The sequence below is a fragment of the Sutterella sp. AM11-39 genome (assembly GCF_003472385.1).
In the GTDB taxonomy this organism is placed as follows: Bacteria; Pseudomonadota; Gammaproteobacteria; order Burkholderiales; family Burkholderiaceae_F; genus Duodenibacillus; species Duodenibacillus intestinigallinarum.
Genome location: NZ_QRLV01000014.1, coordinates 1 through 46,548, shown reverse-complemented (window position 1 = coordinate 46,548; position 46,548 = coordinate 1). Strand labels below are relative to the sequence as shown.

Annotated in this window: 39 protein-coding genes and 1 pseudogene; 32 read left to right on the top strand and 8 right to left on the bottom strand. The window is 55.8% G+C overall.

All coding sequences use genetic code 11. From position 1 onward, the window contains the following. Positions 1 to 57 precede the first annotated feature (57 nt). From DW133_RS09260 to gmk, 3 genes are all read right to left on the bottom strand, one after another. A complete protein-coding gene (locus DW133_RS09260; RefSeq protein WP_118276373.1) occupies positions 58 to 2,403 on the bottom strand; it encodes a bifunctional (p)ppGpp synthetase/guanosine-3',5'-bis(diphosphate) 3'-pyrophosphohydrolase in 2,346 nt (781 codons plus the stop codon). Positions 2,404 to 2,529: 126 nt separating this feature from the next. After that, on the bottom strand, positions 2,530 to 2,730 hold the full coding sequence (rpoZ, locus tag DW133_RS09255) for a DNA-directed RNA polymerase subunit omega (RefSeq protein ID WP_118276372.1): 201 nt from the start codon (positions 2,728 to 2,730) through the stop codon (positions 2,530 to 2,532). A 43-nt stretch (positions 2,731 to 2,773) separates the two neighbouring features. Continuing rightward, positions 2,774 to 3,424 (bottom strand): guanylate kinase, encoded by a 651-nt coding sequence (gene gmk / locus DW133_RS09250; protein WP_118276371.1) that lies wholly within the window; start codon positions 3,422 to 3,424, stop codon positions 2,774 to 2,776. 263 nt (positions 3,425 to 3,687) lie between these two features. Between gmk and DW133_RS09245 the strand changes: the two genes are divergently transcribed. From DW133_RS09245 to DW133_RS09105, 30 genes are all read left to right on the top strand, one after another. After that, the gene (locus DW133_RS09245; RefSeq protein ID WP_118276370.1) at positions 3,688 to 5,934 is read left to right on the top strand and encodes an arginine/lysine/ornithine decarboxylase; all 2,247 of its coding nucleotides are present in this window, start codon (positions 3,688 to 3,690) and stop codon (positions 5,932 to 5,934) included. Positions 5,935 to 5,970: 36 nt separating this feature from the next. Further along, the gene (locus DW133_RS09240; RefSeq protein ID WP_118276369.1) at positions 5,971 to 6,876 is read left to right on the top strand and encodes an aminomethyltransferase family protein; all 906 of its coding nucleotides are present in this window, start codon (positions 5,971 to 5,973) and stop codon (positions 6,874 to 6,876) included. Between the two features lie 14 nt (positions 6,877 to 6,890). Continuing rightward, positions 6,891 to 8,285 (top strand): L-serine ammonia-lyase, encoded by a 1,395-nt coding sequence (locus DW133_RS09235; RefSeq protein ID WP_118276379.1) that lies wholly within the window; start codon positions 6,891 to 6,893, stop codon positions 8,283 to 8,285. 39 nt (positions 8,286 to 8,324) lie between these two features. Then, complete coding sequence (gene miaB, locus DW133_RS09230; protein WP_118276368.1) at positions 8,325 to 9,647, top strand: tRNA (N6-isopentenyl adenosine(37)-C2)-methylthiotransferase MiaB; 1,323 nt, start codon at positions 8,325 to 8,327, stop codon at positions 9,645 to 9,647. 14 nt (positions 9,648 to 9,661) lie between these two features. Beyond that, positions 9,662 to 10,693, top strand: a complete 1,032-nt coding sequence (locus tag DW133_RS09225; protein ID WP_118276367.1) for a PhoH family protein — start codon at positions 9,662 to 9,664, stop codon at positions 10,691 to 10,693. 160 nt (positions 10,694 to 10,853) lie between these two features. Then, entirely contained in the window at positions 10,854 to 10,982 is a 129-nt protein-coding gene (locus DW133_RS10265; protein WP_255415083.1) for a hypothetical protein, read from the top strand. Between the two features lie 180 nt (positions 10,983 to 11,162). After that, on the top strand, positions 11,163 to 12,023 hold the full coding sequence (locus DW133_RS10260) for a sulfatase-like hydrolase/transferase (RefSeq protein WP_118276366.1): 861 nt from the start codon (positions 11,163 to 11,165) through the stop codon (positions 12,021 to 12,023). Beyond that, a complete protein-coding gene (locus tag DW133_RS10255; protein ID WP_118276365.1) occupies positions 11,959 to 12,615 on the top strand; it encodes a sulfatase-like hydrolase/transferase in 657 nt (218 codons plus the stop codon). The genes DW133_RS10260 and DW133_RS10255 overlap by 65 nt, the downstream gene beginning before the upstream one ends. Before the next feature lie 243 nt (positions 12,616 to 12,858). Next, the gene (gene ybeY, locus DW133_RS09210) at positions 12,859 to 13,323 is read left to right on the top strand and encodes an rRNA maturation RNase YbeY (protein ID WP_118276364.1); all 465 of its coding nucleotides are present in this window, start codon (positions 12,859 to 12,861) and stop codon (positions 13,321 to 13,323) included. 245 nt (positions 13,324 to 13,568) lie between these two features. Continuing rightward, the gene (gene glyQ, locus DW133_RS09205; RefSeq protein ID WP_118276363.1) at positions 13,569 to 14,468 is read left to right on the top strand and encodes a glycine--tRNA ligase subunit alpha; all 900 of its coding nucleotides are present in this window, start codon (positions 13,569 to 13,571) and stop codon (positions 14,466 to 14,468) included. A 35-nt stretch (positions 14,469 to 14,503) separates the two neighbouring features. After that, positions 14,504 to 16,597 carry a glycine--tRNA ligase subunit beta gene (gene glyS, locus DW133_RS09200; RefSeq protein ID WP_118276362.1) on the top strand — a complete coding sequence of 698 codons (2,094 nt, stop codon included), beginning with the start codon at positions 14,504 to 14,506 and terminating at the stop codon, positions 16,595 to 16,597. Positions 16,598 to 16,735: 138 nt separating this feature from the next. Further along, positions 16,736 to 17,476 carry a 1-acyl-sn-glycerol-3-phosphate acyltransferase gene (locus DW133_RS09195; protein ID WP_233542169.1) on the top strand — a complete coding sequence of 247 codons (741 nt, stop codon included), beginning with the start codon at positions 16,736 to 16,738 and terminating at the stop codon, positions 17,474 to 17,476. Between the two features lie 5 nt (positions 17,477 to 17,481). Further along, positions 17,482 to 18,231: a M48 family metallopeptidase gene (locus tag DW133_RS09190; RefSeq protein ID WP_118276361.1), complete on the top strand. Its 750-nt coding sequence runs from the start codon at positions 17,482 to 17,484 to the stop codon at positions 18,229 to 18,231. Positions 18,232 to 18,475: 244 nt separating this feature from the next. Beyond that, positions 18,476 to 18,904: a division/cell wall cluster transcriptional repressor MraZ gene (gene mraZ / locus DW133_RS09185; protein WP_118276377.1), complete on the top strand. Its 429-nt coding sequence runs from the start codon at positions 18,476 to 18,478 to the stop codon at positions 18,902 to 18,904. Positions 18,905 to 18,923: 19 nt separating this feature from the next. Continuing rightward, positions 18,924 to 19,925, top strand: a complete 1,002-nt coding sequence (gene rsmH / locus DW133_RS09180) for a 16S rRNA (cytosine(1402)-N(4))-methyltransferase RsmH (RefSeq protein ID WP_369907958.1) — start codon at positions 18,924 to 18,926, stop codon at positions 19,923 to 19,925. Beyond that, on the top strand, positions 19,922 to 20,263 hold the full coding sequence (locus DW133_RS09175; RefSeq protein ID WP_118276360.1) for a cell division protein FtsL: 342 nt from the start codon (positions 19,922 to 19,924) through the stop codon (positions 20,261 to 20,263). The genes rsmH and DW133_RS09175 overlap by 4 nt, the downstream gene beginning before the upstream one ends. After that, complete coding sequence (locus DW133_RS09170; RefSeq protein ID WP_118276359.1) at positions 20,260 to 22,071, top strand: penicillin-binding protein 2; 1,812 nt, start codon at positions 20,260 to 20,262, stop codon at positions 22,069 to 22,071. Before DW133_RS09175 ends, DW133_RS09170 begins: the two co-directional genes overlap by 4 nt. Continuing rightward, on the top strand, positions 22,064 to 23,584 hold the full coding sequence (locus DW133_RS09165) for a UDP-N-acetylmuramoyl-L-alanyl-D-glutamate--2,6-diaminopimelate ligase (protein WP_118276358.1): 1,521 nt from the start codon (positions 22,064 to 22,066) through the stop codon (positions 23,582 to 23,584). The genes DW133_RS09170 and DW133_RS09165 overlap by 8 nt, the downstream gene beginning before the upstream one ends. An 8-nt stretch (positions 23,585 to 23,592) precedes the next feature. Next, positions 23,593 to 24,981, top strand: coding sequence for a UDP-N-acetylmuramoyl-tripeptide--D-alanyl-D-alanine ligase (gene murF / locus DW133_RS09160; RefSeq protein ID WP_118276357.1), 1,389 nt, complete (start codon positions 23,593 to 23,595; stop codon positions 24,979 to 24,981). Between the two features lie 90 nt (positions 24,982 to 25,071). Next, positions 25,072 to 26,226 (top strand): phospho-N-acetylmuramoyl-pentapeptide-transferase, encoded by a 1,155-nt coding sequence (gene mraY, locus DW133_RS09155; RefSeq protein WP_118276356.1) that lies wholly within the window; start codon positions 25,072 to 25,074, stop codon positions 26,224 to 26,226. Positions 26,227 to 26,306: 80 nt separating this feature from the next. Continuing rightward, complete coding sequence (murD, locus tag DW133_RS09150; protein WP_233542168.1) at positions 26,307 to 27,815, top strand: UDP-N-acetylmuramoyl-L-alanine--D-glutamate ligase; 1,509 nt, start codon at positions 26,307 to 26,309, stop codon at positions 27,813 to 27,815. After that, positions 27,815 to 29,041, top strand: coding sequence for a putative lipid II flippase FtsW (gene ftsW / locus DW133_RS09145; protein ID WP_233542167.1), 1,227 nt, complete (start codon positions 27,815 to 27,817; stop codon positions 29,039 to 29,041). The genes murD and ftsW overlap by 1 nt, the downstream gene beginning before the upstream one ends. Before the next feature lie 47 nt (positions 29,042 to 29,088). Further along, entirely contained in the window at positions 29,089 to 30,168 is a 1,080-nt protein-coding gene (murG, locus tag DW133_RS09140; protein ID WP_118276354.1) for an undecaprenyldiphospho-muramoylpentapeptide beta-N-acetylglucosaminyltransferase, read from the top strand. Between the two features lie 19 nt (positions 30,169 to 30,187). Continuing rightward, positions 30,188 to 31,588 (top strand): UDP-N-acetylmuramate--L-alanine ligase, encoded by a 1,401-nt coding sequence (murC, locus tag DW133_RS09135; RefSeq protein WP_118276353.1) that lies wholly within the window; start codon positions 30,188 to 30,190, stop codon positions 31,586 to 31,588. A gap of 18 nt (positions 31,589 to 31,606) precedes the next feature. After that, a complete protein-coding gene (locus tag DW133_RS09130; RefSeq protein ID WP_118276352.1) occupies positions 31,607 to 32,560 on the top strand; it encodes a D-alanine--D-alanine ligase in 954 nt (317 codons plus the stop codon). 17 nt (positions 32,561 to 32,577) lie between these two features. Beyond that, entirely contained in the window at positions 32,578 to 33,381 is an 804-nt protein-coding gene (locus tag DW133_RS09125) for a cell division protein FtsQ/DivIB (protein ID WP_118276351.1), read from the top strand. A 4-nt stretch (positions 33,382 to 33,385) separates the two neighbouring features. Further along, positions 33,386 to 34,648: a cell division protein FtsA gene (gene ftsA, locus DW133_RS09120; RefSeq protein ID WP_118276350.1), complete on the top strand. Its 1,263-nt coding sequence runs from the start codon at positions 33,386 to 33,388 to the stop codon at positions 34,646 to 34,648. 26 nt (positions 34,649 to 34,674) lie between these two features. After that, entirely contained in the window at positions 34,675 to 35,259 is a 585-nt protein-coding gene (locus DW133_RS09115; protein ID WP_118276349.1) for an NAD(P)H-dependent oxidoreductase, read from the top strand. A gap of 94 nt (positions 35,260 to 35,353) precedes the next feature. Further along, the gene (locus tag DW133_RS09110) at positions 35,354 to 36,586 is read left to right on the top strand and encodes a sugar transporter (protein ID WP_118276348.1); all 1,233 of its coding nucleotides are present in this window, start codon (positions 35,354 to 35,356) and stop codon (positions 36,584 to 36,586) included. A 73-nt stretch (positions 36,587 to 36,659) separates the two neighbouring features. Continuing rightward, a complete protein-coding gene (locus DW133_RS09105) occupies positions 36,660 to 36,929 on the top strand; it encodes a helix-turn-helix domain-containing protein (protein ID WP_118276347.1) in 270 nt (89 codons plus the stop codon). A gap of 48 nt (positions 36,930 to 36,977) precedes the next feature. Here DW133_RS09105 and DW133_RS09100 read toward each other — a convergent pair whose 3' ends face one another. Then, positions 36,978 to 39,458, bottom strand: a complete 2,481-nt coding sequence (locus tag DW133_RS09100) for an excinuclease ABC subunit UvrA (protein ID WP_118276346.1) — start codon at positions 39,456 to 39,458, stop codon at positions 36,978 to 36,980. A gap of 202 nt (positions 39,459 to 39,660) precedes the next feature. On the opposite strand from DW133_RS09100, the gene DW133_RS09095 reads away from it, so the two are divergent. Both DW133_RS09095 and DW133_RS10310 read left to right on the top strand, forming a co-directional pair. Next, positions 39,661 to 40,953, top strand: a complete 1,293-nt coding sequence (locus tag DW133_RS09095) for an ATP-binding protein (protein ID WP_118276345.1) — start codon at positions 39,661 to 39,663, stop codon at positions 40,951 to 40,953. Continuing rightward, positions 40,950 to 41,576, top strand: a pseudogene (locus DW133_RS10310) (glycerophosphodiester phosphodiesterase); the annotation flags it as partial. The gene DW133_RS09095 and the pseudogene DW133_RS10310, both read left to right, overlap by 4 nt. A 153-nt stretch (positions 41,577 to 41,729) precedes the next feature. Here DW133_RS10310 and DW133_RS10230 read toward each other — a convergent pair. From DW133_RS10230 to trxA, 4 genes are all read right to left on the bottom strand, one after another. Further along, positions 41,730 to 43,496, bottom strand: a complete 1,767-nt coding sequence (locus DW133_RS10230) for a glycosyltransferase family 39 protein (RefSeq protein WP_233542166.1) — start codon at positions 43,494 to 43,496, stop codon at positions 41,730 to 41,732. A 181-nt stretch (positions 43,497 to 43,677) separates the two neighbouring features. Further along, positions 43,678 to 43,935, bottom strand: coding sequence for a type B 50S ribosomal protein L31 (locus tag DW133_RS09085; protein ID WP_118276343.1), 258 nt, complete (start codon positions 43,933 to 43,935; stop codon positions 43,678 to 43,680). A gap of 240 nt (positions 43,936 to 44,175) precedes the next feature. Further along, a complete protein-coding gene (gene rho / locus DW133_RS09080) occupies positions 44,176 to 45,438 on the bottom strand; it encodes a transcription termination factor Rho (RefSeq protein WP_118276374.1) in 1,263 nt (420 codons plus the stop codon). A 232-nt stretch (positions 45,439 to 45,670) separates the two neighbouring features. Next, the gene (gene trxA, locus DW133_RS09075; protein WP_118276342.1) at positions 45,671 to 46,000 is read right to left on the bottom strand and encodes a thioredoxin; all 330 of its coding nucleotides are present in this window, start codon (positions 45,998 to 46,000) and stop codon (positions 45,671 to 45,673) included. Positions 46,001 to 46,548: the final 548 nt, after the last annotated feature.

The window sequence follows — 46,548 nt, the reverse complement described above, 5'->3', positions numbered from 1 at the left end:
GCTCTCCCCCCGAAAGTCCTCCGTTAGGGATCATTTGATCGGAAGTTCGGGCTACCTCTACCGATCCTCTGTCGGCAAGAAGATGCGTTTGTCGCCATCCAAGCGTCTAGCTACGCTCAACACAGTCGGGATCCGTTTGAGCGCTCGCATGATGTGCATCAAGTGCAATCGGCTTCGAACCTGAATCATCAGATTCAAAGATTCTTTACCTTCCTTGTTGGGTTCGACATTAACACCCACAATAGCTGATCCTGCAGAACTGAGTTCTGTGGCGACTGAAGCCAATGTTGCCCGATCATCGGTGATTTCCAGATCCAGCGGCACAAAGAAACGAGCCTCTTCGGCGTTTTCTGCTTGCCACGCCAACGGCATCCATCGTTGCGGGGCATTTTGCCGTCCGCGCGCAACGTGTTCGCAGTCAGCGCGATGTACGGAAAGCCCATGTCCTTTGCGCATGAAGCCCCAAATATTGTCGCCGGGTACGGGATGGCAACAGGTCGCTAACTGAACGGCCATACCTTCGGTGCCTCGGATGGTCACCGTGGTTTCACTTGCAGGATGTTCCGGTTTTTTTACCTGTAGCAGAGTCTTGATTTGACCGATGATGCCGGCTGCCGGCATGTGCCCCAGACCAATATCAATATAGAGTTGTTCGCGTGTTCCGATGGATGCATCACGAAGCACTTCACGCCAAATGGGTTCAGGAATAGCTTGAAGGTTGAGCTGTGCTTCCTGGGCAGCTTTGGCGAGCACTTTACGACCCAAAGCTTCCGATTCTTCAGGATTGCGCGTGCGTAGATACTGGCGGACTTCTGCACGAGCTTTACCGCTGCGCACAAAGCTGATCCATTGAGGATCGGGTTCTGCATCGGGCGCTGTGATGATCTCTACCATGTCGCCGTTTTTGAGCGGCGTTGACAACGGTTGCTGCTCTCCATTGATGCGACAACCGATTGCCTTGTTGCCGACATCGGTGTGAATCTGATAGGCAAAGTCAACAGGGCAAGAGCCTTGCGGCAAGCTCACGATCTTGCTTCTCGGAGTGAAGACATAGACGCGATCCGGGAAGAGGTCGATCTTGATGTTTTCAAGGAACTCACTGCTGTCAGCACTGGTACGTTGAATTTCCATCAGACTTTGCAGCCAGGATTTCACCATGTTCTGGATACCGCTGGTATCCATGCTGTCGTTGTAGATCCAGTGAGAAAGAATACCCATCTCGTCAATGCGGTGCATTTCTTCCGTACGAATCTGGTACTCAACAGGAGTGCCGTAGGGACCGATGACGGTGGTGTGAAGACTTCGGTAACCGTTTGCTTTCGGGATCGCAATGAAGTCTTTGAAGCGGTTGTGAACAGGTTTATAGAGCTGGTGTAAGGCGCACAAAGTGAGATAGCACTCTTCGCGCGTACGAACGATTACACGAAAGCCGTAGATGTCCAAAACATCGGAGAAGGAAGCATGCGTGTCACGCATGCGGTTGTATATACCGTAGATGGTCTTATCTCTTCCCTGGACTTGAGCCACAATGCCGCATTTGGGTAATGCTGAACGCGTTTCACGCAGGATGCGTTCTAGAACAGCCTTACGATTGCCGCGTGTGAGAATCACGTTTTCACGAAGAATTTCGTAACGACGCGGGTAGTGGTTGAAGAAGGACAACTCCTGCAGTTCGCGGAAAACGGTATTGAGCCCTAGACGGTGCGCAATCGGCACATAGATTTCCAGTGTTTCCTTGGCGATGCGGCGACGTTTGTCCGGGCGCATCACGCCGAGCGTGCGAAGGTTGTGCAGACGGTCGGCGAGCTTCACGAAGATCACGCGCACATCGCGGCTCATGGCGAGCAACATCTTGCGGAAGCTTTCAGCCTGCGCGATTTCGTTGGAAGAAAAACGCAACTTGTCAAGCTTGCTCACGCCGTCGACGAGTTCAGCTACTTCCACGCCAAAACGCTCCACCATTTCAATTTTGGCGACAGGCGTATCTTCGAGCACATCGTGCATGAGGCCGGCGCAAATGGTGGTGGAGTCAAGACGCCACTCAGCCAGAATGTTTGCCACAGCCAGAGGATGCGTGATGTACGGCTCGCCGGATTTGCGGAATTGCCCCAGATGCGCATCGTCGGCGTACATGAATGCTTGACGAACGCGTTCTACGTCTGCTTTAGAAAGAAACTGACTGCAACGGGCGAGCAGTTCGGAAGAGGTGACGACTTTAGTGACTTTCTCGACGGGAGAAAAGAGAGGGAGGTCAGCTTCCTGACCGACGATGTCATCGGCACGAGCGTCCAGATAAGCAGCATCGTAGTCGTCTTCGTTGGACTGGCCGACATGAGGATGTTGAGGTCGAATGATGCCGGGCAGAGTCGTTGCCGGGGCTGTTTGAGGGGCGGTAAACAGCATAGGACCTTTTCCGAAAAATGAGTAAAAATAAAAAAGCGCTGCCCAAATAGTTTTATAGGATAGGCAGCGCTTGGTTTCGCTTGCGGGCAACGCAACGGTTGTCCGTTGCCCGAGTGAAGCAAGAAATTAGGAAACGCGTTCAAGCATTTCGCGCGACACACTACCCTGCGCAATTTCGCGCAGAGCGATCACGGTGTTTTTGTCCTTGGCATCAACGCGCGGTGCGTGACCGTCGTTGAGCTGACGAGCGCGGTATGCGGCGCAGAGAACCATTTCAAAACGGTTCGGAATCTTCTTCATGCAATCTTCAACAGTAATGCGTGCCATTTTCTTTTTACAAAAGTAGGAAATCGTTGCTGCGGGGTAGAGATCAGACAGGGACGCCGAGCGAGATGAACTGTTCACGGTGGCGCGCGGCCTGATTTTCGAAATTCAGGCGCGAAGCTGTCACTACGGAGATCAGTTGCGACAAAGCAACGTCAAAGCTATCGTTAATTATAACGAACTCAAATTCAGGAGCGTGGGCAATTTCCGCTCCGGCCCCCATCAGACGGCGAGTGATGGTGGCTTCGCTGTCGGTGCCGCGTTTGTGCAGACGTGCTTCTAGAGCGTCAATGGAAGGCGGCAGAATGAAGATGCCCACAGTACCTTCAAATTGAGAACGTACCTGCCGGGCTCCCTGCCAGTCAATTTCCAGCAAAACGTCTTTACCCGCAGCCATTCGCTGCTCAATCCAAACGCGGCTTGTGCCGTAGTAGTTGCCATGCACAAGGGCGGACTCGAGAAATTCGCCGCGTGCTTTGCGCTCTTCAAACTCATTGACGGAAATAAAGTGATACTCGCGACCGTTAACTTCGCCTGGGCGCGGAGCACGCGTAGTGTGGGAAATCGACAGCTCAATCTCAGAGTCGCGCTCGAGGAGTGCTTTAACCAGTGAGCTTTTGCCGGCTCCGGAGGGGGCTGTAACCATAAAGAGACGACCGGCGTGAGAGGTATTTTTCTGAACGGGACTGTGAGACATAAACGCGGGATCCATGCTGTGAAATTCGGCAGAGTGGCTATCGATTGAGAGTTTTCTGAAAGTGGGCTTATTTTAGCCGTTGACGGGGCAAAGAGCGGATGCGCGTACAGGAGCTGTATTTAAGAACGAGAGCGTTGCCGATATACTTGCACTGCTTGCGAAATTTCCCATTTTTTCGCAAATGGCGCCTTATTTTTCATTAACAGTGATCTCTTGCCAAGACCAGATTTTGGCGGGAGGTTTCTTCCTTTGCGTTTCCAGCTATGAAATACCACTTCCCGATCGTCATCATTGACGAGGATTACCATTCGGAAAACGTTTCCGGTCTTGGCATTCGCGACCTTGCACAAGCCATCGAAGCGCAAGGGCAGGAGGTCAGTGCCGTTACGACTTTTTCTGACCTCTCGAGTCTTGCGCGTCAAGCGAGTCGCACGTCAGCTTTTATCGTGAGTCTTGATGACGATGATTTTTCCGATACCGGCGAAGAAAACGAAGCCATTGCGGAATTGCGCGCCTTTGTGCATCAAGTCAGAAGCTCGAATCCGGACGTGCCGATTTTCTTGTACGGTGAAACGAAGACGGCGCCTTCGATCCCAAACGATGTGTTGCGTGAACTGCACGGATTTATTCATATGTTCGAAGACACGCCTGAGTTTGTGGCGCGTTACATCGTTCGTGAAGCCCGTCAATATCTTGAAAGCTTGCCGCCGCCGTTTTTCCGTGCGTTGACGCACTATGCGGCTGATAGCTCCTATTCATGGCACTGCCCAGGGCATTCGGGGGGCGTGGCGTTTCTGAAGAGTCCTGTAGGTCAGATGTTCCACCAGTTCTTCGGTGAGAACATGCTTCGTGCTGACGTTTGCAACGCCGTGGAAGAACTGGGCCAACTGCTGGACCATACCGGCCCTGTGGCAAAGTCTGAACAGAATGCCGCTCGCATTTTCGGGTGTGACAATCTTTTCTTTGTGACCAACGGTACATCCACGTCAAATAAGATTGTCTGGAACTATACGGTGGCTCCGGGGGACATCGTGATTGTGGACCGTAACTGCCACAAGTCGATTCTTCACGCGATTACTCTGACGGGCGCTATTCCTGTGTTCCTGATGCCAACGCGCAACCATTACGGCATCATCGGCCCGATCCCGCGTTCCGAATTCGATTGGGAAACGATTCAGGAAAAGATTGCCAAGAATCCGCTGATCAAGAACAAGAATGCCAAGCCGCGCATTATGACGATCACGCAGTCGACGTACGACGGCATTGTCTATAACGATGAAGTGATCAAGGAAAAGCTCGACGGCAAGGTGGACATCCTTCATTTTGACGAGGCCTGGTTGCCGCATGCGGCATTTTCGCCTTTCTACAGCGACATGCACGCCATTGATCGCAACAAGCCGCGCACCAAGAAGAGCATGGTTTTTGCGACCCACTCGACGCACAAACTTTTGGCTGGTATTTCCCAGGCAAGTCAAATTTGTATTCAGGATTCTGAAACGGAAAAGCTGGATCGCTCGAGCTTTAACGAAGCGTTCATGATGCACACATCAACGTCGCCGCAGTACGCGATTATTGCGAGCTGCGACGTGGCAGCGGCCATGATGGAGGGACGTGCAGGAAAGGCTCTTGTTGAAGAGTCCATTGCCGAAGCCGTGTATTTCCGTCGAGCGATGCGAGAAGTCGGCAAAAACTACGACGACTGGTGGTTCACCGTTTGGGGACCGGAAAAGTTGCCGAGCGAGGGTTTCGGCACACAGAAAGACTGGATGTTGCACGCCAACGAAAGCTGGCATGGGTTCGGACCCGTGGCAGAAGGCTTCAACATGCTCGATCCCATCAAGGGCACGATCGTGACGCCGGGGTTGTCTGTGGAAGGGGACTTCTCCGAAACGGGTATTCCTGCAGCGGTTGTGACGAAGTACCTGGCAGAGCACGGCATCATTGTTGAAAAGACGGGGCTTTATTCGTTCTTCATCATGTTCACGATCGGCATCACGAAGGGCCGTTGGAACACGATGGTGACGGAACTGCAGCAGTTCAAGGATGCATACGACGCCAATTCGCCGCTGTACCGTGTGATGCCGCGGTTCCTCTCTGAGTTCCCGCACTATGAAGGTATGGGGTTGCGTGATCTCTGCCAGAGCGTGCACGAGGTATATCGCGATTATGACGTGGCACGTTTGACCACGCAGATGTACACCTCTGAAATGATCCCCGCAATGCGTCCGACCGATGCATATGCCAAGTTCGCACACGGCGAAATTGATCGTTTGCCAATTGACTCTTTGGAAGGGCGTATCTCTGCTGTGCTGTTGACTCCCTATCCGCCGGGAATCCCGCTCTTGGTGCCGGGCGAGCGCGTCAATTCCAAGATTGTTGAATATTTGCGCTTTGCGCGCGACTTCACGCGCCGCTTCCCTGGTTTTGAAAGCGACGTTCACGGTCTCGTAAAGGTCAAGCAGCCGGACGGCACGATTAAGTACATGCTCGACTGTGTGCGCGAAGACTGATTATTGAAAACCACTACTTAACGAAAAATAGAAAAAATGGCTTTGGATCTTGTGATCTTCAATGACACCCCTGTGACGATTCTCAAGGTGCAGGGAGCAGAAAAGTTTTTGGCTCGACTGCTGACGAGTGACGTCACGGAGCTTGCCGTGGGTGGAGTGGAACGTTCGGTGGCGATGAACGCCACCGGTGGTGTGTTGGGTACGCCCTGGGTAGCGCGCCGCGCAACTGACGCCTACGAAATCATTCTTGCTGGAGATGAGACCGATGCTCTCCAAGCTTGGATTCGTCAGGTGAGCGTTGCCTTTGAAGCCGATGTTGGCGTTGAATCGCTTGCAGGTTTCTACTTTGTCGGCAAGCTTCCGATTGATGGCATATCCCTCCAGCCGGGACATATAGTGGAGAGCCTCGGCATTCGTTTCATCGATATGGGATGGATGTGTCTGGCGATTGGTCCTGAAGCTAACATCAAGGCGTTGAGTGACAACCTCATCAAGGCCGGAGCAAAGAAAGGGGAACAGACCGGGTGGGATGCGTTGCGAATCTTTGCTCGCGAACCAGCTGCCGGACTCGAACTTGACGAAAGCTCTAGCCCGCTTGAAACCGGTCTTGAAGGTGCTCTGAATTTCGATGATCCGGATCGTATCTTTATCGGTCGAGCCCTGACGGAAGCTCGTTTTAAGGCCGGCAATTATGACCGTATGCAGTTGGTGGCCTTTGATGTGGCTTTCGATCCGGCGTTGCTTGTTGAAGTTCCTTACGTTGTACTCAACGGCACGCAATATCCCTGCACGTCTATCGCTCGTGTTCCTGAAGGTCCCTTCACGGTGGCGTTGGTGCGTCTGCCTCAGGAAGTGAAGATCGGTGATCGAGTGCCCGTGGATGTCAAAACGGATCCTCGTACGCATTGTGAAGCAGCATTGGTTGTGGACAAGCAGATCTAATCGAGATGAGCAATATGGCTGCCAGCGTTTTTGAAATGTTCAAGCTCGGAGTTGGTCCGAGCTCGAGTCATACCGTCGGACCGATGCGTGCCGCGCTCTTGTTTGTGCAGGAGCTCCAGAAAAGGGAACTTTTGACACAAACACAGCGCGTGGTTTGCGAATTGATGGGAAGTCTGGGGGCGACAGGCCGAGGTCACGCTACTGACAAGGCTGTGATCCTCGGGTGGGCAGGTAAGGCTCCGGCTACTGTCACCGGCAAAGAATCCGTTGAGATTCCTCGTGAGGCTGAAGAAGATCATGTGCTTAATCTTGCAGGAACCAAGAGCATTGCTTTTGATTCTGACCGAGACATGATTTTCTCGGCTGACAAGGTTTGTGCATTTCATACTAACGCGATGGATTTGGCGGCACTGGACGAACAAGGCAATTGCCTGCTGTGTCGCCGTTACTACTCCGTGGGCGGCGGTTTTATTGTGGCCGGAAGCGAACGCGATCCGGACGTACCCAATGAACCTGTAGCAGTTGCCAAGAGCAAAACTCAGCCGTTACCTTACGTATATCGCAACGGTACGGAACTTCTTGAACTGGCCATAAGAAACAATCTGTCGTTTGCCCAGATTGCACGTGTTAACGAACGCGTGCATCATACCGACGAAGAAATTGACAAGGAGCTTGATGCCGTTTGGGATGCGATGAACGATTGCATCAACCGAGGCTTGGAAACAGAAGGCCCGATGCCCGGACCATTTGCTGTCAAGCGTCGTGCCAAGCATCTGGCACAACGGTTGAAAAACGTCAACTCAGCTTCCGATCCCTTGAGTGTTCTGGATTGGATCAACGCTTGGGCTTTTGCTGTCGGAGAAGAAAACGCTTGCGGAGGACGCGTGGTAACGAGTCCCACCAACGGTGCTGCGGGTGTGATTCCAGCAGTGCTTCGCTATTACCGCACGTTTATCCCCGGAGCTAATCCTGAAGGCATTCGTGAGTTTTTGCTCACTGCTGGCGCCATTGGCCTTCTTTACAAGAGCAACGCCTCTATTTCAGGTGCCGAAGTGGGTTGCCAAGGTGAAGTAGGTGTTGCCTGCTCAATGGCTGCCGGAGCGTTAGCCGCAGTATTGGGTGCTAATCCGAGACAAGTGGAAAATGCCGCAGAAATTGGCATGGAACATTGTCTGGGTCTTACGTGTGACCCCGTAGCAGGCCAAGTGCAAATTCCCTGTATCGAACGCAATGCCGTAGCAGCAGTCAAGGCTGTTAATGCCGCTCGTTTAGCTCTTGCTGGGGACGGTAGTCATTTTGTAAGTCTCGATGCAGTCATGCAGACCATGTTTGAAACAGGCAAAGACATGCAATCAAAATACCGTGAAACAAGCCGTGGAGGCTTGGCGGTAAATATTGTTGAGTGTTAACTCAATATCCAATAATCCTTTAGCCACCGGACATAAACCGTGAACGCAAAAAAAATCTATCTTCGCAGCTTTGGCTGCCAAATGAACGACTATGACTCCGCTCGCATCATTGATCTGATGCGAGAACATGGGTATGAGCGTACCGCTCAACCTGAAGACGCAGACCTGTTGGTTGTTGTGACCTGTTCTATCCGAGAAAAAGTTCAGGAAAAGACCTTCTCGGATCTGGGCAGACTGAGAGAACTCAAAAAAGAAAAACCGTCCATGCGTATTGCCGTGGGTGGTTGTGTCGCCAGCCAAGAAGGCAAACGTATCCTTTCACGTTCGCCTTGGGTTGACGTGGTCTTTGGTCCCCAGACATTGCATCGTCTACCTGAACTTCTTTCTGAACGAGAACGCACGGGCAAACCCCAAGTAGATATCGAATTCCCTGAAATCGAAAAATTCGATTGCTTGCCGGCTCCGACAGCAAACGGAGCAACAGCCTTTGTCTCTGTGATGGAAGGCTGCAGCAAGTATTGCTCTTACTGCGTGGTGCCCTATACTCGCGGCGAAGAAATCAGCCGTCCCTTAATGGACGTGTTGGTGGAGTGTGCGCATTTGGCTAGCCAGGGCGTCAAAGAAATTACGCTTCTGGGGCAAAACGTCAATGCCTATTGCGGACGTGGTGCGGACGGTAATTCCGTGGATTTCGCGGCACTTCTGGAGTACGTGAGCGAAATTCCCGGTATTGAGCGCATTCGTTACACCACAAGTCATCCCAAGGAATTCTCGGATCGCTTGATCGAAGCTTACGGAAGGTTGCCTAAGCTGGCTAACCATGTGCATTTGCCAGTGCAAAGCGGTTCCGACCGAATTCTGAGCGCCATGAAGCGCGGGTATACGCATGAGTGGTACCTCGGACGAATAGCAAAATTGCGTGCCGTACGACCGGACATCAGTATCGCAACGGACTTCATCGTGGGCTTCCCGGGTGAAACGGAGGAAGACTTTAACGAGACGATGCGATTGATTAGTGAAGTCGGCTTTGACGCAAGCTTCTCATTTGTCTATTCCGCACGTCCTGGTACGCCTGCTGCATCTTATAAAGATGACACACCGCAAGACGTTAAGCTCAAGCATCTGCAACATCTCCAGTCCGTGATTGATGCGAAGGCGACTGAAATCTCGCAATCCATGATCGGCCGAGTTGAACGTTGCCTGGTGTTCGGCAAGGCCAAGAAAGGTGAAGGACTCTTGTCGGCTCGTACTGACAACAATCGTGTGGTGAACTTCAAGGGTGACGAGTCGCTTATCGGTCAGATGGCAAATATCCGTATCACTGAGGTCTATCCTCATACGTTGGGCGGCGAGTTGGCCTAAAAACAAAAGGAAACATGAAAAAAGATTTGAAGGATTTTGTCTATATCTTTGAGGCAACGGCTGGCGAGCTTGCCATGCTCGTCGGACCTCTTGACGAAAATCTTCGCCAGATCGAAACGGCGTTCGATGCCAAGATCTCTCGCCGAGGAAATAACTTCCGCATTGCCGGAGCGGAGGCGCCAAAAGCTTTTGCCGTTTTGCAGGCCTGCGCAGCCCGTGTTCATGCGGGTGAAGAGATTTCCGTAAACGACGTTCAGATGGCTGTACTCAGCGAACAGACTGGTTCCAGCATTGATGACGATGAAGCGTTCATGCTCAAAACTCGTCGAGCAGGTCTCCAGCCGCGCACTCCCAACCAGAAAAAGTACTTGCGGGCCATCATGCAGACCGATGTGGTCTTCGGGGTCGGACCTGCTGGCACCGGGAAAACATATCTGGCTGTCGCAGCTGCAGTGGACGCCTACGAGCGTGACGCGGTCGAGCGCATCATCCTCACACGTCCTGCTATTGAAGCAGGAGAGCGCCTTGGTTTCTTACCCGGCGATCTGGTGCAGAAAGTGGATCCGTATTTGCGCCCGCTTTATGACGCACTATTTGATCTCTTCGGGTTTGAAAAGACGCAACGGCTGATTGAAAAACAGATCATTGAGATTGCGCCGCTTGCCTTCATGCGCGGGCGTACGCTCAACAATGCTTTTGTGATTTTGGATGAAGCCCAAAACACAACGCCCGAGCAGATGAAGATGTTCCTCACGCGCATCGGCTTCGGAACGCGTGCTGTGATCACGGGGGATGCGACACAGGTGGACTTGCCTAAAGGAGTAAAAAGTGGTCTCGCACACGCCTGCAATGTGCTTGAAGACGTGCGAGGCATTTCCATCGTGCGCTTCACAACGGAAGACGTTGTTCGTCATCCGCTGGTTGGTGCGATTGTGAGGGCGTACGAGAAAGCTGAAAAAGCAGCGGAAGGTGCCGCTCAGGAACGTCGAGAAGCAGCTCGTCTTTCGAAGGATGAGAAATATGGCATTGAAGAAAATGACGCTTGAAATCGAGTTCGAGCGAACTGACGACACTTCAAAGCGTCTCCCTACCCGGGAGGGTATGACCTAGTGAGGTCTGGTTGCCCTTGCTGTTCTGGCGCATTCTGAATGCGATCCTTTGTACAGAAAGAAGGGCGATGTCTCAATGAGATGTAACGGATGAAAGATGTTCCAAGAACTTAATGAACTGCGGCAATCAGAATTAATTGATGGCTGGTTTGTGAAAAAAGAAATAGAACTAAAACAGTTCCAATTTCGCCAAGAGACCTTTTTTTGGGGGCGCTTGCATGGTTAAAGCTAGTGGATAAACGGGAAATCTTGTTTTTTATTTCTACAGCAGGGGCGCTGTAACATAATTTATTGAAAATTATTGTCGTAAATGAAATGAATAAAAATATTAGTGAGTGGTTGCCTCGTATTGTAATCGGGGGGGGGGTACCTAATTACAGTGTTCCTTTTGGCAAAATTTGGGCTCATGGGGTTAAACTCGCCTCATAAGTTTTTCAATATAGTACCTGTTTTTATTTTCCTTTGTTTTTTTATTCCAGAAAAAATTACTTTTTGGTGCGTTGTTTTTCCTCTTTCGGTGTTAATCTGCCTATTTTCACCTGTATCTTATGTTTATGGAAATATAGATTATCAAGTACTGATATCTATCATAGCTACAAATGTGGATGAGGCCTCAGAGTTTCTGCTACAGGTTCCAATAAAAGTCTATTTGAAGTCGGTCTTGGTTCCGGCTTTAGCATTGCTGTCTTATTTCGTCTCTAAGAAGATCGTGATAAGGCCATGGAATAAAAAAGCTTTAGTTTTTATTTCAGTAGGGGTTTTAACGGTTTGTGTTAAGCCGACAGATTTTTTTTATAATTTTTTCTCCGTATATAAAGAAACTAATAACAATTTGGATGAGTTGAAAAAGTACGTGAACTCATCGTCGTGGACTAATGTCGTTCTTGACGAAGGTGAAAAGGATTATGTAATAATTTTGGGGGAAAGTGCAAGAAAGGATTATTTCCATCTTTATGGATATCCTATTGCGAATACCCCTTTTTTAGATAAGGTTTCGGGAATTAGTGTGGTCGATGGTTTTACTTCTGGAGGCGTATATACGGTAGGTTCCTTGACTAACATGCTAACAGATGGCGAGAAAATAGCCTGGAAGCCTAGATACGATAGGAATTTAATTGATTTGGCAAATTCTGCAGGGATTAAAACATATTGGTTGTCCAATCAAGGATATATTGGTGTTTTCGATACTCCTGTAACAGCAATTGCAAATAGGGCTCAAGAAAAAATCTTCCTTTGCAAGCAAAAAAAATGCATCGAAAAATATTAGCGATTTATCTTTGTTGCCTGTTTTCCAAGAGAAGTTAAATAATAATGTTAAAGGGAAGAGACTGTTTGTTCTTCACACCATTGGTTCACATCCTGATGCGTGTCGAAGAGTGTTAGATTTAAAAAATTCATTCAAGTCTAGAGATTATTATTTTGAGTATGTTGCATGTTATATAAGTTCAATAAAGAAGGCGGATCTCTTCATTTCAAAAGTCTATGATGTGCTGAGCAGGCACAAGGTTAGTACTGGACGCGAGTTTTCCATAATTTATGTTAGCGATCATGGTCAAATGCATAGCGAGTCGGGAGGAAGGTTAAAGCTGCACAATAATGCTATTAGCAAGTTTCACTATGATGTACCGCTTGTGAAAATTGACTCGCAGGGGGAGGGGCGTTTATTTATTGAAAGCGAGAAGTCTGGGTTAAATTTCACAGCAGGAATTGCTTCGTGGTTGGGTATAGAGGCGGAAGGTCAGCTGGAAAAATATGATCTGTTTGATGGAGTTTCAGATCAATCAGATTTTGGATTGAAAAATCGTATAGAAAGGATTAATAGCGAACCAGATCCAGCGGTGGTTGTCCCTTTAAAATAGTAACATGCAATGTTGCTATTGTTTTAGGGCTGTTCTTGATGATTGCTTGGTTGGCTAAAAGAGACAAAGGGCTCTATCAAATTAATGCATGGCTATTTTATTGAATTATATCAAAAAATGTTCATTTAAAATGATGTAAATTATTAAATAATTTGTTAAGTGAAAGTCTATTCTGTAGTTAGACGATGGTTTTTTCTAATATGAAGAGACGAAGTGTGATATTGCTTTAATCTTTTGATAAAGATGAAAAAAATAAACAAAACATGTGAAATCGAATTCGAGCGAACGGACGATACGTCAAAACGCCTTCCTACAAGAGCTGACATGACGCAGTGGGTTCAAGCGGCGCTTTCTGTCTCGGCCCAGTTCTGTGTGCGCTTCGTAGGACAGGAAGAGGGGCTTGAACTCAACAAAGCCTATCGTGGCAAAGACTACGCAACGAATGTTCTCACCTTCGACTACCAACACGAACCGACAGCTGAAGCCGACATCGTGATCTGTACGCCGGTCTTGGAGCGCGAAGCAAAGGAACAGAACAAATCATTCCGATCTCACCTCGCTCATCTTCTCGTGCATTCAACCTTGCACGCACAAGGCTGGGATCACGAGACGGATGAAGAAGCCGAAGCTATGGAAGCCCGAGAACGAGAGATTATGAAGACGCTGGGGTTCCCTGATCCTTATTCGGACAGAGCCCGTGCTCACTGACAGTTCAGGGATTGAGGGAAGGGCTGATTGCAAGGAAGACTGGCAACATCAATGGTTGTCAAACACTTTCGATGTAGTAACGCAAAGCTAGTCTGATTGCCTTGAAACCAGGTTTCTACCAGGACTCCGCGATGGATGGTTGCTCAGCATCCTTTCCCCCAATCGACTAAAATCACCTAATTCTTTTGTCCAGACGCGTCTTCGCGCTCTCATGTCGAGACCGGGCGCTTCAACTTTTTAGAACCATGATTACCTTTCAGGAAGTGATCCTGCGTCTGCAGGAGTATTGGAACAAACAAGGCTGTGCCCTGTTGCAGCCGATTGACATCGAAGTCGGGGCTGGTACCTCGCACACGGCCACGTTCCTACGTGCCCTCGGTCCCGAACCGTGGCGCGCCGCCTATGTGCAGCCGTCCCGTCGCCCGAAGGACGCCCGCTACGGCGAAAACCCCAACCGCCTGCATCAGCACCATCAGTATCAGGTTGTGCTTAAGCCCTCTCCCGTCAACATTGTTGACCTGTATTTGGGAAGCCTTCGCGCGTTGGGTATCGACACTTCCGTCAACGACATTCGCTTCGTGGAAGACAACTGGGAAAACCCGACGCTCGGCGCCTGGGGGCTGGGCTGGGAAATCTGGATGAACGGCATGGAAGTCACGCAGTTCACGTACTTCCAGCAGGTGGGCGGCCTGGAATGCAAGCCGATTACAGGCGAAATCACCTATGGTCTGGAACGCCTCACGATGTACCTGCAAAACTGCGACAACGTGTTCGACCTGGTCTATACCAAGTGGAAGGACGGTCTCGGTCAGGAACACACGCTCACCTACGGCGACGTTTTCCACCAGAACGAAGTGGAACAGAGTAAGTACAACTTCGAAGCGAGCGATCCCGAAAAGCTCTTTAAGCAGTTCGACTACTTCGAGAGCGAAGCCAAGCGCCTGATGGAGCTTGAGCTGGCGCTTCCAGCCTACGAAATGGTTCTCAAGGCCGGTCACACGTTTAACCTTCTGGACGCACGCGGTGCCATTTCGGTGACCGAACGCGCCGCCTACATTGCCCGTATTCGTAACTTCAGTCGCGCCGTGGCGCAGAGCTACTACGACTCGCGCGAACGCCTGGGCTTCCCGATGCTCAAGGCATAAGTCCTTTAATAGTTTGTCGCGAGAGAAGATAAAAAATGAAGAGCTTATTTGTTGAACTGCAGACCGAAGAGCTCCCGCCGAAGGCTCTCAAAAAGTTGTCCGAAGCCTTTGCTGCCGGCGTACACAAGTCGCTTGCCGCGCAGTCGATGCTCACTGAAGCAAGTACGGTCAAGGCCTACGGCGCGCCCCGTCGCATGGGCGTTTTGATTACCGAAGTGCTCGAAAAGAGCCCGGACAAGGAATTTGAACAGCGTCTCGTGCCGGTGCGCGTGGGTCTGGACGCCGAAGGCAAGCCCACGGCCGCTCTGACAAAGAAGATGGCCGCCTTGGGCATCACGGCGGACGTCTCTGAACTCAAGCGCGTCAACGACGGCAAGAACGAACAGCTGGTATACACGGGCATTCGTGCCGGTGTGGCCGTCAAGGACGCCTTGCAGAAGGCCCTTGAAGACGCCGTCAAGGCTTTGCCGATCCCGAAGGTGATGAACTATCAGCTCGCCGATGGTGTGACGACGGTGCAGTTCGTGCGCCCCGTCAAGCATCTGGTGGCGCTCTATGGCGAAGATATCGTCGACGTTGAAATGTTCGGTCTTAAGGCCGGTCGCACCACGATGGGTCATCGCTTTGAAAGCGCGGGCGAAATCGACATCGCTTCGGCCGACACCTACGAAGAGACGATGCGCGAAAAGGGCCACGTGATGGCCGACTATGCCGCACGCCGCGAAATGCTCGTCAAACTGCTGCACGAAGCCGCAGAAAAAGCCGGCGGCACGCTCATCGCGCCCGAAGATCTGATTGATGAGGCCAATTCGCTCACCGAATGGCCGGTGGTTTACGTTTCCGAATTCGAAGAAAAATTCCTGGCTGTTCCGGAAGAATGCTTGATTCTGACGATGCAGACCAATCAGAAGTACTTCCCGATGCGTGACGCTCAGGGCAAGCTCATGAACCGCTTCTGTCTGGTTTCGCACATTCATGCGACCGACGGCGGCAAGGAAATCGTCGCCGGCAACGCTCGCGTGGTGCGCGCTCGTTTGGCTGATGCTGAATTCTTCTATAAGCAGGACTGCCAGACGACGCTCGAAAGCCGCGTTCCCGGTTTGTCTCACGTCGTGTACCACAACAAGCTCGGCAGCCAGGGCGAACGCATGCTGCGCGTCAAGGCCATTGCGCGCGCCGTGGCCGAAAAGATCGGTGCTGACCCCGTCAAGGCCGAACGCGCCGCAGAACTTGCCAAGGCTGACCTTCGCACTCTGATGGTGGGCGAATTCCCCGAACTGCAGGGCATCATGGGCGAATACTATGCCCGTCACGACGGCGAAGCCGAAGAAGTGGCGCAGGCTGTTTCTCAGCACTATCTGCCGCGCTTTGCGGGCGACGTGCTCCCCGATGGCCCCGTGGCCACGGCACTGGCCATTGCCGACAAGCTTGAAACCCTGGCCGGCATGTTCGGCATCGGTCAGATGCCCACCGGCGACAAGGATCCGTTCGCGCTGCGCCGTCACGCTTTGGGCGTGTTGCGCATGCTGATCGAAAAGAACCTCACGGTGAAGCTCGACGAACTTGTGGCGATCGCTTTTGCGGTAGAAACGAAGGTCGAGGGTGTGACGGACGCTTCCGAAGCTCTGACGCACTTCTTCTTTGATCGCTTGCGCGTGATGATGCGCGAAGCCGGCTATACGGCTCAGGAAGTCGATGCGGTGCTTGCCAAGCACGACACCGATCTGGCTCAGACGCCCAAGAAGCTTGCCGCCGTGCACAAGTTCATGCAGCTTCCGGAATCCGCAAGTCTTGCCGCCGCCAACAAGCGCATCGCCAACATCCTCAAGAAGTCGGCCGATGTCCAAACCGGTGAGGTGGATAAGGAACTGTTGGTTGAAGAGGCTGAAAAGCGTCTGCACGATGTTTTGGGCGATCATGAACCCATCGCCAAGCTCTTCTACGAGAAGGGCGAATACGAAGGCATGCTCGCAACGCTCACGCCGTTGAAGGACCCCGTCGACGCCTTCTTTGCCGACGTGATGGTCAACAGCGAAGACGAAAAGCTGCGTCTCAACCGCTTGGCACTCCTAAAGCGCCTCTATTCGCTCATGAACCGAGTGGCCGAACTCTCGCGTCTGGCCATCTGACGAGGCTCTGAGTCCTAGAGCGAACAAAACCGGCAGAGAGCCTTCTTTGCGGAAGGTGCTGCCGGTTTTGTCATCAAGGCGCCCGGTAACGTCACCACTCATTTGAAGCAAAAAACGAAGAAAACGGAAATAAACGCTATGCATACGCTTCGCGGCTGGATTTTTTATCTTTGGTTTTCCATCACGCTGATTCCGGCGGCCACGACCGTGTTGCTGCTGTGGCCCTTTGCGAGCGCAGAATTTCGCTACAACAAAGTGGCCTTGGTGTGGTGCCGCCTGATGGTCAATTCGCTGCGTGCGATCTGTGGTGTTCAATACCGTGTCATCGGTTTGGAAAACCTTCCCAAGTCGTCAGAAGTGCCCGTGGTGGTTCTGAGCAAACACCAGTCGGCCTGGGAAACGCTCTTTTTACCGTTGATCCTCGGCAATCCGGCGGGCTTTGTGTACAAAAAGAGCCTGCACATGATTCCGTTTTTCGGCTGGGCCTTAAAGAGCATGCGCATGATCGCCATTGACCGCAAGGAAGGTCGCAGTGCTTATCAGCTCTTTTTGGAGCGCGGCCGCGCTTTCGTCAAACGCGGCTGGTGGGTGCTTCTTTTTCCTGAGGGCACTCGCACCAAGCCCGGCGACAAAAACACGGTCTACAAAACGGGCGGCGCGCGCTTTGCCATTTCAGTGGGCGCCTCCGTGGTTCCCATTGCGCTCAATTCCGGCCGCTGCTGGCCGCGTAACAGTGTGGCCAAACATCCGGGACTGATTACCGTGAGCGTCGGTCCCGTCATCGCGACTGAAGGCAAGACCGCGCACGAACTCAACGAAGAAGTGCGCAACTGGATTGAAGCCGAAATTGAGCGCTTTGAGTCTGAATCCGGCAAGTAATCGAAATGCTGCCGTCCGACCGACTTGAGCGCCGCGCAGAATTGCTGGAACTTGCGCGCCGCAGCTGTTGGGACAATGTGGTGCGCGGGCGCTTCAAGTACCTGCGCGTATCGGTGCGTGAGGGCCGCGTGCGCGTTTCTTGTCCGACGCGCGTAGGCCAGAGTGAACTTACTCGCTTTATCGAAGCCAATCTCGAGAAAGTCGCGACCTGGATGCATCTGCAAAAAATCATGCTCGAAAACCGTCGCAAGGCAAACCCCATGAGCGCGCTGCTTTGCGACGGAGGGCGCGTTGCCTATGAAGGAAACGTGCTCACCTTGCGATGTGATCCCAACATTGACCGCACGCGAATTTCTGAAGATGCCAAGGAACTTTGCGTCAAGCTTGCAGCAACTGCAAGACGCGAGGACGTTTCAGCCATTGTGCAGAAGTGGCTCAAGGAGCGCTTTGCGGAGCGCATGGCCGAGCGCGTTTCCTTCTGGGTGAACAAAACCGGCCTGCAGCCCAAGAAGGTGTCGGCGAGCAACGCTAAGACGCTTTGGGGGAGTTGCTCGCGAAACGGATCGGTTCGACTTTCCTGGCGCTTGATCTGTCTGCCGCCCGCTGTTTTTGACTACATCATCGTGCACGAGCTTGTTCACCTGCGGCATTTTGATCACTCCAAAGCCTTTTGGGAGGAAGTGAACGCCATATACCCGGAGACCCCGTCCGTCCGGCGGTATTTGAAAAACGTGCGCGCGGCCGATCTTTTCTGATGTGCGCGGACTTTCAAAGGTGAAAAACAAAAGCGAAAACAAGGCTTTGACGAGATTTTGAGCGACGAAGAAACCTCGAAAACGGCGCCGTTGTGGTAGAGTGTTGGTGTAAAAGAGTGGGAAAAAGTGGGGATTTTTCTCGCTATCGGCCGCGGGGTTCTTCAAGTGCTTGATTCTCTTGAAGTTTTGCCCGAAGCGGCTTCGTCACGCACGATTTTCGTGCGTTTTTGTACAGGTTTGTGCCGTGTTTCAGGGGACTTCATTATTGTCGCTCGATGCCAAGGGTCGCATGACGATGCCGAGTCGTCACCGCGAGGCTTTGGCGTTGTCGTGCGCGCTTGAAGTGACCGTCACGCGCCACCCCGACGGGTGCCTGTTGATTTATCCCCGCAACCGCTGGGAAAAGAAGCGTGAAGCCATTGCCGCGCTTCCCTACAGCGCACGCTTTTTGCAGCGCATCGTGCTCGGCAGCGCCGTTGATCTCACGGTTGACAAGGCAGGCCGCGTGCTGATTCCTGCCGACCTGCGTACTCTCGCAGGTCTCGAAAAAGAAGTGGCCCTTGTCGGCATGGGCGAACACTTCGAGCTCTGGGACGCCAAGCGTCTTGCCAAGCTCGAAGAAGAGGCTGCGGCAGCCGGTTTTGAAGCCGCCGCCGGCGACTTTCAGTTTTAACGCTTGAGGGTAGGCAAACATGATCGAAATGACCGATTCTCAAGCGCTTCACCGTACCGTACTCCTGACTGAAGCGGCCGACGAAGTCAGCCGCGCGCACAACGGCATTTTCATTGACGCCACCTTTGGCCGCGGCGGGCACAGCCGCGCCGTTCTCTCGCGCATCGCCCCGGATGCGCGCCTCATTGCCTTTGACCGCGACCCGGAAGCGATCCGGGCGGCCGCTGCGATCGACGATCCCCGTTTTTCGATCGTGCACGCGCCTTTTTCCGAAATGAAGGAAAAACTTGCGGAACTTGGCGTCACGCAAGTCAAAGGCATTCTCATGGACATTGGCGTCTCGAGTCCCCAAATCGACGAAGCTGACCGCGGTTTTTCATTTCGCATGGACGGGCCGCTCGATATGCGCATGGATACGACCTGCGGATTGACGGCCGCGCGGTGGCTTGCGCAGGCGTCTGAGCCAGATATCGCTCGCGTCTTGCGCGACTACGGCGAAGAGCGCTTTGCCGCAAAAATCGCGCGCGCCATTTGCCGTACGCGTGAAGAAACTCCGATCGAGCGCACGGCGCAATTGGCCGAGCTGATAGCCCGCACGGTTCCGAAAAACAAGAACGATTCGGCGCAGCATCCTGCCACACGCAGTTTTCAGGCGATCCGCATCCAGGTCAACGGCGAACTTGACGAACTCAAGCGTGCGTTGTCAGCTGCCGGCAGCCTGCTGGCGCCCGATGGCGTCCTGGCGGTCATCAGTTTTCATTCGCTTGAAGACCGCATCGTCAAGCGATTCTTGGATGCCGGTGCGCACCCGGACAAGGCCGTCGACTCCCGTATCGCTTTGCCGGCGGACGCCTTTGCGCCGGCGCTTTGGACCGATTTGCGCCGCATCAAGCCCTCAGTCGAAGAGTGCGAAGTCAATCCGCGCGCCCGCAGCGCTGTTTTGCGTACGGCGCAGCGCACTGAGGCCCTCTGGAGCGAGCCCGCAGCGGACGCCGACAAACGCAAGGGAGGGCGCCGATGACTCGCTCGCACACCTTGGCGTTTATTTCGGAGCGTTTCCTTTTTGTGGTGGCGCTCGTTTCGGCGATCGTTTTGATTCTGAGCGCGGGTGCTTTGGTGACGACGCAGTACCGGGTGCGTTTGCTTTTCGTGGAAATCGAGCGCGCCAACGATATGGCCAGAAAACTGGCCGATGACTCAAGCCAATTGGCGCTTGACCTTTCGAAGGCCGCGCTGCCCGCAGCCGTCTCGCGTCGCGCCGGTGAAATGGGCTTTATTGCCGCTGACGTCACCAACACGGTCTTGTTTGAAGTCGAGCCGCAGGTGCTGCTCAAGGAACACATGGAGGTGCGCAAATGACGCCTTCTGCATTCTTTGAGCGCATTCGTTCGGCCGTTCTCGCTTTCTGGCGCGAAGATACGTCGCCCAAGAAGCGCCGCACCGACAGCGGCGAAGAGGCGTTGTTGAGCGCTGAAATTTCCGCCACGCGCAGCAAGGTTGTTTTCTGCCTCTTTTTTGTCGGCTTGGTGGCAGTGCTGGGCAAAGCCTTTTGGCTGCAGTGCGGCATCTCGACGGACTTTCTGCAAAAGCAGGGTGAGGCACGCTATGCCCGCACGCTTCCCGTGCCCGCACAGCGAGGTCAGATTTTCGATCGTAACGGCGTGGTTCTGGCTTCCACCATTCCGGCGCGCAGCGTCTGGGCCGAGCCCGGAGAAGCGCTGAGGCTGACGGACGCTCAGTTCGACCAGCTGGGAGCTCTTCTGGATGAGTCCGGCGCCGCCATTCGCGAGCGTTTGCAAGCCCGCAAGAACAAGAGCTTTGTTTACATTGACCGTCAGATTGAAGTCGAGAAGGGTGAGGCGGTACGTGCGTTGCAATTGCCCGGCATTCACGTCAACAACGAAGTGCGCCGCAATTACCCCGACGGTCCGATTTCGGCGCATGTCGTGGGCTTTACCGACTCGGACAACAACGGCCGAGAGGGGGTGGAGCTTGCCAACAACGAAATCCTTTCCGGCAAGCAGGGCTCTCGTCGCGTCATTCGCGACCGACTCGGCCGTATTGTTGAAGACGTTTGGGTGAAGGAGGGTGAAGTCGGTACCGACGTGGTGCTCTCGATCGATTCGCGTCTGCAGTTCATCGCGCATAAGGCGCTTCAGAACGCCGTCGAACGCCATCAGGCCAAGGCCGGCGCCGTTGTTGTGGTGGACGTGCGTACCGGCGAAATTCTTGCAATGAGCAACTGGCCGACGTACGACCCCAACTCCCGCCGTTTCGTGCGCATGGAAAACATCCGCAACCGCGTGCTCACCGATACGTTCGAGCCCGGTTCCACCATGAAGCCCTTTGCGATTGCCAAGGCGCTGGATCTCGGTATCGTGCGTCCGGACACGTTGGTGCAAACGGCTCCCGGAAAACTCACGATTGGCGACAGAACGATCGGCGACACGCACGATTTCGGCATGATCACGGTAAGCCAGGTCGTCTCCAAGTCGTCCAACATCGGCACTTCCAAGATCGCGCTGGAAATGCAGCCGCAGACGCTCTGGCAGATGTACAACGACCTGGGGTTCGGTACGCCTCCGCAAACGGGCTTTCCCGGCGCCACGGGCGGTCGGCTGCGACCCGCCAAAAGCTGGCGCCCGATTGAGCAGGCTACCATCAGCTACGGTCACGGCATTTCCGTTTCGCTCATGCAGCTTGTACGCGCCTACACGGCGCTTGCCCGCAATGGCGACGTCATCGATTTGACCTTCCGCCGCACGAGCAAGGAAGCGGTGGGCAAGCAGATCTTCCGACCGGAAGTTGCTCGCCAGATGCGCGCCATGATGGCCGAAACCGTGCAGGCCGGCACCGCCCGCCGCGTCAACGTGCAGGGTTATACGGTGGCGGGTAAAACCGGTACGGCCAACAAGATTGAAAACGGTCAGTACGTCGACAAGTATGTGGCCAGTTTCGTGGGCATGGCTCCCGCCGGACAGCCGCGTCTGATCGTAGCGGTGATGATTGACGAACCCACGCGCGGCAGTTACTACGGCGGCGCTGTTGCCGCGCCCGTCTTTAACGAAGTCACGGCGGGCGCCCTTCGCTTGATCGGCGTGCATCCCGATGCGGCAGGTTTCGGTGCCGCTCCCGGCATTTTGGTAAGAGGCCAGAGAAATGACTGAGTGTGTATCGGCGCCTTCTTGCGCGCAGTGGCTTCACTACACAGCGGGCGATGAGGCTCGCCTTTGTCTGGACTCGAGAAAACTTGAGCCGGGCGACGTGTTTGTGGCAATCAGGGGCGCCAAGGCCGACGGCTTGAGTTTTGCTCCGGTGGCGGCCGCCCGCCGCGCAAGCTGTATCGTGTGTGAAAAGCGTGATGATGTTCAGCAAAAGTGCGCGGGGCTTCCCTACGCCGAAGTGCCCGATCTGCATGCAAAGCTCGGGCCTATTGCGTCGCTTTACTACGGTGAGCCCTCAAAGACCATGCACGGCATCGCGATCACGGGCACCAACGGCAAGACGAGCACGAGCCACTGGGTGGCGGCGCTCCTTTCGCGTCTGGGCATGAGCACGGCGGCGATCGGTACGGTCGGCACATTTCTCGACGGCAAACAGATCGAGGAAGCAGGGCTTACGACGCCCGATGCGGCAACACTCCAACTGACCTTTAAAAAGCTCAAGAGCGCTCAAGCAAAAGCTTTTGCGCTCGAAGCAAGTTCCATCGGTCTCGTGCGTCATCGCCTTGACGGCACGGCCATTGAAACGGCCGTTTTTACCAATCTGACGCGCGACCATCTGGACTACCACAAGACTACGCAGGCCTATGAAGCGGCCAAAGCGGTGCTCTTCGACTGGCCGGGACTGAAAACCGCGGTGATCAACGCCGACGATGCGGCCGGTCGCCGTTTCATCGTCCGGACGCTTGAGCGCGGCGTGCGCACGATCGCAACGAGCCTCTACGAAGATTGCGTTGTGGACGGATGCGAAATGCTTACCGCTGCACGCATCACGCACGACGAAAGTGGCATGCGCTTTACGCTGTGCTGGCAAGGGAAGTGCCATGAAGTTGCCACCAAGGTGTTCGGTCGCTTTAACGTGAGCAATTTCTTGAGCGCAGCGGGGGCCGCGCTGAGCCTCGGCTTTGACGTGGAAGCGATCTGTCGCGCGCTCGAAACGCTGCACGCGCCTGTCGGAAGACTGCAGAGCGTCACACGGCCGCAGGCGCCGCTTGCCGTTGTGGACTACGCCCACACGCCCGATGCGCTCGAAAAGGTTCTTTGCGCGTTGCGCGAGACGGCTGAAAGCCGCGGCGGCAAATTGATCTGCGTCTTTGGCGCCGGAGGTGATCGCGACGCGGGCAAACGCCCCATCATGGGCGAGACGGCTTCAAAACTCGCCGACGCTTGCGTCATCACGAGCGACAACCCCCGAACGGAAGATCCCGCCGCCATTGCGCGGGCGATCGAAGCCGGGGTGCCGGCGGATCGCAAGCACACCGTGCGTATGGAACTTGATCGCCGCACGGCTATTGTGCAGAGCATTTGCCAGGCGCAATCCCGGGACGTCGTCCTGATTGCCGGTAAGGGACACGAGGATTATCAAGAAGTCGCCGGCGTGCGGCATCCTTTCGACGATTTGGAAACGGCGCGCGAAGCCTTTAACGAGCGGCACGCGCGTCTGGCACAGAAGAACTGAAGACGAAGATGGTTGGAAAGAACACTTGGACGATGAGCACGCTCGAGCATGCGCTCGCGACGGTCATAGTGCGCACGCTCGGCAACACCACCGGAGCCGATTTGGGCCCGGTGTGCACCGATTCCCGACAGGTGCGGCAGGGAAGCGTCTTTGTGGCGCTCAAGGGTGAGCGCTTCGACGGACACGACTACGCGGCGCAGGCGGCCCGAGACGGCGCAAGCGTCGTGGTGGTTGAGCGTGATACGGGTGCAAGCTGCCCGCAGATCATCGTGCGCGATACGCAAGAGGCGCTCGGGGCTCTCGCCCGCGCCTGGCGCAGTCAGTTTGCGGTGCCGGTAATTTGTGTGGCAGGCAGCAACGGGAAAACCACCACCACGCAGATGATCGCCACGATCCTGCGCTCTTTTGTGGGCGAGTCGCGCGTCGTTGCCACCGAGAAGAACTACAACAACCACATCGGCGTGCCGATGATGCTGCTTCGCTTCGATCGTGAAACCAAGGTGGCGGTCATCGAAGCCGGCATCAGTCATCCCGGCGAAATGGCCAAGCTCGTGAGCTGGATTCGTCCGACCGTGACGGTGATCACCAACGCACAGCGCGAACACCAGGAATTTTTGGACGGCGTGGAGGCTTCCGCGCGCGAAAACGCCTTTGCAATTGTCGCCTTGTCGGCCAAAGGCAAGGCGGTGCTGCCGCAAAAGGACGCCTGCCTGCCGCTGTGGCTTGATTACGCCCGCGCCCGCGGCTGCCAGGTGACGCGCTACTGCGAAGGCGCAAGCCCCACGGCCGATCTGACGACGCGCCGAGAAGGCGACAAGCTCATCATTCAGTGCAAAAACACTCGAATCGAAACAACGCTAGCCATCAGCGGCAAACACGCCGAACACGATGCAGCTGCTGCGGCCGCAGCGGCGCTTGCCGCGGGGGTGACGCCGGAAGCCGTCTCGCGCGGTCTTGCGCGATTCGAAGCGCTGCCGGGACGCGGACGACGTCATCAGCTCGCCGGCGGGGCTCTTCTGATTGACGACTCCTACAACGCCAATCCCGACAGTATGCGTGCAGCCATTGACGTGCTTGCCGCACAACCCGCGCCGCGCGTGCTCGTTGCCGGCGACATGGCTGAAACAGGCGAACAACACGTCGAGTTTCATGCCGAAATCGGACGCTATGCCAAACAAAAGGGCATTGACCGATTTTTGGCAACGGGGCCCGACATGGTTCACGCGGTACAGGCCTTCGGTGCAGCTGGACGCCATTATGATGCCACCGACATGCTGCTTCGGGCCGTGCGCGAAGCCGTTCGCACGCCCGCGAGCGTTCTGGTGAAAGCGAGTCACTCCCAGCGGCTTGATCGGGTCGTGGAAAGCCTTTTGAAGGATCCCGGCACGGCGCAGTAAACACAAAGACCGTCAACGCAGACGGCGTACAATTCGATCTTTTTTCAGGCAAAGCGGGCGACAAGGAAACGTCCGCACTGGTTGGTCCCGATGCTTTTGTATATTTTTCAGTGGCTTTCCGAAGACATTCGGTTTTTCTCCGTCTTTAACTATCTGAGTTTAAGGGCGGTGCTGGCGGCGCTGACCGCCATGGCGATCGGATTTGCTGCGGGACCGGCCGTGATTGCGCGCCTGCGCGCCATGAAGATCGGTCAGGCGGTGCGCGGCTACGGCCCCAAAAGCCATCTTGTCAAAGACGGCACGCCCACGATGGGCGGCGCGTTGATTCTGGTTGCGATCGGCATTTCGACGCTTTTGTGGATGGATCTCTCCAACCGCTTCGTGTGGGTGGTGCTCTTCGTGACGCTGGGTTACGGCGCAATCGGGTGGACCGACGACTATCGCAAGGTCGTGCACCACAATCCCGAAGGCATGAGTGCCCGCGAGAAGTTTGCTTGGCAGAGCGTGATCGGCCTGATTGCCGCCGTCTATCTCGCCTTTACTCTGTCGATGCCGGAAGAAGCGGGCGTCTGGTCGGCCATCTGGGCCTGGATCAAGAGCGGCTTTACGTTCAGTTCTCCGGGCAAACTGTGGCTGACGGTGCCGTTTTTCAAGCAGATCGCCTTCCCCTTTGGCGTCTTCGGTTTTGTGATCTTTACCTATATCGTGATTGTCGGTACGTCCAACGCCGTCAATCTCACCGACGGTCTGGACGGTCTGGCGATTCTGCCCTGCGTGATGGTGGGTTCCGCCTTGGGCATCTTTGCCTATGTGGTGGGCCGCCCCGACTATGCCGATTACCTCTACTTCGAATATATCCGCGGTGCGGGCGAGCTCGTGGTCGTCTGCGCGGCGCTTGCGGGTGCCGGTTTGGCATTTTTGTGGTTTAACTGCTATCCCGCGCAGGTCTTCATGGGCGACGTGGGCGCTTTGGCGCTGGGCGGCGCTCTGGGGACCATCGCTGTGATCACGCGCCAGGAAATCGTGCTTGCCATCATGGGCGGCATCTTTGTGGTCGAAACGCTTTCGGTGATGATTCAGACGACGTACTTCCGTCTGACGCACGGCAAGCGCGTCTTCCTGATGGCGCCGATTCACCATCATTTCGAACTCAAGGGCTGGAAAGAAACGCAGGTGGTGGTTCGTTTTTGGATCATCACGTTTGTCCTGGTGCTCATTGGTCTGTCTACCCTTAAAATTCGCTGATCAATCAGCCGATTAAAGACAAGCGGACGCGCCGTCGGCCGGCACAGGCAGCGGCGCGTTTGCACTAAAGAGAGGAAGCTGTGGCGCATATTCGCTTGGAAAACGGACGCAAGGCATTGGTGCTCGGATGCGGCACGTCGGGAGCCGCAGCGGCTCGCTTTTTGCATTCCCGCGGTTGGCAGACCACGATCGTTGACGGCGCATCTAACCCTTCGGGGCTCAAGCTTTTTGAGTCTGACGCTTCCAAACCTCGGTTCGTCCGCTCGGACTTCGACGCGTCGCTCATTGCCGACGGCATTGATCTTTTGGTGTTGAGTCCCGGCCTGTCGCCTGAGTTTTCCAAGGCGGCTCCGCTTGTCACAGCCGCGCGCGAACAGGGCGCCGAGGTCGTGGGCGAAATCGAACTCTTTGCGCGAGAACTCAAGCGCCTGGAAAGCTACCGCGCCTACAAGCCCATCGTGATCGGCATCACCGGCACCAACGGCAAGACCACCACCACAGTGCTCACGAGCAAAATGGCTGCTGCCAGTCGCTCGACTGTTGTGGCCGGCAACATCGGTCCGAGTGCTCTGATGGAACTTGACCGCCATCTGCAGGACAACACGCTGCCTGACGTATGGGTGCTGGAGCTCTCAAGCTTCCAATTGCAGACCACGACGAGCCTCAATTGCACGGCCGCCGCCTTTTTGAATCTCACCGAAGATCACGTGGACTGGCACGGCTCGATGGCGGCCTACGAAGCGGCCAAAACAAAAATCTTCTCTGATCGCACGCTGCGCGTGCTCAATCGCGACGATGAGGCTTGCATGCGCGCCTTCATGCCCGAGAACTCGGTGAGTTTCGGCGACTCGGCTCCCGAGGCCGACGGACAGTGGGGGATCGTAAGCGAAGAGGGCGTGGAGTGGCTTGCCCGAAAGGCGCGCCCCGCCGTGCAATGGAAAAGTGAAAAGAAAGCGGCGCTTTTTGGCGAAACCTCGTCGCTCGAACTTTTGATGCCTGTTGAGGCATTGCGTATCCGGGGGCGCCACAACGCGATGAATGCGCTTGCCGCACTTGCCCTGATCGAGGCCGTGGGACTTCCCCTGGGAGCTGCGCTTCAGGTGCTCAAAACCTATGAAGGCGAAGCGCATCGCGTGCAGCCCGTGTTGTCGGTAAACGGCATCGAATTCATCGACGACAGCAAAGGCACCAACGTCGGGGCCGTCAAGGCAGCTCTCGAAGGTCTGGGCAAGTCCGGCCGCCGCGTGAGCATCATTTTGGGCGGTGACGGCAAGGGACAGGACTTCTCTCCTTTGGCAAAGGCTTTGGCTCAATATGCCGACTACGCCGTGCTCATCGGGCGCGATGCCGACAAGATTAAAGAGGGCGTCGCCGCAAGCGGAATTTGCCTGGAAAATGCCGGCACCGACTTTGAAGCGGCTGTTCAGATGGCCTTTGATCACGCGCCCGAGGGCGGCGTCGTGCTGCTGTCGCCTGCCTGCGCAAGCTGGGACATGTTTGCCAACTATGCCGAGCGCAGCGCGCGCTTTGTGACTAAGGCAAAAGAAATTGCCGCGCGCGTTTCCGGCAGCAAACGGGAGCTTGACTGATGGGGCTCTTCTCACGCAAGGAAACCCCGCAGGCGCCCGTCTATCGCGCCTGGGCCGATGAGCCGGTTCTAAGGGGGAGGACCACGAACATGCGCGCCGACGGATACGATCCGGCCGTGGTGTTCATCACGCTTGGGCTGCTTGCCATGGGTGCGCTCATGGTCTATTCGGCTTCGATTTCCTTGGCCGACAGCCCCCGCTACAACACAACGCAGTATCACTTTTTGCTGCGGCATCTGAGTTCGATTGCGCTGGGCATCGTGGCGGCCTACGCCGTCTGCCGCATTCCGATGCGCGTGTGGTACAAGCTTGCGCCATGGCTTATGGCGGCAGCCGTCCTGTTTCTCGTTGCAGTTCTGGTGCCCGGTGTCGGCAAGTCCGTCAACGGTTCAAGACGCTGGATCAATCTGGGGCTCATGAATCTGCAGGTCACCGAGTTTGCCAAGTTTGCGATTTTGCTCGGGGCCGCCGCCTTTACCGTGCGCCGTCAGGACTACATGCACTCGTTCAGTAAGGGGCTGGGGCCCATGGCGCTCGTGATGTGTATGGTGGCCGGCCTCATCAGTCTGCAGCCTGACTTGGGCGCCATCATGGTGACCGTGGCAATCGCCATGGGCGTGCTCTTTTTGGGTGGTCTCAATCTGCGCATCTTCGTGGTGGTGTCCATCGCCGTGGTGGCGGTGGTGACACTCATGATTTACGACTCGCCGTGGCGACTACAGCGTGTGATGGCGTATCTCGATCCCTGGAGCAGCGACTATGCGCTCAATAAGGCATACCAGCTGAGTCACTCGCTGATTGCTTTCGGCCGCGGAGAACTGCTCGGGGTGGGGCTGGGGGCTTCCGTTGAGAAACTGCATTATCTGCCTGAAGCGCACACCGACTTCATTTTGGCCGTGTTGGGCGAGGAGCTGGGCTTTGTAGGCGTCACGGGCGTCTTGATCGGCTATTACTGTTTCGTGCGCCGCGCGTTTGCCATCGGTCGACAGGCCATCAAGCTCGATCGCGTGTTTTCCGGTCTTGTGGCCGAGGGTGTGGGCATCTGGATCGGCATTCAAGTGGTGATCAACGCGGGCGTCGCTACGGGACTTTTGCCCACCAAGGGGCTGACGCTTCCGCTGATGAGCTACGGTGGCTCGTCGTTGCTCTTTACGCTGGCCGCCGTAGGGTTGCTTTTGCGTGTGGACCGAGAAAACCGTATTCTCATGCGCGGCGGCAAGGTGTAGCGAAAACACTTTCAGGTACAGAATTTTTTAAGTAGGAACGAGAAAAAATGAGCGGGAAGAAATTGGTGATTGCGGCGGCCGGCACCGGCGGGCATGTGATGCCGGGCTTGGCTGTGGCTCGAGAGATGCGACGCCGCGGCTGGGACATTGAGTGGATCGGTACGCAGACCGGTATGGAAGGCGGTCTGGTCGGGCGCGATGACATCGTTTTTCACGGGCTGGATTTCCGCGGCATGCGCGGCCGCGGTCTCTCGGGCTTGGTTTCGGGCGCCATCAAGCTTGTGAAGTCGACCCATGCAGCCAAGAAGCTTTTTGCACAGATGCGCCCCGACGTGCTTTTTACCACCGGCGGCTACATTGCCGTTCCCGTGTGCAAGGGGGCCGAAAGCATCAAGACACCGATCGTGCTGATGAACTGCGACGCCGACATTTTGATGAGCTCCAAGATTGTGCTCGATAAGGCCAAGCTCGTTGCCTGCGGCTTTGCTGGCAGTGCTCGCAGCGCCTCCAACGAAAAGGGACGCATCACGGGCAACCCCGTGCGCGCGGAAATCGAAGCTCTGCCTGCGCCTGAAGAGCGCTTGAGCGGCCGTACCGGCCCGATGAAGTTGCTCGTGTTCGGCGGCAGTCTCGGCGCCAAGGTGTTGAACGAAACGGTGCCCGAGGCGCTTGCGATGTTTGACGAAGACAAGCGTCCGACCGTACTGCATCAGACGGGCAAGGGCAACGTCGAGGCTGTCAAGGCGCGCTACGAACAGTTGGGTATTCAGGCCGAAGTGGTGGAATTCATCCATGACATGGATAAGGCCTATCTTGAGAGCGACGTGGTGATCTGCCGCTCAGGCGCGATGACCGTGAGCGAAATCTGCGCTGCGGGCGCCGCTTCCGTTTTGGTGCCCTTCGTCGTTAAGACCACTCAGCATCAGCTCGGAAACGCCCGTTATATGGCAGGCCACGACGCGGCCGTCCTGCTTGAGCAGTCTCAGCTCACCAAGGAACATCTCTTTGGCGTGTTGATGGGTTTGAAGCGCGATCGCATCCTGCAGCTGGCGCACAACGCCAGAAGCCTTGCGCGCGCCAATGCCGTCAACGCCGTGTGCGACATGATCGAGGAAGCGGCCCGATAAGCAGGCTGGAGAAAGAAAAATGAAGTTTGTCGTCAAACACATTCACTTCGTAGGCATCGGCGGCACGGGCATGTGCGGCATTGCCGAAGTCCTTTTGAACCTCGGTTATACGGTAAGCGGCTCGGACCTGTCGCAAAGTCCCGTCACGGAACGCCTGCAGCATTTGGGCGCCACGATCTACCAGGGGCATTGCAAGGAAAACATCGACGGGGCCGACTGCCTTGTCGTCTCTTCGGCAGTGCACGAAAGCAACCCCGAAGTGCAGGCCGCGCGCAAGGCCAACATTCCCGTGGTGCCGCGCGCCGTGATGCTTGCCGAACTCATGCGCCTGCGCCGGGGCATTGCCATTGCCGGTACGCACGGCAAGACCACGACGACGTCGCTTACCACTTCGATGCTCGCAGCAGGAGGGCTTGATCCCACCTACGTGATCGGCGGGCGTTTGAACAGTTCCGGCGCCAACGCCAAACTTGGTACGGGCGAATACATTGTTGCCGAGGCCGATGAGTCGGACGCGAGTTTTCTCAATCTGTCGCCCGTGATCGCTGCGGTCACCAACATTGACCAGGATCACATGGACACCTACGGGCACGATTTCGTCCGTTTGAAGAAGGCCTTCATCGACTTCACCGGTCGTCTGCCCTTTTACGGCGTGGCGGTGCTGTGCACCGATGACAAGAACGTCGCTTCAATCGTGCCGATGATCAGCCGCCGCGTGGTGGCCTACGGTTTGAATCCGGAAGCCGAGGTGCGCGCCATTGACGTGCGAAGCGAAGGCACGCGCATGCGCTACACGATTCTGCGCAAGGGTCATGATCCCTTGCCCGTGGTGCTCAACCTTCCCGGCATGCACAACGTGGTCAATTCGCTTGCGGCCGTGGCCATTGCCACGCTTGTGGGCGTAAGCGACGAAGCCATCGTGCGGGCGCTTGCCGAATTCACGGGCGTGGGCCGCCGCTTTGCGCAGTACGGCGAAGTGCCCGTCGATCCCGATCACCCCGAAAAAGGAACCTTTACGCTCGTGGACGATTACGGACACCATCCGCACGAAATGGCCGCAACGATTGCCGCTGCGCGCGGCGCATGGCCCGAGAAGCGCCTGGTTCTTGCCTTCCAGCCGCATCGCTACACACGCACGCGCGACTGCTTTGAAGACTTCATCAAGGTGCTCTTGCAGGTCGACCGTCTGGTGCTCGCTGACGTGTATCCCGCCGGCGAAGACCCCATTCCGGGCGCTTGCGGCCGCGACCTCGCGCGCGTGCTCAGACTCAACGGCTGTGACGGGCTCGTTTTCTGCGAGAGCGCGGCCGAAATGCCGCAGGCTGTTCGCTCGATCGTGCAGGCGGGCGACGTGGTGCTCACGATGGGGGCGGGCAATGTGGCGCGCGTGCCGCAGGCACTCTCCGGCAAGATCATTTAACGCAAAGGAATAAAAAGAATGGATTTCGCAGCAACGATTGATCCCAAGTCTTTGGGCCGCGTCGCGGTGTTGATGGGAGGCTTTAGCAGCGAGCGCGAGGTGTCGCTTTCCAGCGGCTCGGGCGTTCTGAAGGCTTTGCAGGACGCCGGATGCGACGCGCATAAGGTTGATCCGGCCGAGACAGACCTCATGACGTTGCGCGGTCAGTACGACCGAGCGGTGATTTCGCTGCACGGCCGCTTCGGCGAAGACGGCTGCGTGCAGGGGGTGCTGGAGTACCTCCGGATTCCGTACACGGGTGCGGGTGTACGCGCCAGTGCCCTTACGATGGATAAGGACACGACGCGTCGCGTCTGGGCGCAGTCGGGCATCCCTGTTGCCAAGGGTTTTGTGGCAACGAGTCCTGATCAGGCGCAGGAAATTTTGGACACACTCGGAGGCGACGTTGTGGTCAAGCCTTCCGGCGAAGGCTCGTCGGTGGGTGTGTACAAACTCAAGAACGCTTCCGTGGAAGAGATTCGTGAGGCGCTCGCGCAGGCTTTGCGTTTTGACGACAAGGTGCTCGTTGAAGAGCGCTGGTTCGGACGGGAGCTTACGATTGCCGTTTTGGGCGGCAAGGCCCTTCCGATCATTGAAATCAAGGCGCCCGAAGGCAATTACGACTACCAGAACAAGTATTTCGGCGACGTCGTCAAGTACGAGTGCCCCGCGCAGTTGGATGAGGCCGTGACGCAAAACGTTCTTTCGGCCTGCGAAGCGGCCTTTGCGGCGATCGGAGCCCGTGGCTGGGGACGCATTGACGCGATGCTGCGCGAAGACGGCAGTTTCATTTTGCTGGAATTCAATTCGAGTCCCGGCATGACGCCGCACAGCCTCGTGCCGATGGCCGCGAGAGCCGTGGGCATGGATTATCAGAAGCTTTGCCTGTGGCTTGCCGCACACGCCGAGCTCGACGGCGCGGCGCGCCGCTGAGTTAAGGAGGTCGGTGCGTGAAGCTTGCCCGATCGCTTGTCCGAGGAAGCGGCCTGATTGCGGCGCTTGCGGTGCTGGGATTTCTGACCTGGATCGTCGTGCGTTCTCCTTTTCTGGACATCAAGACCATTGAGGTTCGAGGTCCGGTGGAGGCAAGCGGCCTGCAGGAAGTGACCCGGACGGTCGAAGGCGCCCTGTCGGGCAATATTCTGACGGCCGACATCTGCGCCGTCAAACAGGCGGTGGAAGGCATCGCCTGGATCAAGTCGGCCTATGTCTCGCGTCTGTGGCCGGATTCGCTTTACATCGAAGTCAAGCGCCATCAGTCGGTTGCGATCTGGGAGGACGGGCGTCTGGTAAGCGAAGACGGCGTTTTATACATCAGCAACGACGAGCCCATCGAACGGCTTTTGCAGCTTCCCGCCTTTTCTGGCGACCCGCAGTACGTCGAGCAGGCCGTGCGCTATCTGCCGCACTTTAACGAGGAAGTCAAGCGCATCGGTGCGCGCGTCAAAGCCGTCAAGGCGACGTTTCGCGGCAGCTGGTCGGTGGTGCTTGAGTCGCCTCAGTTCGACTCGATGGAAATCGAGCTCGGACGTGCACTGACGCAGGGCGGTCCCATCAATCGACTGCGACAGGTGCTCGACAGCATGGATCGGGTCGTGGCGATGCTGAAGGCCTATCCGGAGCGAATTGACGCACGATACAAGAACGCGTTTGCCGTGCAGCTGCCGCCTCAAGCCTACGTCGCCGCGCAAACCAATCCTGCCGACAAGACGGCAAAACCTGCTACCAACTCTTCGAAGACTCGAGGCCGTTAACGTCATGGAAACCGTACAGCAAAGTTCAACCGTCGCCGCGCTCGACATCGGTTCGGAAAAGATTTCGGTGGCCGTGGCCGACGCTTCCGAAGGCGGAGAACTCACGCTTTTGGGGTTTGGCAAGGTCCCCTCGCTTGGCATCCAGCACGGCAGCGTGCAGGATGTGGAGCTTGCCGTGGAATCGATTCGCGCGGCCGTTGCCGAAGCCGAGCAGACGTCGCGGCGTAAGGTGACCACGGTTTCGGTGGCGCTGACCGGCAAACACCTTCACAGCATCAACAAGGTGGGGCAGGTGGTGCTGCCCGACGCTGAAGTCGACAGCGCTGCCGTCAAGCAAGTCACGCGTCTGGCCATGGCTTTTGATCCCAAGGTTGAGGGGCAGAGTCAGGACGATCGACTGGTGTCGCACGTCGTCAAAGGCTATACGCTTGACAACGACGACGTGATGATCGACGACCCGATCGGCATGGTCGGAAGCGTCATCAAGGCGCACGTGCATCTGGCAATCGGTTCGGACAGCGTCGTGCAAAACCTTGTGAAGTGCATCCGCCGAGCGGGACTCGATATCGAAGGCCTGGTGTTACAGCCCTGGGCGAGTGCCGCGGGCGTTCTCACGCCCACCGACAAGGAACTCGGCGTTGTGGTTCTCGACATCGGTGCGGGCACGACGGACATCTCCTGTTGGGAAAAGGGACAGGTGGAATTTACGGCTGTCGCAGGCATGGGCGGCAACACCATCCAGAGGGACATCGCTGCAGTGCTCGGCTGCAACATGAGCGACGCCGAAGACATCAAGCTCACCTACGGCCACTGGCCGCTTCGTCCGGAAGACGCCTATGAGACGGTGCGCTATACGAGAGAGTCGACCGGCGAACCCGATTCCTGTTCGTGCGAAAAAATTGTGATGACCGTTGAGTCAAGGCTCACGGAAATGTTTAAAGTTATCGCCCGCACGTACCTCAGTCCTGACGGCTGGAACCTGAGAGCCTCGGCCGGCATCGTGCTCACCGGCGGCGTGGCCCGAATGCCGGGCGTTGCCGAGCTTGCGCACCATGTGCTGGGCTTGCCCGTTCGTGTGGGTATGCCGCTCATGCAAAGCGACGCGAGCATCGGTCTGGTGAGCCCGGAAGACGCAACGGTCGTGGGAGTGTTGACGGAAACGGTGCGTCGTCGCCGTCTGTCCGGCGCGGAAAAGCGATCCGACGGAACCTTTTCGGGGCTGCTGGCGCAATTGAAACGCATTGTGTTCGGAGATTTCTCCGGTTAAAGAATAAAAAAAGAGAGGGAGTCAAAATGGCAAAAATTCTGATCGTTGACGGCGGCGTGCCGTTTCACGGTGTGGGAGGAACGCTCAATCACAGCTACGCAGAGCTCGCGCAAAAGACCCTGAGCGCCATGGGCCACGAAGCGACGATCACGCGCGTGGATGCGCAATGGAAGGCCGCTGAAGAAGCCGACAAGTTCAAGGCGGCCGACGCGGTGATTCTGACGTTTGCCGCCTGGTGGATGGGAACTCCTTGGCAGGTGAAGCAATACATCGATGAAGTGTTCTGTGCCGGTCTTTCCGTGGGCGGCGACGGTCGCACCCGTACCGATCCCGCGCACAACTACGGCCGCGGCGGCGTGCTCACCGACAAGAAGTACATGCTTTCCATCACCTGGAATGCGCCTCTGAACGCCTTTGTCGATCCCGGGGAATTTTTCGGCGGCGTCGGCATCGATGCCGTTCTGCTGCCTGTGCACAAGGCCTTCCAATTTATCGGTATGAAGAACATCGGCAAGACCTTCATGGCCAACGATGTGATCAAGAACCCGACGCACGCAGAAGATTTCGCGCGCTTTGAAGCGACGCTGAAGGAAAATTTCGCCGCCCTCTGAGGCACGCCTGATCTTTCGTTATTTTGAAAAGAGCTGCAGGATTTTTTTGTTCTGCAGCCTTTTCGCGTCTATCGCTCCGTATTTTTCGTTATCTATGTCGACTCCGGTACTGCACAAGACAGGTTTCCGAGCCTGGCTTCCGATCATTGCGCTTGCCTTTGCCGCCTTTGTTTTCAACACGAGCGAATTCCTGCCCGTAGGGCTGCTCCCCGACATTGCCTCCAGCCTCAACGAGACGGTGCCTTTCACCGGTCTCATCTTGACGGGTTACGCCTTTGTGGTGGCGATCATGTCGCTGCCGCTCACGATCGTTACGGCTCGTTTTGAGCGTCGCAAGCTGCTCTTGGTATTGCTCTTTGTCTTTTCACTCTGTCACTTCGTGGTGCCATGGGTGGAAAGCTTTGAGACGCTTTTTGCGGCCCGTGTCGGCGTGGCGCTTACGCATTCGATCTTCTGGTCGATCATGACGCCGCTTGCCGCCCGTGTGGCACCGCACGGCAAGCGAGCCGTCGGACTGGCCGCCGTAATGGGCGGCACCATTGTGGCGACAGTGTTGGGCGTTCCGATCGGAACAAACCTCGGCCACCTCTTTGGCTGGCACATGTCGTTTTTCATCATCGGCATCGGTTCGGCTTTGGTGTTCGTGGTGATTTTCTTTGTCCTGCCGGTTTGCGAAGCCACCCACGCCGGGTCGCTGAAGAGTCTGCCCGTGATCTTGAAGCGCCCGGGTCTGCAGCAGCTCTATCTCCTGACGGTCGTGACCGTGCTTGGTCAATTCACGGCTTACTCGTACCTCAATCCGATTCTGGCGACCGCGGGCGGCTTGGACGAAGGCATGATCGTCACCATGCTTTTTGTCTTCGGTATCGCCGGCATCATCGGTACCGTCGTTGCTTCCAAAACGGTGGACAAGCATGTTGAGACGACGCTTTTGAGTGCCATGGTGATTATGTGCATTTCGCTTGCGTTGCTGACAGTCACAGCCGCCCATACGCCGAGTCTGTCTGTGCTGATCATCTGTTGGGGCGCTGCGATGACGGCGGTTTGCCTCGCCTTCCAAACGGTGCTCTTGACGGTTGCTCCTGATGCGGCAGACGTTGCCGCATCGCTATATTCGGGTATTTTCAATGTCGGCATCGGCGGCGGGGCTTTCATCGGCAGCCGTGTGTCCGAAGCGGCGGGATTCATGCCGGTCGCCTATGTCGGTGCGGCCATCGTGGGCGTCTCGCTACTGAGTTTGCTTGTTGTAAAACTCAAAACAGGCAAGTGGCTGTTGGGCGAACAAACGGGACATAAAGTGGGTGAGCCGGTACACGAAAGTCATTGATGTAAAAGCAGTATTTCAAAAAATACCCGTTTAGGTATAATACGAAAATATACTGAATCGGGTATCTTTTTCCATGGAAATTTCCACCAGAACAACAATGATGCTGCGCACTCCGCCGGCAGTCTCGGTGTGGCTCAAAGCCAAACGGCGAGAGAGAGGCATGACGCAAAACGAGCTTGCGCAAAAAGCGGGCGTGACGCAGCGGCTGGTGTCGGACTTTGAGCGCGGCAAGGTTGATATTCGGGTCGACACTCTTTGTCGACTCTTTATTGCGCTGGATCTGTGTCTGTCAGGCATCGACGAGCGTCTGGCGTGCGAAAACGAAGATGCGCCGGAATGGTAAAAATACCGACGGAAACATATCTCCGCGATGTTGGTAGCTCGCGCTTGATTACAGATAACGTCCTGTGCGGCTATCCGGACAATTTTTAACGGCAGAAACGGAGCCCGCAGTTACAACGCGCCCGCCCGCTTCGCCGCCCTCGGGCCCCATGTCGATGATCCAGTCGGCATTGCGGATAACGTCCAGGTCGTGCTCGATCACCACCACCGTCGCCCCGTTTTCAATCAAGCGGTTGATGACGCCGAGAAGTGTCTCGACATCAAGTGGGTGCAGGCCGATCGTGGGTTCGTCAAAAACAAAGACAGTGTCGCTTTGAGCGCGCGTCATTTCGCCCGCAAGCTTTAAGCGCTGCGCTTCGCCGCCCGATAGATTGGGTGTGGCTTCGCCCAGAGTCAAGTACCCGAGGCCGAGTGAAGCCAGCGTTTCGAGACGTCGGCAGACGGTGGTGAGCCCGGCGCAGGCGTGCAGGGCCGTATTGATATCCATGGCCATCAGTTGCGGTAGCGTATGGAGTTCTCCGTTTTTGTTTTCGAACTCCACACGGTGAGCCAAAAGACTGTAGCGGCTTCCGCGGCAATCGGGACAGTCGATGTTGACGTCGGGCAGGAATTGAACGTCCAGATTGACTTCTCCCGTGCCGTCGCAGGTCGGGCAGCGCAGTTTGCCGGTGTTGTAGGAAAAATCGCCCGCCTTAAATCCCTGATCTTTGGCGTCCTGCGTTTTGGCAAAAACCTTGCGCAGCTCATCGTGTAAGTTGGCATAGGTGGCGACGGTCGAGCGCACGTTGATGCCGATTGGAGAGGCGTCAATGAGCTTGACGGCGGAAATGCCCGGAGCCTCAATGCTTGTGACGTGCTCCGGCAGCGCACGGTTGTTGACAAGCGACGAAAGGGCCGGAACAAGACTTTCGAGTACCAACGTGGTTTTGCCGGAACCGGAAACTCCGGTAACCACGGTTAGCCGTCCTTTGGGAATCCGTACGTGCAAAGGTTTGACCGTGTGAATCGCTTTGGTCTTGAGGTCAATAGTACCGAGTGAAAAAACGTCGGACTCCGGAACCGGCGTGCGAACGCAAACGGTTTTTCCTGCCAGAAACGGTCCGATAAAGGATGTCGGATCGCGAGAGAGATTCTTTACGCTGCCTTGAGCAATGAGTCGGCCGCCCGCAGCGCCCGCACCGGGCCCCATTTCGATCAGATGGTCGGCTGCGGAGAGAATCTGCACATCATGATCGACGAAGACGACGGAATTGCCGTCGGCGACCAGATCCTTCATCACGGCCAGAAGTCCCTCGATATTGCTCGGGTGCAAGCCGATGGAGGGTTCGTCCAGCACGTAGAGAACGCCGGTGGTGCGGTTGCGCACGGCACGCGCAAGCTGCATACGCTGCCGTTCGCCTGTTGAAAGGGTGGACGCGGCTCGATCAAGCGAAAGATAACTCAAGCCCAGATCACAGAGACGCTTGGCATTTTCCAAAAAAGACTCGCAGATGCTCTGCGCCATCGGACGCATTTCTTCGGGGACGGAAGCGGGAACCGCTTTGACCCAGTCGATGAGTTCGGACAGAGGTTTGCAGCAGGCTTGAGCAAGATTGATGCCGTTTAAAAGCGGCGCGCGGGCTTTTTCCGAGAGACGTGTACCGCCGCAGTCCGGACAAGCGTCTTCCTTGAGAAACTTCGCCACGCGCTTCATGCCGGATTCGTCCTTGACTTTGGCAAGCGCATTTTCAACGGTGTAGACCGCGTTGAAGTACGTGAAGTCAAGCTCAACAGGATTGGAGTTTTTGCCGCCCTTGTAGAGGATGTGCTTTTTCTCCGCCGGGCCTTCAAAGACGATTTTCTTTTCCTTGTCAGTCAGGTCCTTGAAAGGCACGTTCGTGCGCACGCCCATTTCGCGGCATACGTCGACCATGAGCGACCACATGAGCGAACCCCAAACGACGACTGCGCCTTCTTCAATGGTGAGGTTCTCGTTCGGAACCAATGTGCTGCGATCCACGGTACGAACGATGCCGGTGCCGCTGCAAGTGGGGCAGGCGCCCGCACCGTTAAAGGAGAGGTCTTCGGCTGAAGGACCGTAAAAGCGGGCTCCGCAGGTCGGGCAGACGAGCTCTTTTTCTGCGGCCACCAAAAGGGAGGGAGGAACATGGTGGCCGTTGGGGCAAACGTGGCTCGCCAAGCGTGAGAACATCAGGCGCAGGCTGTTGAGCAATTCCGTCGAGGTGCCGAATGTGCTGCGGATGCCCGCAATGCCGGGACGCTGACGCAAGGCCAAGGCGGCAGGCACATGCAACACTTCATCGACGGTCGCTTTGGATGCCATCGTCATGCGGCGCCGCGTGTAGGTTGAGAGTGAATCGAGATAACGGCGCGAACCTTCGGCATAGAGGACCCCCAGCGCCAACGACGACTTGCCGGAACCCGAGACACCTGCGATGCCGACGATTTGGTGTAATGGCACCGACACGTTGATGTCTTTTAGATTGTGGACGCGTGCGCCGCGGATGTCGATCGTTTGAATGTTGGCCATGATGTTGCTTTGCTCGGAAGGGGACGATTATGAAGTCGTGGCATCGTTACTTTATCGCGCGCTGTGTTGTAATGGTGTTTTTGCGGAAAAATGTGTTTTCGTAGCGTGGATTTTTACGGAAAAATGTGTGAAAAGCGTGCGAAAAATCCTGGAAAAATGTGGCAAACATATTAAAATTCCTTGAAAATCAAGGGTAAATACGATGCAGCGTACGGCGTTTGAAGATTTGGCAGCCTGGAAGGAAAGTCCGGACCGAAAACCATTGGTGATTCGCGGAGCGCGTCAGGTGGGCAAGACGTGGTTGATGCGTCAGTTTGGTCGAGACTGCTATAAGAGCGTTGCCTATTTCAATTTCGACGAAGACGTCAATTTATCCTCCGTTTTCGAAGTGAACAAAGATCCGCACCGTATCGTTGAGTTGTTGTCGCTGATCGCAGGCGAGAAAATCTTGCCGCGTGACACACTCATCGTCTTTGACGAGGTTCAGGAGTGCTCTGCAGCACTCAATGCGCTCAAGTATTTCAAGGAAAAAGCAAACGACTATCACGTGATGGCTGCCGGCAGTTTTCTGGGAACGCTTCTGGCTCAGCCCAAGTCTTATCTGGCCGGAATGGTCAATCTTCTTGACCTCTACCCTCTTTGTTTCGACGAATTTCTGGAAGCTACCGATCCGGATCTCTTTGCCTACTATCGAAGCATTCGGAAGAACCAACCAATCGAGGAGCTTTTTCACCGACGCCTGCTTGAAGCATTCAACCATTATTTGATCATCGGCGGCATGCCTGAGTGCGTGGCGTCTTGGGTTCAGAACAAGGATCCGGTCAAAGTGATGCGGATTCAACGTGAGCTGATCGAAATCTACGAGAACGAATTCTCCAAGCACAACGGAAAAATCAACAGCGGTCGCATTTTGCTGGTCTTCCGAAGCATCGTGTCTCAGCTAGCCAAAGCCAACGAAAAGTTTATGTACGGTGCCGTGCGTGAAGGCGCGAGAGCCAGAGATTTCGAAGAAGCCATCGAGTGGTTGGTTTCGGCCGGCATGCTCAACCGCGTTTGTAACACGGTTAAGCCCGAGCATCCGTTGCCGGCCTTTGACAAGACGGACCAATTCAAGCTCTTTTTGTTCGACACGGGGCTTTTGAAGTGCATGGCAGGCATTGACAATGCGGCGATTCTGCTCAAAAGCGACTATCAGTTCAAAGGTCCGTTGACGGAGAACTATGTGCTGCAGCAATTGCAAGGCCTTTTTGAGGTTGCGCCTCGTTATTACGTGAACAAGTATGGAGAAATCGACTTCGTTTTGCAGAACGGAACCGAAATCATCCCGGTCGAAGTCAAGGCAGGAGAAGATAAATCGGCCCCGTCGTTCAAACGCTACATTGCCGAATATGAACCGGAACAGGCAATACGCTTTTCCAAGCACGGTTATCGCACAGACGGTTCGATAACCAATATTCCGCTCTATCTCGCGCGCAAAACAAAGGATCTGTTGTGAACAGAAACGAGAAGACACTTTTGCCCCCATGCTCGATTGAAGTGGATCGCACAACGTGGTCATTGCCGAACTTGGTTGCGCACCGAGGCGCGGGCTTTTTAGCGCCCGAAAACACGCTTGCCGCATTTACGACGGCAAAAGAGTTCAGCTGCCGAGCCGTGGAGTTTGACGTACAGCTCACGGCCGATGGCGAGCTTGTTCTGAGTCACGATGCAAAACTCGGACGAGTCATCGACGGGGTCGGTTTTGTCGGAGAACTATCCGCAGCTGACCTGAAGTTGCTCCGCGTACGAAATCCGCGTCAGCCACAGCAAGACTCGGTACCGGTCTGTTTTCTGCAGGAGGCCGTTGAGGCTTGCAACTCATTGAAGTTGGCAATGAACATGGAGCTCAAATCGATAGCCGGGCGAGAGGAAGAATTGGCGGAACGTGTTGCGGAGTTTTTTAAAAAAACGCAGCTGACCGTTCCTCTCCTGGTGTCGAGCTTCTCCGTCGAGTGCTTGACGGCGTTTCTCAACAGAAGTCCCGGAACGCCGTGCGGCTTTTTGTTTGAAGACCCGAAGTGCGATTGGCTGGCGTTGGCGCGAAAGCTTAAGCTGCAGACGGTTCATCCGCACAAAGACCTAGTGACGCCGGAGTTGATTGAAACCGCGCACGCGCACGGCTGGGGTGTGATGGCTTGGGACGGTCGACGACGTCCGAGAAGCTATGGTGCTCAAGCAAATCGGGACGGATGCCATTTGCACAAACCGTCCCGACCTGTTGAAGGAGATTTTTTAGAGCTGCTTTTCGATGAGCACCGGTCCGGCGGGCCCGAGCAGATAGCGCGTATCGGAGCGCGGGCGGAAGGACTTCAGCACCACAAAACCCGGAGCCATCTTCGTCGGATTCTTAGCCTGAGCTTTGGCTGAAACGTGGGTGACGACAAAGCGGCAGGAAGCCGATTCGGAAGCCGTGAGCGAAATGTTGGAGTGCCATTCGATGGCGCCGCGCTCGCTCAAGGGCAGCGTCTGAGCCAGTACGCAATCTACGCCGGGCACATAGTGCATAGTCTTGAGTTCCTGCGACATTTCTCGGGCAATATTGGCGTAGGTGCGGTTGCTGTCGATGACCGGTCCGAAGAGACACACCGCGCTGATCCAGAGCACCGTGATGCCGGAAGCGCTCAGCCAAGGGCCTGTCCAGAAGCGGATCGGACGACGCATGAGGCGGCGCACGCACAGGTAAAGCCAGAAGACAAGCAGTACCAGAGCCAACAGGATCGCCGTCCAGTGAGCGTGCGAAACGGACTCGTCGGCAGTCAGTCGCAGAATCGACCAGTGCATCTTGGGCGGAAAGCCGAGCGTCCAGGCAATGAAGTAGGCCCAGACGCCGGTCAGGGCCAACGTGAAGATCGCCACCGAAAAGAGTTCAAGCATGCTCTTGGTGCTGCGGTTGCAGGCCATCAGACCGAAGGAGGCCAAGACGCAGAGCGGTGCGATCGTGACGGAAAGAAGCGTTTCAGCCGCTACGTCCGACGAGAGAATGAAGCCGATCAACCAGGCGCAGCAAAAACTCAGCGGCAGGGCGATGTGTGTGATGGTGAGGTTTTTGCGCCACATCCAGATGGCCCAGAATGCAAACGGCCAAGCAGGGCACAGATACCAGATAAAGTGCTTGACGAACCACAGGATTTCCTGGGGATCAAAGAAGCCTACGATTTGAATCTGGCGCTGAGCCCACAGGTTGAAGTAGTCGCCGGCAACGACGCCCGCAAGGAGATAGGCGACCAACGGCCACAGACCGAAGGTGATGAAGGCGACCGCAACCGTGGTAAAGATCTTGCGGGCCGTGTCACCGATGCCGCGCACCAGAATGTGCGACATCAGGCAGCCGACCAAAACGGTGGCGCCGACGAGAAGGTTGGAGCAAAGAATGCTCGCGCCACATGCAAACCCTGCAAGTGCGGAACCCCAGTAGGGACGGGTGAGCGCCCAGCAGCAGCCGAAGAAGGCGGCGCAGGAAAAGGCGAGTTCGGCTGTTTCAAAAACGGCTTCGTGCTGCTTGACGACGATGCCGAAAAGAGAGATGAAAAAGAGCGTGGCGGCGTCAGCCATCAGGCGGCCGAAGTCGCGGTACTGAGCTTGACGGGCAAAGGCCTGTTCAACGGGTTGCGCTTCGCGGCGGCGAGCCAGAAACCAGGTTCCGTACCAAATGCAGGACGTGCTGATGGCAAACCACAGAATGGACGAGAGACGCATGGCACGCAGTTCGCCCACGAGACTGCCGAAAAGCGTGGTGAAGATGGCACCGATCCATCCCGGCAAAGGGCCTTGCTCGGTGATGATTTCGCCGGAGGCAAAGGGAAAGAGCCAGCTTGCGGGATCCGTGAAGTCGATGGAGACGACCTCGGCGAGCAGTCGACTCTCGGCCGAAGACCATAAGTCGCGGCCGAACAGCCCCGAGAAAACAAAGATCGTCAAAAGGGCAAGCAAAAGAAACCGCGGCATCTTGTGTGCGGCTTCTTGCGTGACATTCAGGGGCGTTGGCTTAAGGTCGAGCATCCGAGGGACCGTTGAGACTTTGACTGACTTATTTTATCGATCCGGCTTGTCTTCGTGAAAAATTCCGGACACAACACAAAAAAGCCCCGAACGAAGCGGGGCTTTTTTGATTCCAAGCTTGATCGTTCTTCGCAGTACCGGAACCGAGCTTTGGTCGATTCCGGAACGAATCGCCGAAGAATTACTTGGCGCTCTTGGTGACGTGAGCGTACTTGGCGCGGAACTTTTCCACACGGCCGGCTTCGACGATGCGGGTCTGAGCGCCGGTGTAGAAGGGGTGGCTTTCCGAGCTGGTATCAAGCTTGAAGAGCGGGTAGGTCACGCCGTCGATTTCAACGGTTTCCTTGGTCTGCACAGCAGAGGAGATGATGAAGGTCTTGTTGATCGAGAGGTCAACGAAGGCGACGGGACGATACTCGGGGTGAATATTGGGTTTCATTTAAATAAATTCCGAAAATGATTTTGTCGGCCGCCCTGCGGGCCTTGCGCAGCCGCCTCTATAGGAGAGGTCTTACGCCGGGCATGCACGCCACGTACCAAACGGAAAGGACGCGATTATCCGCGATTTTTTTAAGAAAATCAAGTGTGTCGGCGTATGTTGTCAGCCTAAGAAAACAGAATCCGCTTCTGAACTCGTTTTGTCATAAGCGGATTTCAGAGTGCTTCGGCAGCGAGAAACTTATCTGCCGCCGCGCATCATGTCGAAGAATTCGGCGTTGCTCTTCGTGTTGCGGATTTTCTCGAGCAGGAATTCCATGGCTTCGATTTCATCCATATCGAAGAGAAGCTTGCGCAGGATCCAAATCTTCTGCAGATTGTCCGGCGTGATGAGCAGATCTTCGCGGCGCGTGCCGGAACGATTGATGTTGATGGCCGGGTAGACGCGCTTTTCAGCCAGACGGCGTTCAAGCACGATTTCAGAGTTGCCGGTGCCCTTGAATTCTTCGAAGATCACGTCGTCCATGCGGCTGCCGGTGTCGACGAGCGCCGTACCGAGGATGGTAAGCGAGCCGCCTTCTTCCACATTGCGGGCCGCGCCGAAGAAGCGCTTCGGGCGCTGCAGGGCGTTGGCGTCCACGCCGCCCGTGAGAACCTTGCCGGAACTCGGCACCACGGTGTTATAGGCGCGAGCCAGACGCGTGATCGAGTCGAGCAGAATCACCACGTCCTTCTTGCTTTCGACAAGGCGCTTGGCCTTTTCGATCACCATTTCAGCTACTTGCACGTGGCGCGTTGCCGGCTCATCGAATGTCGAAGCGATGACCTCTCCCTTGACCGAGCGCTGCATTTCCGTCACTTCTTCGGGTCGCTCGTCAATGAGAAGCACCATCAGGACGCAATCGGGGTGATTGGCCGTGATGGCGTGCGCGATGGACTGCATCAGAATCGTCTTACCGGTCTTGGGGCTGGCAACGATCAGACCGCGCTGGCCCTTGCCGATCGGGGCGATGATGTCGATCAGGCGCCCCGTCACGTTCTCTTCGCCGCGCATATTGCGTTCCAGACGCAACGGTTCGGTCGGGAAAAGCGGCGTGAGATTTTCAAAGAGCATGCGGTGCTTGAGCTGCTCGGGCGGAAGACCGTTCACCGTATCGACTTTTACGAGCGCGAAGTAGCGTTCGTTGTCCTTGGGCGTGCGGACTTCGCCTTCGATCGAGTCACCGGTGTGAAGGTTGAAGCGGCGGATCTGAGAGGGCGAAATGTAGATGTCGTCCGTGCTTGCCAGGTAGCTCGTATCCGGGCTGCGCAAAAAGCCGAAACCATCGGGCAGAACTTCTAGCGTGCCATCGCCGAAGATCTGTTCGCCCTGCTTGGCGCGCTTTTTGAGAATTGCGAACATGAGTTCCTGCTTGCGCATGCGCTGCGCATTGTCGATCTCAAGTTCGGTAGCCATCTGAAGCAGCTGGCTGATGTGCAGTGTTTTGAGCTCAGAGAGATGCATTTTGAAGTGAATGTTCAAATGGTTTGACTGCGCGCATGCAGACGCGCACAGACAAACGCCCTTGCGGACAAGAGCCGGTTTGTAAGTTGATTGAAAAAAGAACGGAAAAGACGCCTGAATATCGGCAGCTTTGCGCCCGATGCGCCGCAAATAAGCGGAGGGCAAAGAGAATTGCGGCCGGGCGGCAACGGAAAGCCGCCCGAGACGAGCCGCAGTTTACAGTATTTGCGAATTAAAGGTACTGCTCGATGAAAGACATCAATTCGCTCTTACCCATGGCGCCGGTGTGCTGACCGACGACTTCGCCGTTCTTGTAGACGAGAACCGTCGGAATGCCGCGAATGTTGTTTTCAGTGGCGATGGCGGAGTTTTCGTCCACGTTGTACTTGGCGATCACGGCGCGGCCGTTGAACTGTTCGGCAGCGGCGTCAAGCGACGGGGCCAGCATACGGCAGGGGCCGCACCAGGGAGCCCAGAAATCGACGAAGACGGGCTTGTCGGTCACGTTCTTCACGGTGTCCTGAAAGTTGGCATCGGTCGCGGTGAGGATGAATTCGCTCATGATTTTCTCTGATGATGAATTAAACGTGCTGCGTCAGTCTGCGTAAAAAACACACCGGGCACAGGGACTGCTTGTGTCCGGAATCGGTCGGTGATGCGCTGCAGAGAAACTCTGCGGCGAAGTACGGTGAGGTGAAATGCCTCGGTCTGAGCCGACCGAATCGGAAACTTCGCAAACGGGCAGGCGAAACAAAAAAGAAAAACGGGCCGTCACCCTTGTGGGGTACGGATTGTCGCTCGGCAAACGTAAAGCTCGCCGATGGCGCGGGCAGCCTCTGGGGGAACTCGGGGCTCCGACAGGTGCCGTCCCTGTTCGTGGGCAATATATCAAAAATTGACGGTACCCGTGACGCTCATTTTTTAGAGAGTAACGGTAAAAAAGGAAAAAACTATCGCTACGGACGGCGGAGTCAATTACTCGATCGGAGCGGTGACTCGATAACGCGTGGAAGGTCCGGCTCCGATTTTTTCCAGCGAACCGCCTTCAATCAGCGTCGTGACTTCTCCCCTCATTGAAATGAGGGGCTTCCTGCTTCATAGCGGGTTTGG

Coding starts and splice junctions, on each gene's coding strand:
- DW133_RS09100 (WP_118276346.1), bottom strand. CDS start 39,458: ATGGCCAACATTCAAACGATCGACATCCGCGGCGCACGCGTCCACAAT.
- DW133_RS09165 (WP_118276358.1), top strand. CDS start 22,064: ATGACTGAGTGTGTATCGGCGCCTTCTTGCGCGCAGTGGCTTCACTAC.
- DW133_RS09240 (WP_118276369.1), top strand. CDS start 5,971: ATGGCTTTGGATCTTGTGATCTTCAATGACACCCCTGTGACGATTCTC.
- murG (WP_118276354.1), top strand. CDS start 29,089: ATGAGCGGGAAGAAATTGGTGATTGCGGCGGCCGGCACCGGCGGGCAT.
- glyQ (WP_118276363.1), top strand. CDS start 13,569: ATGATTACCTTTCAGGAAGTGATCCTGCGTCTGCAGGAGTATTGGAAC.
- DW133_RS10265 (WP_255415083.1), top strand. CDS start 10,854: ATGTTCCAAGAACTTAATGAACTGCGGCAATCAGAATTAATTGATGGC.
- rpoZ (WP_118276372.1), bottom strand. CDS start 2,730: ATGGCACGCATTACTGTTGAAGATTGCATGAAGAAGATTCCGAACCGT.
- DW133_RS09245 (WP_118276370.1), top strand. CDS start 3,688: ATGAAATACCACTTCCCGATCGTCATCATTGACGAGGATTACCATTCG.
- DW133_RS09095 (WP_118276345.1), top strand. CDS start 39,661: ATGCAGCGTACGGCGTTTGAAGATTTGGCAGCCTGGAAGGAAAGTCCG.
- DW133_RS09105 (WP_118276347.1), top strand. CDS start 36,660: ATGGAAATTTCCACCAGAACAACAATGATGCTGCGCACTCCGCCGGCA.
- murF (WP_118276357.1), top strand. CDS start 23,593: ATGGTTGGAAAGAACACTTGGACGATGAGCACGCTCGAGCATGCGCTC.
- DW133_RS09115 (WP_118276349.1), top strand. CDS start 34,675: ATGGCAAAAATTCTGATCGTTGACGGCGGCGTGCCGTTTCACGGTGTG.
- trxA (WP_118276342.1), bottom strand. CDS start 46,000: ATGAGCGAATTCATCCTCACCGCGACCGATGCCAACTTTCAGGACACC.
- mraY (WP_118276356.1), top strand. CDS start 25,072: ATGCTTTTGTATATTTTTCAGTGGCTTTCCGAAGACATTCGGTTTTTC.
- gmk (WP_118276371.1), bottom strand. CDS start 3,424: ATGTCTCACAGTCCCGTTCAGAAAAATACCTCTCACGCCGGTCGTCTC.
- DW133_RS09170 (WP_118276359.1), top strand. CDS start 20,260: ATGACGCCTTCTGCATTCTTTGAGCGCATTCGTTCGGCCGTTCTCGCT.
- DW133_RS09130 (WP_118276352.1), top strand. CDS start 31,607: ATGGATTTCGCAGCAACGATTGATCCCAAGTCTTTGGGCCGCGTCGCG.
- ftsW (WP_233542167.1), top strand. CDS start 27,815: ATGGGGCTCTTCTCACGCAAGGAAACCCCGCAGGCGCCCGTCTATCGC.
- DW133_RS09195 (WP_233542169.1), top strand. CDS start 16,736: ATGCATACGCTTCGCGGCTGGATTTTTTATCTTTGGTTTTCCATCACG.
- DW133_RS09175 (WP_118276360.1), top strand. CDS start 19,922: ATGACTCGCTCGCACACCTTGGCGTTTATTTCGGAGCGTTTCCTTTTT.
- ftsA (WP_118276350.1), top strand. CDS start 33,386: ATGGAAACCGTACAGCAAAGTTCAACCGTCGCCGCGCTCGACATCGGT.
- DW133_RS09110 (WP_118276348.1), top strand. CDS start 35,354: ATGTCGACTCCGGTACTGCACAAGACAGGTTTCCGAGCCTGGCTTCCG.
- DW133_RS10260 (WP_118276366.1), top strand. CDS start 11,163: ATGGGGTTAAACTCGCCTCATAAGTTTTTCAATATAGTACCTGTTTTT.
- DW133_RS09225 (WP_118276367.1), top strand. CDS start 9,662: ATGAAAAAAGATTTGAAGGATTTTGTCTATATCTTTGAGGCAACGGCT.
- rsmH (WP_369907958.1), top strand. CDS start 18,924: ATGATCGAAATGACCGATTCTCAAGCGCTTCACCGTACCGTACTCCTG.
- DW133_RS09235 (WP_118276379.1), top strand. CDS start 6,891: ATGGCTGCCAGCGTTTTTGAAATGTTCAAGCTCGGAGTTGGTCCGAGC.
- DW133_RS09085 (WP_118276343.1), bottom strand. CDS start 43,935: ATGAAACCCAATATTCACCCCGAGTATCGTCCCGTCGCCTTCGTTGAC.
- ybeY (WP_118276364.1), top strand. CDS start 12,859: ATGAAAAAAATAAACAAAACATGTGAAATCGAATTCGAGCGAACGGAC.
- DW133_RS09190 (WP_118276361.1), top strand. CDS start 17,482: ATGCTGCCGTCCGACCGACTTGAGCGCCGCGCAGAATTGCTGGAACTT.
- DW133_RS10230 (WP_233542166.1), bottom strand. CDS start 43,496: ATGCTCGACCTTAAGCCAACGCCCCTGAATGTCACGCAAGAAGCCGCA.
- DW133_RS09260 (WP_118276373.1), bottom strand. CDS start 2,403: ATGCTGTTTACCGCCCCTCAAACAGCCCCGGCAACGACTCTGCCCGGC.
- murC (WP_118276353.1), top strand. CDS start 30,188: ATGAAGTTTGTCGTCAAACACATTCACTTCGTAGGCATCGGCGGCACG.
- rho (WP_118276374.1), bottom strand. CDS start 45,438: ATGCATCTCTCTGAGCTCAAAACACTGCACATCAGCCAGCTGCTTCAG.
- glyS (WP_118276362.1), top strand. CDS start 14,504: ATGAAGAGCTTATTTGTTGAACTGCAGACCGAAGAGCTCCCGCCGAAG.